The 55,370-nt window shown below is 72.3% G+C and carries 56 protein-coding genes and 2 tRNA genes (2 of these 58 running past the window's edge); 18 read left to right on the plus strand and 40 right to left on the minus strand.

Annotated features, from left to right (window positions below; translation table 11 throughout):
- Positions 1–98, minus strand: partial view of a TIGR03936 family radical SAM-associated protein gene (locus ACFO9I_RS20490; RefSeq protein ID WP_379184291.1) — the beginning only. The gene continues 619 nt to the left of window position 1, outside the view; the window shows 98 of its 717 coding nt (coding positions 1–98); the start codon lies at positions 96–98; its stop codon lies off the left edge, out of view.
- 562 nt (positions 99–660) lie between these two features.
- Positions 661–1,860: a winged helix DNA-binding domain-containing protein gene (locus ACFO9I_RS20495; RefSeq protein WP_379184292.1), complete on the minus strand. Its 1,200-nt coding sequence runs from the start codon at positions 1,858–1,860 to the stop codon at positions 661–663.
- A 77-nt stretch (positions 1,861–1,937) separates the two neighbouring features.
- On the opposite strand from ACFO9I_RS20495, the gene ACFO9I_RS20500 reads away from it, so the two are divergent.
- Positions 1,938–3,140, plus strand: coding sequence for an MFS transporter (locus ACFO9I_RS20500; protein ID WP_379184294.1), 1,203 nt, complete (start codon positions 1,938–1,940; stop codon positions 3,138–3,140).
- A 46-nt stretch (positions 3,141–3,186) separates the two neighbouring features.
- Here ACFO9I_RS20500 and ACFO9I_RS20505 read toward each other — a convergent pair whose 3' ends face one another.
- On the minus strand, positions 3,187–5,136 hold the full coding sequence (locus ACFO9I_RS20505; RefSeq protein WP_379184429.1) for a TIGR03960 family B12-binding radical SAM protein: 1,950 nt from the start codon (positions 5,134–5,136) through the stop codon (positions 3,187–3,189).
- A gap of 170 nt (positions 5,137–5,306) precedes the next feature.
- On the opposite strand from ACFO9I_RS20505, the gene ACFO9I_RS20510 reads away from it, so the two are divergent.
- A complete protein-coding gene (locus ACFO9I_RS20510) occupies positions 5,307–5,783 on the plus strand; it encodes a DUF4188 domain-containing protein (protein ID WP_379184296.1) in 477 nt (158 codons plus the stop codon).
- 1 nt (position 5,784) lies between these two features.
- Positions 5,785–7,044, plus strand: coding sequence for an amidohydrolase family protein (locus ACFO9I_RS20515; protein WP_379184298.1), 1,260 nt, complete (start codon positions 5,785–5,787; stop codon positions 7,042–7,044).
- On the opposite strand, the gene ACFO9I_RS20520 is transcribed toward ACFO9I_RS20515, so the two are convergent.
- From ACFO9I_RS20520 to ACFO9I_RS20530, 3 genes are read right to left on the minus strand one after another with little or no spacing between them, the layout of a single operon-like run.
- The gene (locus ACFO9I_RS20520) at positions 7,014–7,187 is read right to left on the minus strand and encodes a hypothetical protein (protein ID WP_379184300.1); all 174 of its coding nucleotides are present in this window, start codon (positions 7,185–7,187) and stop codon (positions 7,014–7,016) included. The two genes, ACFO9I_RS20515 and ACFO9I_RS20520, sit on opposite strands and share 31 nt — an antisense overlap.
- A 50-nt stretch (positions 7,188–7,237) precedes the next feature.
- A complete protein-coding gene (locus ACFO9I_RS20525) occupies positions 7,238–8,155 on the minus strand; it encodes a TIGR03086 family metal-binding protein (RefSeq protein WP_379184302.1) in 918 nt (305 codons plus the stop codon).
- Positions 8,155–9,132, minus strand: a complete 978-nt coding sequence (locus ACFO9I_RS20530; protein WP_379184304.1) for a phosphotransferase family protein — start codon at positions 9,130–9,132, stop codon at positions 8,155–8,157. Before ACFO9I_RS20530 ends, ACFO9I_RS20525 begins: the two co-directional genes overlap by 1 nt.
- Positions 9,133–9,224: 92 nt before the next feature.
- Here ACFO9I_RS20530 and ACFO9I_RS20535 point away from each other — a divergent pair, with 92 nt between their 5' ends.
- Positions 9,225–10,340, plus strand: coding sequence for a calcium:proton antiporter (locus tag ACFO9I_RS20535; RefSeq protein ID WP_379184306.1), 1,116 nt, complete (start codon positions 9,225–9,227; stop codon positions 10,338–10,340).
- Between the two features lie 3 nt (positions 10,341–10,343).
- Here the strand turns inward: ACFO9I_RS20535 and rodA are convergent, their stop codons facing one another.
- The 8 genes from rodA to ACFO9I_RS20575 form a co-directional block, all read right to left on the minus strand.
- Positions 10,344–11,540 (minus strand): rod shape-determining protein RodA, encoded by a 1,197-nt coding sequence (gene rodA / locus ACFO9I_RS20540; RefSeq protein WP_379184308.1) that lies wholly within the window; start codon positions 11,538–11,540, stop codon positions 10,344–10,346.
- A gap of 1 nt (position 11,541) precedes the next feature.
- A complete protein-coding gene (gene mrdA, locus ACFO9I_RS20545; RefSeq protein WP_379184310.1) occupies positions 11,542–13,680 on the minus strand; it encodes a penicillin-binding protein 2 in 2,139 nt (712 codons plus the stop codon).
- Positions 13,680–14,189 (minus strand): rod shape-determining protein MreD, encoded by a 510-nt coding sequence (gene mreD, locus ACFO9I_RS20550; protein WP_379184312.1) that lies wholly within the window; start codon positions 14,187–14,189, stop codon positions 13,680–13,682. The genes mrdA and mreD overlap by 1 nt, the downstream gene beginning before the upstream one ends.
- On the minus strand, positions 14,186–15,166 hold the full coding sequence (gene mreC, locus ACFO9I_RS20555) for a rod shape-determining protein MreC (RefSeq protein ID WP_379184314.1): 981 nt from the start codon (positions 15,164–15,166) through the stop codon (positions 14,186–14,188). The genes mreD and mreC overlap by 4 nt, the downstream gene beginning before the upstream one ends.
- Entirely contained in the window at positions 15,166–16,194 is a 1,029-nt protein-coding gene (locus ACFO9I_RS20560) for a rod shape-determining protein (protein ID WP_246355397.1), read from the minus strand. Before ACFO9I_RS20560 ends, mreC begins: the two co-directional genes overlap by 1 nt.
- 172 nt (positions 16,195–16,366) lie before the next feature.
- The gene (locus ACFO9I_RS20565) at positions 16,367–16,873 is read right to left on the minus strand and encodes a hypothetical protein (protein WP_379184316.1); all 507 of its coding nucleotides are present in this window, start codon (positions 16,871–16,873) and stop codon (positions 16,367–16,369) included.
- Positions 16,874–16,971: 98 nt separating this feature from the next.
- Entirely contained in the window at positions 16,972–17,379 is a 408-nt protein-coding gene (ndk, locus tag ACFO9I_RS20570; RefSeq protein WP_379184318.1) for a nucleoside-diphosphate kinase, read from the minus strand.
- Positions 17,380–17,389: 10 nt separating this feature from the next.
- Positions 17,390–18,094, minus strand: a complete 705-nt coding sequence (locus tag ACFO9I_RS20575; protein WP_379184320.1) for a pyridoxamine 5'-phosphate oxidase family protein — start codon at positions 18,092–18,094, stop codon at positions 17,390–17,392.
- A 71-nt stretch (positions 18,095–18,165) separates the two neighbouring features.
- Here ACFO9I_RS20575 and ACFO9I_RS20580 point away from each other — a divergent pair, with 71 nt between their 5' ends.
- Positions 18,166–19,515 carry a PLP-dependent aminotransferase family protein gene (locus ACFO9I_RS20580; protein WP_379184322.1) on the plus strand — a complete coding sequence of 450 codons (1,350 nt, stop codon included), beginning with the start codon at positions 18,166–18,168 and terminating at the stop codon, positions 19,513–19,515.
- 22 nt (positions 19,516–19,537) lie between these two features.
- Here the strand turns inward: ACFO9I_RS20580 and ACFO9I_RS20585 are convergent, their stop codons facing one another.
- The 4 genes from ACFO9I_RS20585 to ACFO9I_RS20600 are packed head-to-tail and all read right to left on the minus strand — an operon-like array spanning position 19,538 to position 22,982.
- Positions 19,538–19,912: a DUF4233 domain-containing protein gene (locus ACFO9I_RS20585; protein WP_379184323.1), complete on the minus strand. Its 375-nt coding sequence runs from the start codon at positions 19,910–19,912 to the stop codon at positions 19,538–19,540.
- Positions 19,909–21,285 carry a bifunctional tetrahydrofolate synthase/dihydrofolate synthase gene (gene folC / locus ACFO9I_RS20590; protein ID WP_379184325.1) on the minus strand — a complete coding sequence of 459 codons (1,377 nt, stop codon included), beginning with the start codon at positions 21,283–21,285 and terminating at the stop codon, positions 19,909–19,911. Before folC ends, ACFO9I_RS20585 begins: the two co-directional genes overlap by 4 nt.
- A gap of 56 nt (positions 21,286–21,341) precedes the next feature.
- Positions 21,342–22,025: an Ig-like domain-containing protein gene (locus ACFO9I_RS20595; RefSeq protein WP_379184327.1), complete on the minus strand. Its 684-nt coding sequence runs from the start codon at positions 22,023–22,025 to the stop codon at positions 21,342–21,344.
- Between the two features lie 45 nt (positions 22,026–22,070).
- A complete protein-coding gene (locus tag ACFO9I_RS20600; protein WP_379184329.1) occupies positions 22,071–22,982 on the minus strand; it encodes a GNAT family N-acetyltransferase in 912 nt (303 codons plus the stop codon).
- Positions 22,983–23,061: 79 nt separating this feature from the next.
- On the opposite strand from ACFO9I_RS20600, the gene valS reads away from it, so the two are divergent.
- Positions 23,062–25,686: a valine--tRNA ligase gene (gene valS / locus ACFO9I_RS20605; protein ID WP_379184331.1), complete on the plus strand. Its 2,625-nt coding sequence runs from the start codon at positions 23,062–23,064 to the stop codon at positions 25,684–25,686.
- Positions 25,687–25,736: 50 nt separating this feature from the next.
- On the opposite strand, the gene ACFO9I_RS20610 is transcribed toward valS, so the two are convergent.
- From ACFO9I_RS20610 to ACFO9I_RS20625, 4 genes are all read right to left on the minus strand, one after another.
- The gene (locus tag ACFO9I_RS20610; protein ID WP_379184333.1) at positions 25,737–26,528 is read right to left on the minus strand and encodes a hypothetical protein; all 792 of its coding nucleotides are present in this window, start codon (positions 26,526–26,528) and stop codon (positions 25,737–25,739) included.
- 151 nt (positions 26,529–26,679) lie between these two features.
- On the minus strand, positions 26,680–27,963 hold the full coding sequence (gene clpX, locus ACFO9I_RS20615) for an ATP-dependent Clp protease ATP-binding subunit ClpX (protein WP_379184335.1): 1,284 nt from the start codon (positions 27,961–27,963) through the stop codon (positions 26,680–26,682).
- A gap of 166 nt (positions 27,964–28,129) precedes the next feature.
- Positions 28,130–28,741 carry an ATP-dependent Clp protease proteolytic subunit gene (locus ACFO9I_RS20620; protein WP_379184431.1) on the minus strand — a complete coding sequence of 204 codons (612 nt, stop codon included), beginning with the start codon at positions 28,739–28,741 and terminating at the stop codon, positions 28,130–28,132.
- Positions 28,742–28,773: 32 nt separating this feature from the next.
- Complete coding sequence (locus ACFO9I_RS20625) at positions 28,774–29,379, minus strand: ATP-dependent Clp protease proteolytic subunit (protein WP_379184433.1); 606 nt, start codon at positions 29,377–29,379, stop codon at positions 28,774–28,776.
- Between the two features lie 194 nt (positions 29,380–29,573).
- Here ACFO9I_RS20625 and ACFO9I_RS20630 point away from each other — a divergent pair, with 194 nt between their 5' ends.
- Positions 29,574–30,677 (plus strand): sulfite oxidase, encoded by a 1,104-nt coding sequence (locus ACFO9I_RS20630; protein ID WP_379184337.1) that lies wholly within the window; start codon positions 29,574–29,576, stop codon positions 30,675–30,677.
- 24 nt (positions 30,678–30,701) lie between these two features.
- Here ACFO9I_RS20630 and ACFO9I_RS20635 read toward each other — a convergent pair whose 3' ends face one another.
- From ACFO9I_RS20635 to ACFO9I_RS20675, 9 genes are all read right to left on the minus strand, one after another.
- On the minus strand, positions 30,702–31,880 hold the full coding sequence (locus ACFO9I_RS20635; RefSeq protein WP_379184339.1) for an esterase/lipase family protein: 1,179 nt from the start codon (positions 31,878–31,880) through the stop codon (positions 30,702–30,704).
- Between the two features lie 106 nt (positions 31,881–31,986).
- Positions 31,987–33,387: a trigger factor gene (gene tig, locus ACFO9I_RS20640; RefSeq protein WP_379184341.1), complete on the minus strand. Its 1,401-nt coding sequence runs from the start codon at positions 33,385–33,387 to the stop codon at positions 31,987–31,989.
- Between the two features lie 33 nt (positions 33,388–33,420).
- Positions 33,421–33,493: transfer RNA gene (locus tag ACFO9I_RS20645), tRNA-Pro, on the minus strand.
- Positions 33,494–33,516: 23 nt separating this feature from the next.
- A tRNA-Gly gene (locus ACFO9I_RS20650) sits at positions 33,517–33,590 on the minus strand.
- A 116-nt stretch (positions 33,591–33,706) separates the two neighbouring features.
- Complete coding sequence (locus ACFO9I_RS20655; RefSeq protein WP_379184343.1) at positions 33,707–34,819, minus strand: PP2C family protein-serine/threonine phosphatase; 1,113 nt, start codon at positions 34,817–34,819, stop codon at positions 33,707–33,709.
- Positions 34,820–34,850: 31 nt separating this feature from the next.
- Positions 34,851–35,693: an Fpg/Nei family DNA glycosylase gene (locus tag ACFO9I_RS20660; protein WP_379184345.1), complete on the minus strand. Its 843-nt coding sequence runs from the start codon at positions 35,691–35,693 to the stop codon at positions 34,851–34,853.
- Between the two features lie 6 nt (positions 35,694–35,699).
- Positions 35,700–36,221: a ribose-5-phosphate isomerase gene (locus tag ACFO9I_RS20665; protein WP_379184347.1), complete on the minus strand. Its 522-nt coding sequence runs from the start codon at positions 36,219–36,221 to the stop codon at positions 35,700–35,702.
- 13 nt (positions 36,222–36,234) lie between these two features.
- Entirely contained in the window at positions 36,235–37,116 is an 882-nt protein-coding gene (locus ACFO9I_RS20670) for an alpha/beta hydrolase (protein WP_379184349.1), read from the minus strand.
- Between the two features lie 7 nt (positions 37,117–37,123).
- On the minus strand, positions 37,124–37,693 hold the full coding sequence (locus ACFO9I_RS20675) for a hypothetical protein (RefSeq protein ID WP_379184351.1): 570 nt from the start codon (positions 37,691–37,693) through the stop codon (positions 37,124–37,126).
- A 33-nt stretch (positions 37,694–37,726) separates the two neighbouring features.
- Here ACFO9I_RS20675 and ACFO9I_RS20680 point away from each other — a divergent pair, with 33 nt between their 5' ends.
- Entirely contained in the window at positions 37,727–38,086 is a 360-nt protein-coding gene (locus ACFO9I_RS20680) for a DUF2568 domain-containing protein (RefSeq protein ID WP_379184352.1), read from the plus strand.
- A gap of 3 nt (positions 38,087–38,089) precedes the next feature.
- On the opposite strand, the gene metG is transcribed toward ACFO9I_RS20680, so the two are convergent.
- Positions 38,090–39,907, minus strand: a complete 1,818-nt coding sequence (gene metG / locus ACFO9I_RS20685; protein WP_379184354.1) for a methionine--tRNA ligase — start codon at positions 39,905–39,907, stop codon at positions 38,090–38,092.
- 101 nt (positions 39,908–40,008) lie between these two features.
- On the opposite strand from metG, the gene ACFO9I_RS20690 reads away from it, so the two are divergent.
- Complete coding sequence (locus ACFO9I_RS20690; RefSeq protein WP_379184356.1) at positions 40,009–40,695, plus strand: GOLPH3/VPS74 family protein; 687 nt, start codon at positions 40,009–40,011, stop codon at positions 40,693–40,695.
- Between the two features lie 6 nt (positions 40,696–40,701).
- On the opposite strand, the gene ACFO9I_RS20695 is transcribed toward ACFO9I_RS20690, so the two are convergent.
- The 3 genes from ACFO9I_RS20695 to chrA form a co-directional block, all read right to left on the minus strand.
- The gene (locus ACFO9I_RS20695; protein WP_379184358.1) at positions 40,702–42,330 is read right to left on the minus strand and encodes a CHAP domain-containing protein; all 1,629 of its coding nucleotides are present in this window, start codon (positions 42,328–42,330) and stop codon (positions 40,702–40,704) included.
- Positions 42,331–42,459: 129 nt separating this feature from the next.
- The gene (locus ACFO9I_RS20700) at positions 42,460–43,059 is read right to left on the minus strand and encodes a DsbA family protein (RefSeq protein ID WP_379184360.1); all 600 of its coding nucleotides are present in this window, start codon (positions 43,057–43,059) and stop codon (positions 42,460–42,462) included.
- Positions 43,060–43,149: 90 nt separating this feature from the next.
- Positions 43,150–44,502: a chromate efflux transporter gene (gene chrA / locus ACFO9I_RS20705; RefSeq protein WP_379184362.1), complete on the minus strand. Its 1,353-nt coding sequence runs from the start codon at positions 44,500–44,502 to the stop codon at positions 43,150–43,152.
- Positions 44,503–44,606: 104 nt separating this feature from the next.
- Between chrA and pepN the strand changes: the two genes are divergently transcribed.
- Complete coding sequence (gene pepN / locus ACFO9I_RS20710) at positions 44,607–47,165, plus strand: aminopeptidase N (protein WP_379184364.1); 2,559 nt, start codon at positions 44,607–44,609, stop codon at positions 47,163–47,165.
- Positions 47,166–47,256: 91 nt separating this feature from the next.
- Here pepN and ACFO9I_RS20715 read toward each other — a convergent pair whose 3' ends face one another.
- Positions 47,257–47,652: a DUF5130 family protein gene (locus ACFO9I_RS20715; RefSeq protein WP_379184366.1), complete on the minus strand. Its 396-nt coding sequence runs from the start codon at positions 47,650–47,652 to the stop codon at positions 47,257–47,259.
- The gene (locus tag ACFO9I_RS20720; protein ID WP_379184367.1) at positions 47,630–47,995 is read right to left on the minus strand and encodes a hypothetical protein; all 366 of its coding nucleotides are present in this window, start codon (positions 47,993–47,995) and stop codon (positions 47,630–47,632) included. The genes ACFO9I_RS20715 and ACFO9I_RS20720 overlap by 23 nt, the downstream gene beginning before the upstream one ends.
- A gap of 112 nt (positions 47,996–48,107) precedes the next feature.
- On the opposite strand from ACFO9I_RS20720, the gene ACFO9I_RS20725 reads away from it, so the two are divergent.
- Positions 48,108–49,163: a mechanosensitive ion channel family protein gene (locus tag ACFO9I_RS20725; protein ID WP_379184369.1), complete on the plus strand. Its 1,056-nt coding sequence runs from the start codon at positions 48,108–48,110 to the stop codon at positions 49,161–49,163.
- Positions 49,164–49,238: 75 nt separating this feature from the next.
- Here the strand turns inward: ACFO9I_RS20725 and ACFO9I_RS20730 are convergent, their stop codons facing one another.
- The gene (locus tag ACFO9I_RS20730; protein ID WP_379184371.1) at positions 49,239–49,664 is read right to left on the minus strand and encodes an OsmC family peroxiredoxin; all 426 of its coding nucleotides are present in this window, start codon (positions 49,662–49,664) and stop codon (positions 49,239–49,241) included.
- An 88-nt stretch (positions 49,665–49,752) separates the two neighbouring features.
- Here ACFO9I_RS20730 and ACFO9I_RS20735 point away from each other — a divergent pair, with 88 nt between their 5' ends.
- The 4 genes from ACFO9I_RS20735 to ACFO9I_RS20750 all read left to right on the plus strand — a co-directional run bounded on the left by ACFO9I_RS20735 (position 49,753) and on the right by ACFO9I_RS20750 (position 52,207).
- Entirely contained in the window at positions 49,753–50,127 is a 375-nt protein-coding gene (locus tag ACFO9I_RS20735) for a globin (protein WP_379184373.1), read from the plus strand.
- 136 nt (positions 50,128–50,263) lie between these two features.
- Positions 50,264–50,875, plus strand: a complete 612-nt coding sequence (locus tag ACFO9I_RS20740; RefSeq protein ID WP_379184375.1) for a hypothetical protein — start codon at positions 50,264–50,266, stop codon at positions 50,873–50,875.
- A gap of 85 nt (positions 50,876–50,960) precedes the next feature.
- Positions 50,961–51,656: a hypothetical protein gene (locus ACFO9I_RS20745; protein WP_379184377.1), complete on the plus strand. Its 696-nt coding sequence runs from the start codon at positions 50,961–50,963 to the stop codon at positions 51,654–51,656.
- On the plus strand, positions 51,653–52,207 hold the full coding sequence (locus ACFO9I_RS20750) for an RNA polymerase sigma factor (RefSeq protein ID WP_379184379.1): 555 nt from the start codon (positions 51,653–51,655) through the stop codon (positions 52,205–52,207). Before ACFO9I_RS20745 ends, ACFO9I_RS20750 begins: the two co-directional genes overlap by 4 nt.
- Here the strand turns inward: ACFO9I_RS20750 and ACFO9I_RS20755 are convergent.
- Positions 52,174–53,019 carry an acyl-CoA thioesterase gene (locus ACFO9I_RS20755; protein ID WP_379184381.1) on the minus strand — a complete coding sequence of 282 codons (846 nt, stop codon included), beginning with the start codon at positions 53,017–53,019 and terminating at the stop codon, positions 52,174–52,176. The genes ACFO9I_RS20750 and ACFO9I_RS20755 overlap by 34 nt on opposite strands.
- A 67-nt stretch (positions 53,020–53,086) precedes the next feature.
- A complete protein-coding gene (locus ACFO9I_RS20760; protein ID WP_379184383.1) occupies positions 53,087–53,266 on the minus strand; it encodes a hypothetical protein in 180 nt (59 codons plus the stop codon).
- Positions 53,267–53,393: 127 nt separating this feature from the next.
- On the opposite strand from ACFO9I_RS20760, the gene ACFO9I_RS20765 reads away from it, so the two are divergent.
- The 3 genes in view from ACFO9I_RS20765 to ACFO9I_RS20775 are tightly spaced (at most 60 nt apart) and all read left to right on the plus strand, a layout consistent with a single transcriptional unit that may run on beyond the window.
- Positions 53,394–54,047 (plus strand): TetR/AcrR family transcriptional regulator, encoded by a 654-nt coding sequence (locus tag ACFO9I_RS20765; protein WP_379184385.1) that lies wholly within the window; start codon positions 53,394–53,396, stop codon positions 54,045–54,047.
- A 34-nt stretch (positions 54,048–54,081) separates the two neighbouring features.
- On the plus strand, positions 54,082–55,299 hold the full coding sequence (locus ACFO9I_RS20770; RefSeq protein ID WP_379184387.1) for an acetyl-CoA C-acetyltransferase: 1,218 nt from the start codon (positions 54,082–54,084) through the stop codon (positions 55,297–55,299).
- 60 nt (positions 55,300–55,359) lie between these two features.
- Positions 55,360–55,370 carry the 5' end (the start) of a MarR family winged helix-turn-helix transcriptional regulator gene (locus tag ACFO9I_RS20775; protein ID WP_379184389.1) on the plus strand. 478 nt of this gene lie beyond the right edge of the window, so only the first 11 of its 489 coding nucleotides appear in the window; it begins with the start codon at positions 55,360–55,362; the stop codon falls past the right edge of the window.

Consider the following 55,370-nt stretch of genomic DNA (forward strand, 5'->3'; position numbering starts at 1 on the left):
AAGTCCCGGTGGCTGGTGAAGCGGAGCCGGCCACGCTTGGCGTAGCGGATGCGCAGTCGCTGGACGGGCGGGGCTTGCTGCTCGGGCTGTTCACGCACCAGCAAAGGCTAGGCCACGCGTTGCTTCGTGCGTGAGTTCGCGAAGGGTCCGCGACTACTCCGGTCATCGGGTTTGCCGGTGGCTGCCCTTCCGGCGGTTGCCGGGCCCTCTCGGGCTGTGGCTCGGTGCTGGCTCGAGCGTGCCCTCCGCGACAACCACTCCGGCGGGGGTGGTCGTGGTGTCGGTGGGCCGCTGCTCCATGACCCGACCCCACCAGAGGGCACCGACAGTCCCGGGCTCCCGACCTGTGGATATCTCGCCTGGTGAGATGCTTTCCGAAGGAAGTTTCGAGCACGTGAGCCAAAAGGTGACGTGGCGGGGCTGGTGCCTGCCCGGAGGACGTCGGTTGGTCAGAGACCGCATCGAAATCGCCGGAAGTGATGCGGTTGGGGACCAAACCGCACCCCCAAGCCACCCGGAACCCGGGAGCCGGCCCCCACCCAAGCCGACCTCCCCGGTAGCCAGCCAAGGACCGCAACCGAAACCAGCCGGGCATCCGGGAAACCGACCTGAACCGAAGCCGAAGCTGATCCGACCCCGAGCCCGAGCCTGACCCCGTCCTCAGGCCCGAGCGTCCACCACCTGCGCGAGCGCACCCTTCATCGCCGAGGACGGGTAGACGGTGCTCACCCGGACGCCGTCCAGCCACGCGCTCAGCCGCTCCGCCTCCGCGGCGAGGGCGGCGCGGCCGTCGGCATCGACGTCCTCGAGGAGCTCGACCTGGACGACGCCGTCGGGGTCCTGGATCCAGCAGCCGACCACCCGGCCGTCCCACCAGGCGGTGGTGCCGGCATTGCCGTTGGTGTCGAAGAGGGCGGGGCCGTGCGGGCCGAGGACGAAGCTGCGGTCCTTCCACCCCATGATCGTCGGGTCGAGGACGGGCAGCAGGGCGGCCCACGGCTCGGGGGCGGGCTCGTCCTCGTCGTCCCCGGGCAGCACCCAGCCGGTGGCGCCGTCCTCGAGCGACACCTGCGCGGCGCCGACGTCGGCCAGCGCCTGCTTCACCGCACCGGCGGTGGCGCCGAGCCACCACTGCAGGTCGGCGGCGGTGCCGGGCCCGAAGGTCGCGAGCCATCGCCGGGCGAGCTCGGCGTACCCCTCGTCGGACTTCCAGGGGATGGGCTCCTCCCCCAGCCAGCCGCGCATCAGCGTCCACTGCGGGCGCGAGAGCCGCCAGTGGCCGCCGTTCGTCCCACGCACGGTCGCCGCCTCGAGGCCGAGCTGGGTGAGCACCCGGGGCGCGATCGGGAAGTTGCCGCCGTACGCCTTGTGGGCGGCGATGTCGATGCGGCCCTGCAGCTCCGGCACCTGCTCGCGCAGTGCCTGCGCGCCCAGCGCGGAGCCGTCGGCCAGCCGCTCGAGGACGGCGGCGCGGGCGGCCTCGAGCCACGCCGCGCCGTCGTCGGCGATCCCGGCGGTCTCGACGTCCTTGGCCAGCCTGGCCCGGTGCTGGGCAGCCACCCTGGCCGACGCGCTCCCCCAGGCCGCCGGCAGCAGGTCCCGCGGGAAGACGAACAGCGTGCGCCGCATCGCGAGCTGCTTGACCAGCGACCGGTCGTCGTACAGCGCCCGGTCGACGACGTCGTGGGTGAGGCCCTCGACCCGGGCGAACAGCGAGAGGTAGACGCTCGCCGGCTCCGTCGCGTGCAGCACCGTCATCGAGCGCGTCGCGGCCACAGGGTCGGACACCCGGTGCGCGGGAGCCACCGCGTGCCGCCGGGCCAGCCGGGCGCGTCGCCCCGCGTCGGAGATCTGCCTCATGACCCCATCCTGACCGACAGGACCGACAGCCGGACCCGTGTGCCGGTGACGGGATGGTTGCTGGGATCATCGATCCAGTGACCGCCTCCCGCCGCGCCTCCCTCCTGGTCCTCCTCGGCCTGGTCCTGCTCTCGCTCAACCTCCGACCGGCGGCGGTCAGCGTGGGGCCGGTGCTCGCCGAGGTCCGCGACGGGCTCGGCATGTCGGGCACCGCGGCCGGTCTGCTCACGTCCCTCCCGGTGCTGGCCTTCGCACTCTTCGGCGCCCTCGCCCCGGCCGCGGCCCGCGTCGCCGGCGTCCACCGGGTCACGCTGGTGGCCCTGCTCGTCGTCGCGGCCGGGCTGCTCGGCCGGGCGCTGACCAGCAGCGAGCCGGTCTTCCTGCTGCTCTCGATGCTCGCGCTCGCCGGCATGGCGATGGCCAACGTCCTGCTGCCCTCGCTGGTCAAGCTGCACTTCCCCGACAAGGTCGGGCCGGTCACCGCCATCTACACGACGGCGCTCTCCATCGGGCTCACCGGCGCCCTCGTGCTCACGGTCCCGATCTCCGACGCCTACGACGGGTGGCGCAGCGGCCTCGGCACCTGGGCGTTCGTCGCCCTCGTCGCCGCCGTGCCGTGGCTGGGGCTCGTCACCCATGACAAGGCCCTGGACCGGACGCCCACCACGATCCGCTTCGGTGACGTCGCCCGCACCCGCCTCGGCCTGGCGATGGCCCTGTTCTTCGGGCTCCAGTCGCTGCAGGCGTACGCCGTGTTCGGCTGGTTCGCCCAGCTGTGGCGCGACAACGACTTCACCGCCACCCAGGCGGGCGCGCTGGTCGGGCTGATCGCCGCCGTCTCGATCCCCCTGTCGCTGTGGGCGCCGGCGGCGGTCGCGCGGCGCGAGGACCAGCGCTGGATCCTGCTCGGGGTGATGCTCTGCTACCCGGTCGGCTACATCGGGCTGATGCTCGCGCCGCACTCCCTCGCGATCCCGTGGGCGCTGCTGGTGGGCGTCGGCGCGGTGACCTTCCCGATCGTGCTGGTCCTGATCGGGCTGCGCTCCCGCACCCCGCAGGGCACCGCCGCGCTCTCCGGCTTCACCCAGTCGATGGGCTACCTGATGGCCGCGATCGGCCCGTTCGGCGTCGGCGTGCTGCACGATGCCACCGGTGGCTGGACCTGGCCGCTGGTGATGCTCACGGCGCTGACCGTCCCCCAGGTCGCGGTCGGGATGTACGTCGCCCGCCCGGCCTTCGTCGAGGACCAGCTGCGGCAGCCCGCGCCCGACCACGTCTGAGTCTCCGCACGCCGCGTCGGCGCCGCGGGCACCGCCGCCAGGCGCCTCAGACGACGGACAGCGGCAGGAGCTGCCGGCCGGTGGGCCCGATCTGGATCTCGGTGTTCATCTCCGGACACACGCCGCAGTCGTAGCACGGCGTCCAGCGACAGTCCTCGACCTCGACGTCGGAGCTGCCGTCGGCAACGGCGAGCGCGTCCTCCCAGTCGGCCCACAGCCAGTCCTTGTCGAGCCCGGAGTCGAGGTGGTCCCAGGGCAGCACCTCGTCGTACTCCCGCTCGCGGGTGGTGAACCAGTCGAGGTCGACGCCGGTCCCGGCCAGTGCCGTGGCGGCCGACTCGATCCAGCGGTCGTAGGAGAAGTGCTCGCTCCAGCCGTCGAAGCGGCCGCCGTCGCGCCAGACCTGCTCGACGATCCGGCCGACCCGGCGGTCACCGCGCGAGAGCAGGCCCTCGATGGTGCCGGGCTTGCCGTCGTGGTAGCGGAAGCCGATGGCGCGGCCGAACTTCTTGTCCTCGCGCACCGTGTCCCGCAGCTTCTTCAGCCGCGCGTCGGTGGTCTCGTGGTCGAGCTGCGCGGCCCACTGGAACGGGGTGTGCGGCTTGGGCACGAAGCCGCCGATGGAGACGGTGCAGCGGATGTCGTTGCGCCCGGACACCTCGCGGCCCTTGGCGATCACCTTCTTGGCGAGCTCGGCGACCTGGAGCACGTCCTCGTCGGTCTCGGTCGGCAGCCCGACCATGAAGTACAGCTTCACCTGGCGCCAGCCGTGGGAGTACGCCGTGGCGACGGTGCGGATCAGGTCCTCCTCGGTGACCATCTTGTTGATCACCTTGCGCATCCGCTCCGAGCCGCCCTCGGGCGCGAACGTGAGGCCCGATCGGCGACCGTTGCGGGAGAACTCGTTGGCCAGCGTGATGTTGAAGGCGTCGACGCGGGTCGAGGGCAGCGAGAGCGAGACGTTCGAGCCCTCGTAGCGGTCGGCGAGGCCCTTGGCCACGTCACCGATCTCGGTGTGGTCGGCCGACGAGAGCGACAGCAGGCCGACCTCCTCGAAGCCGGACTTGCGGATGCCGTTCTCGACCATGTTGCCGATGGTCTCGATCGAGCGCTCGCGGACCGGGCGGGTGATCATGCCGGCCTGGCAGAAGCGGCAGCCGCGGGTGCAGCCGCGGAAGATCTCGACCGAGAAGCGCTCGTGCACGGTCTCGGCCAGCGGCACCAGCGGCTTGGCCGGGTAGGGCCACGCGTCGAGGTCCATCAGCGTGTGCTTGCGGACCCGGAACGGGATGCCGGGACGGTTCGGCACGACGGCCTCGATCGACCCGTCGTCGCCGTAGGTCACGTCGTAGAACTTCGGGACGTAGACGCCACCGCTGACCGCGAGGCGGCGCAGCAGCTCGTCGCGCCCGCCGGGACGGCCCTCGCCCTTCCACTCGCGCACGACCTCGGAGATCGCGAGGACGACCTCCTCGCCGTCGCCGAGGACCGCCGCGTCGAGGAAGTCCGCGATCGGCTCGGGGTTGAACGCCGCGTGGCCGCCGGCGAGCACGACCGGGTCGTCCTCGCCGCGGTCGACCGCGTGCAGCGGGATGCCGGCGAGGTCGAGGGCGTTGAGCATGTTGGTGTAGCCGAGCTCGGTGGAGAAGCTCAGGCCGAAGACGTCGAAGTCGCGCACCGGCCGGTGGGCGTCGACGGTGAACTGCGGGATCGGGCCCTGCGCGTCGCCGGCACGCATGACCTTCTCCATGTCCGGCCAGACGGAGTAGGTGCGCTCGGCGACGATCCAGTCGCGCTCGTTGAGCACCTCGTAGAGGATCTGGACGCCCTGGTTGGGCAGCCCCACCTCGTAGGCGTCGGGGTACATCAGCGCCCAGCGGACGGTGTCGCCCTCGGGCGCGCAGTCCCACTCCTTGATCGTGGAGTTCAGCTCGCCGCCGACGTACTGGATCGGCTTGGAGACCGAGGACAGGCGGGGCTCGAGGCGGTCGAAGATGCTCTCGCCCTCGCGTCGGTCGAGCTGGTCGAGCGGTGCGGCAGACACGGAGTACCTCTCAGCGATCGGGGAACGGTCTAGGGTACGTCGCCCGCCCGGTGCGCGCCCAACTCCCGCAACGTCCGAACGGGCCATTGCCGGGCCCTCCCCCGGCGAGGGACGATCACGAGATGGCGGACGTGAGGCAGGGCCGCTGGTCGGCCGGCATCGACGGTGACTTCGTGGTGTTCCTGATCGGGGCGCGGCTCGACCCGCGCCACCCGGTGCGCACGCTGAGGGACCTCGGCGGGATGCGCGGGATGCCGTACATGCTCAAGCACCTGACGCAGCACCCCGAGAAGGGCCTGCTCGGCTACGAGACGTACGGCCTGACCATGAACGTGCAGTACTGGCGATCGTTCGAGGACCTCGAACGTTTCGCGCGCGACGAGGACGCGCCGCACGTGCCCGCGTGGCGCAACTACTGGCGCCGGGTCGGGAAGGACCCCCGCTCGGGGATCTGGCACGAGACGTTCCTCGTCCGCGCCGGCGAGTACGAAGCGGTCTACGGCAACATGCCCCCGCACGGCCTGGGCAAGGCCGCGCGGCTGGTCTCGCTGAAGGAGGACTCCTCGGCGCGGGGCCGGCTCAAGAGGGTCGTGGGCTGAGGTGCACGCCGTCCGGGCGGCCATCGCGCATGACGGGGAGCGCTTCCGCGAGGGCGGGGCCACCGTGCTCGTCGACGGCGGTCGCATCGCCGGGGTGGAGCCCGTCGGCTTCGAGGTGCCCGACGGCGTGCCGGTGACGACGTACGACGGCACGCTGCTGCCGGGCCTGGTGGACGCCCACGTCCACCTCGTCGCGGACGCCACGCTGGGCGGGCTGGAGCGAGCCGGCGCCCTCCCCACCGACGCGCTCGACGCGCTGGTCCGCGAGTCACTCGCCCAGCAGGCCGCTGCCGGGGTGACGACGGTCCGCGACCTCGGCGACGTCGCGTACTGCACGCTCCCTCACCGGGAGGCCGCCCGGGCGGGCGAGCCACGCATCGTCGCCGCCGGACCCCCGATCACCACGGTCGGCGGGCACTGCCACTACCTCGGCGGTGCGGTCACCGGTCCCGACGGGATCCGCGCCGCGGTGGACGAACGCGTGCGTCGCCGCGTCGACGTGGTCAAGGTGATGGCGTCGGGAGGCATGACCACGCCGGGCACCGACGTGTTCGGGGTGCAGTTCTCCGACGACGACCTCGGTCTCCTCGTCGAGCTGTCGCACGCGACCGGGATGCCGGTGCTGGCGCACGCGCACTCCCTGGCCGCGGCGTGGCAGGCGCTGGGCGCGGGAGTCGACGGCATCGAGCACTTCACCTGCCTGGCGGAGGACAGCGTCGTCGTTCCCGAGGAGCTGCTGGCTGAGGTGGCCGCGCGCGGTGTGGCCGTCGACCTCACGATGGGCAACAACCCGGCGGTGATGGCTGCGATGGGCGCTCCGCCCCCGGCCATCCAGGAGATGCTCGACCGCATCGGCCTCGGGTTCGACCAGGTCCACGCACGTCGGCTGACGGCGCTCGAGGCGATCCGGCGGCACGGCCTCACCATGGTCGCCGGTGTCGACGCCGGCGTTTCGCCGCCGAAGGCGCACGGCAACCTCTGGCTCGTGGTCGTCGACCTCGTGGAGGGGGGCTACCCCGTCGAGGAGGCCGTGGCCAGCGCGACCGGGGTGGCCGCGCGCCAGTGCGGGATCGGCGAGCTCACCGGATCACTGCGTCCCGGGCTGGATGCCGACCTGCTGGTGGTGGCCGGCGACCTGCGTCAGGACCCGTTCGCCCTCGGACGGCCGACCGCCGTGTGGGTGCGCGGCGTCCCCGTCCGGCCCCGCGCCTGGCCGTCCGGCTCCGGGGGTCACTCCGTGTCGGGCGCGAGCTCGGCATAGGCGGCGCGGGCGCGCGCCAGCTCCTTGGTCGCCGCGACGATCAGCTCCTCGAGGCCGGTGACCCCGAACCGGTTCGAGACGCCCTGGACCGCGTCGGTGATGGCCGGGTCGATGCTGTGCTGAGAGTGCGAGGGCTCGGTCATGCCTCCATCCAAACACGGGGCCGGGGTGGGTCCGCGTGGTCCGACACGCCTCACCCCTTGACGTAGGAGAGCTTCTCGCAGACCAGGCCGTCGCGCAGGCGCAGCACGTCGACGCCGCGCACGTGCCCCGGGCCGCTGTGCTCGTCGACCCAGTCGAAGCGCCACCGCAGGACCCCGCGGTCCCCGCACACGAAGGCCTCCTCCTCGGTGAACGCGGGCTGCCCGGTCTGCCCGAAGAGCTCGTCCCAGACCCCTCGCACGGCGGCGGCGCCGACGTACCGCTGACCGTCCGGCGCCGGCCCGGTCGCCTCGAACACGCAGTCGTCGGTCATCAGCGCCATGATCGCGTCCACGTCGCCGCTGCCGAACGCCGTCGAGAACCGCGCCAGCGCCGCGTGGTTGGGTCCCCAGTCGGCGTCCCGGCCCGCGCCGGCGAGCAGGTCCCCCTGCGGGTCCCCGTGCGACGACGCCCGCGGGCCCACGACGCCCGCGGCGCGGTACATCTCCTCGCGCTCCGCGAACCAGGCCGCCACCTCGTGCACCAGCGCCGGGTCCAGCCGCGGGTCGCCACCGGTCGCCACCGCGAGGTCCCAGCCGTGGATCAGGTGGTCGGCGGCGAGCTGGTGGACGTACTCCTCCAGCTTCTCCTCGCCGTAGGACAGGTGGACGGTGCCACCCGAGGGCAGCGACCCGGCCACGGCGCGGGTCGCCTCACGCGCGGCGTCGAGCGCGCTGCGGATCGGGTCCGCGCCGAGCAGGTCGCCATCGAACCGGTCCCCCACCTCGGCGATGGTGCTCCCCTCCACCAACGGCGTGGTCCACAGGTCCTCGCCGCAGACGTGGTTGACCAGGTCGCGCACGGTCCAGTCGCGGCACGGGGTCGGATCGCCCCAGCGGTCCGCCGGGACCGCGTTGACGCGCTCGGCCCAGCCCTCGACGGTGCGGGCGTACAGGGTGTTGAGATCCATCAGGGTCCTCCGCTCTCGAACGTGCTTCGTGCTGCGCGGACCCACCACTGCAGGTCCGCCCGCTCCCGTCGCCGGACCGCCGGGTCCGGGTGCTCGGCGGCGTCCAGCGCCTTGTTCCACCCCAGCCAGACCAGGCCGGCGAGCAGCGAGAGCTGCATGGACCGCTCGTCGTACGCCGGGCCGGCCGCGCGCCGGTACGCCTCCAGCAGCTCCTCGCGGGTCGCGTCGAGGACCTGCGAGCAGCCGGCGAGGAACCGGGCGACGTCGAGGGCCCCGGGTGCCACCGTCGGCATCGCCCAGTCCAGCAGCACCAGCCGCTCGTCCTCGAGCGCCATGTTGACCGTGGCCACGTCACCGTGCGCGAGGGTCGCCGGGCCGGCGGCGAGCGCCTCGCTCAGCGGCGCGACGTCGTCGAGCAGGGCGAGGACCGGGTCGGCCACGTCGCCCGGGACCAGCTCGGCGAAGAGCTCCCACCCCCGCAGCACGAGCGCCATCAGCTCGCTGCCCGACGTGGCCACCGGGGCCACGCGCGCGGGCGCGAACAGGCTGAGCACGAGGTCGAGCGGGGCCAGCCCGGGAGGCGGGTCCGCCAGGAAGGTCCGGTGCAGGGCGGCCAGCCGCTCGACCACCCAGGTCGCCCGCGCGCGGGAGAGCCGGTCCTCCCACGTGAGGACGGTGTCGCCGAGGTCGCGCATCACCACGACGGTGACCTCGCCCTCCAGCCACGCGTCCACCACCGCGTGGCCGACCCCGTCCGGCAGCCGGTCCAGCACGCCGGAGCGCCACAGGAGGTACTCGCGACCCGGCCCTCCCCCGGTCAGCTCGAGGGTGAAGTCCGCACCGGGCACCACCCGCTTGACGACGAGGGCACGACCGTCCGCGAGCCGGACCCGCTCGAGCCCGGCCCCCGACTTCCCTTCATGGCCCGAGAACGCACGACGCTCCACGACGTCGCGCAGCAGCTCTGCAGGCGCCACGTCTTCACGGTGGCACCGGGCCTCGTCCTGCGCCATGGCCCAGCCGGGCCACTGTGACCACGTCCTAGGGACGGCTCCCTAGGGTGTGCGACATGAGCGCGACGACGTCCGGACGTTTCCACTGGACGGTCTTCGTCCCCGTCCTGGGTGCGCTCGTGCTGGCGGCCTCGTGGGGCCGCCACCCGCACGGCGCCCCCGGCGCGCTGCTCGTCGCGGGGGTGGCCGTGTTCCTGATCGGCTCGGTGCTGGCGGCGGTCCACCACGCCGAGGTCGTGGCGCACCGGGTGGGCGAACCGTTCGGGTCGCTGCTCCTCGCCGTCGCCGTCACGGTGATCGAGGTCGCGCTGATCGTCACCCTCATGGTCAGCGGCGACAAGGACACCTCCGGCCTGGCCCGTGACACCGTCTTCGCGGCGGTGATGATCTCGGTCAACGGGATCGTGGGGCTGGTGCTGGTGGTCGGCGCCCTGCGCCACCACCTCGCCGTCTTCAACCCCGAGGGCACCGGCTCGGCCCTGGCCACCGTGATCACCCTGGCGTCGGTGACGCTGGTGCTGCCGCGGTTCACCACCAGCGAGCCGGGTCCGGAGTTCTCCTCGTCGCAGCTGGCGTTCGCGGCGGTCGCCTCGCTCGCCCTCTACGCGCTCTTCGTCTTCACCCAGACGGTCCGGCACCGCGACTTCTTCCTGCCCGTCGCGTCCGGGCCGGGCCCGGTGGACGCCGACGGTGACGGTCACGCCGACCCCCCGACCGACCGCGAGGCGCTGACCAGCCTCGGCCTGCTGGTCGTGTCGCTGGTCGCCGTGGTCGGGCTGGCCAAGGTGGAGTCGCCGGCGATCGAGGACGGGGTCGCCGCGGTCGGGTTCCCGGCAGCCGTGGTCGGTGTCGTGATCGCCCTGCTGGTGCTGCTGCCCGAGTCGATCGCCGCGGTGCGTGCCGCCGCCCGCGACGACGTGCAGGTCAGCCTCAACCTGGCCTACGGCTCGGCGATGGCCTCGATCGGCCTGACCATCCCGACCATCGCGGCGGCCAGCATCTGGCTGGACGGGCCGCTCTCCCTCGGCCTGGAGCCCATGCAGATCGTGCTGCTGGCGATCTCGGTGGTGGTCAGCGTCCTCACGGTGGTGCCTGGACGCGCCAAGCCGCTCAACGGCGGCGTGCACCTGGTGCTGCTCGCGGCGTACCTGTTCCTGTCGGTGCAGCCCTAGCGGTCAGCGGGAGGCGAGCACCCGCACCGGCATCACGTAGCGGGTCGGCAGCGACGCGGTCGAGCGCAGGTGGATGTTCTGCAGCAGCCCGATCGCGAGCATGCCGGCGAACATCGAGCTGCCGCCGTACGACACGAACGGCAGCGGGACCCCGGTGACCGGCATGATGCCCAGGCACATGCCGACGTTCTGGAACGCCTGGAACCCGAACCAGCAGGCGATGCCCGCGGCGGCCACCCGGCCGAACACGTCGTCGGTGTGCCGCGCGATCGCGAGGGCCCGCCAGATCACGATGGCCAGCAGGGCGATCAGGACGCCCGCGCCGACCAGCCCCAGCTCCTCACCGGCGACGGTGAAGATGAAGTCGGTGTGCTGCTCGGGCACGAAGCCGGCCCGCGTCTGGGAGCCGTCGAAGAGACCCTGGCCGAAGAGGCCACCGTTGCCCACCGCGATCCGCGCCTGCTCGGTGTTGTAGCCGGCGCCGCGCGGGTCGAGGTCGGGGTTGGTGAACGCCATGAAGCGGTCGACCTGGTACTGCTTGAGGAAGCCCGCGGCCACCGCTGCCGCCGCCGCGGTCACGCCGCCGGCGCCGAGCAGGGCCAGCCACCGGCGCGGCGCGCCCGAGGTGGCCAGCACCCCGAAGACCGTCGCCGAGAGCACCAGCATGGTGCCGAGGTCCGGCTGCAGCATGATCAGCGATGCAGGCAGCCCGGCGATCAGCAGCATCGCGACCACCTCGGTGGTGCCGACCTGGTTCTGCCACTTGCCTTCCGCGCGCTCGGCCACGAGCAGGGCCATGCCGATCACGACGGCGAGCTTGGCGAACTCCGACGGCTGGATGGACATGCCGCCCAGCTGCAGCCACGAGCGGGAGCCGTTGATGGTCGACCCCATGGTGAGCACCAGCACCAGCCCGGCGATGGAGGCGAGGTAGACCAGCGGCGCCACGATGCGCACCCAGCGGTGGTCGGTCGCCATCACGATGACCAGCAGCACCAGGCCGATGGCGACGTTGACCAGCTGCTTCTTGAGGTACGCCGTGGGGTCGCCCAGCGTGAGATCCTCGCGGTGCGAGGTGGCCGACCAGACCAGCAGGCTGCCGAGGGTGACCAGGGCCAGCACGGCCAGCATCAGGATCCAGTCGAGCCCGGGCGCGCGCAGGGTGGTCCGCGTCGGGCGCGGGCTGGGGGCGAGGGGCATGTCAGTCCTCCCGTGCGGGCGGCAGGATCGAGCCGTCCCTCATGAACGTGGGCAGGTCCGCGGGCGGGACGGTGCCGGGGATCGCGGCCCTCTTCGGGTTCACGTCCATCCCGTCGATGCCGTAGAGGGTCTCCCAGATCTTGCGGACCGCCGGACCCGAGGTGCCCGAGCCGGTGCCGGCCTGGCTGACCATCATGATCACCACGTAGTTCTCGTCGAAGGTCGCCACCCACGAGGTCGACTGCTTGCCGTAGACCTCGGCCGAGCCGGTCTTGCCGCGGATGTGGACCGTGTCGAGCGGGAAGTCGATGAACTTCCAGGCCAGGGTGCCGACCTTGGGGGTGCCGAGGAGCGCCTGGTTGACGTAGCGCAGGCTCGCGGCCGAGGCGTCGACCTTGCCCGACGCCTTCGGCTTGATCCGCTTGAGCACCTTGCCGTCGGCGCTGACGATCGCCTTGGCGATGCGGGGCTCGTAGAGGGTGCCGCCGTTGGACAGCGCCGCGTACGCGCGGGCCAGCTGGAGGGGCGTGACGATCGTGTCACCCTGGCCGATCGAGTAGTTGACCGCGTCGCCGGCACGGTAGTAGCTGCCCTCGAGGCAGAACTCGTGGGCGAAGACCCGCAGGAACGAGCTGGGCGCGTTCTGCTTGCGGTCCATCGTGCAGTAGTAGCCCTTCATGGACTTCCAGTACGCGAGCTTCCAGTGCCGGTCGGCGATCCGGCCGCTGGCCTCGCCGGGCAGGTCGACGCCGGTCTCGCTGCCGAACCCGAAGTTCTTCGCCTCCTCGACCAGTGGGTCCTTGGCGTCCACGTTCTGCGGGTCGGAGCCGTACTTGTTCCAGTAGTGCAGGCCGACGCGGTAGAAGAACGTGTCGCAGGAGAGCTGGAGCGCCCGGTCGAAGCCGATCATCCCGTAGGACGCCGACTCGTAGTTCTTGAACCAGCGGTTGCCGACCTGCAGCCCCCCGGAGCAGTCGAGCCGCGTGGAGGGCGAGAAGCCGTTGTTGAGGGCGCCCACGGTCATGATCGGCTTCCAGGTCGAGCCGGGCGCGAACTGGCCCTGGGTCGCCCGGCCGAGCAGCGGCGTGCCGGCGGCGTCGGAGTACAGGTGCGCGAGCTGCTTTTTGGTGATGCCGCCGACCCAGACCGAGGGGTCGTACGTCGGCTGGCTGGCCATCGACACGATCCGGCCGGTCTTGGCCTCCATGACCACGACCGCGCCCGAGTCGGCCTTGTAGTTCATGTGCGTGACCGGGTCGTAGGTCTTGCGCGCGAGCTGGATCGTCTCGGCGAGCTGCTTCTCGACGACGCCCTGGACCTTCGCGTCGATCGAGGTGACCAGGGTGTCCCCCGGCTGCCCCTCGACCTCGCTGTCGTCCCCGAGCACGCGGCCCATGGAGTCCACGGCCACCCGCTTGTAGCCGGGCATCCCGCGCAACCACGCGTCGTACTCCTTCTCGACACCGGCGCGGCCGACCGAGGAGGCGCCGTTGACGGAGCGGTCGCCGTCCTCCTGCGCCTTGTCGTACTCCTCCTCGGTGATCGGGCTGAGGTAGCCCAGGACGTGGGCGAGGTTGACGCCGAAGGGGCGCGGGTAGGCGCGCACGCTCTGCTGCTCGGCGAGGACCGACGGGTAGTCCTCGGGCTGCTCCAGGATGCGCAGCGCTGTCGCCTGGGGGACGTCGGAGGCGACCGGCACCGGCTGGTACGGCGAGCCGTTCCAGCACACGCCGGTCACGCTGCCGGCGTCGCCGCAGGTGACCAGGCGCTCGTGAATCATCGCCGCACGGGCGTCAAGCACCTCCGCCAGCCGGTCGATCAGCTTGTGGCGCTGGTCCTTCGACATCTTGTCCAGCATGCTGCGGTCGACCGAGACCACCCACGAGGTCCGGTTCGCGACCAGCGGGCGGCCCATGTCGTCGACGATGAGGCCGCGCTGGGGCTGGACCACGACCTCGCGCACCGACTGGGAGGCGGCCTGGGCGTGGTACTCCTCCCCGCCGACGACCTGCAGGTAGTAGAGCCGCGCGAACAGTGTCGCGAACAGCGAGAACACCAGTGCCTGGATGACCAGCAGCCGGAGCCGGCTCTTCGTGGTCGCGGTGGCCGACAGCCGTCCGGAGGGGTTGCTCGGCGCCATCACGCCGTCCGGGCCGGCTCGAGCCGGTGGAACATCCGCATCACCAGCGGCAGCACGAACGGCGTGAGCAGCACGTCCCAGGCGACCGCCACCAGGATCACCTGGAGCAGGTCGGGGACGGCCAGCGCCGGGTCGCGCAGCAGGAGCCCGCTGATCGCGAAGACCGAGGTGCCGACGAAGGAGGATGCGGCGACGGTGGCGACCACCGCGGTGGCCGTGGGCCGGACGTCCTGGCGGACCCGGCCGGCGACGTAGCCGACGATCACCAGGGCCAGCGCCCAGCGACCCGCGACGTGGTCGGCGGGCGGCGCCAGGTCGAGCACGACGCCGGCGAGGAAGCCCAGCACGGCGGCGAACTGCGGCCCCCGGGTCAGGGCGGCGCCGACGACGACGAGCAGGCACAGGTTGGGCACGATCCCCTGCCAGGCCAGGTGCGGGAAGACCGTCACCTGCAGCACCAGCGCCACGGAGACGGCCAGGGCGGCCACAAGACCACGGAGCAGGCTCACCGGAGACTCCCGTCTGCCTCGATCACGGCCCGGTCGCTGGTCGTGCCGGACGGCACGACGACCCCGACGAGGTCGAGCGAGCCGAAGTCGACGTACGGCTCGATGACGGCGCGCTGGGTGGTCTCCCGCACGCTGCTGTAGACGCTGGTGACCCGTCCGACCGGGACGCCGGAGACGTACGGCGCCCCGTCCTCGCTGCCCCAGGTCACGACCGTGTCGTCCCTGGCCGGCACCTCGGACTCGTCGAGCAGCTCGAGGTCGAGACGGCCGCCGTCGCCGATGACGCCGCGGCCGTGGAGGAAACCGACCTCCATGCTCCTGCCGACCCGGCCGCCGACGACCGAGTCGGTGTCGACGACGAGCAGGACCGTCGCGGTGGTGCGGGTGACCCGCAGGACGCGCCCGACCAGGCCGTCGTTGTTCACGACCGTCATGTCCGCACGGAGCCCGGCGTTCGACCCGGCGTCGATGGTGACCGTGTCGGAGAAGGACTGGGCCGGGCCGAGCGCGACGACGCGGGCCGGGACCAGGGCGTACCCGAGGTCCTTGGCGGCGGCGGTCAGGCCGTCGTACTCCTGGAGCCGGTTGCGGTCGTAGTCCTCGGTGGCGGCCGCGGAGCGCAGGCGGGAGTTCTCGGCCTCCAGCCGCGCGACGTCGTCGTTGAGCTCGCTGCGGGAGCGGAAGTAGTCCGGGACGGCGGTGAAGGGCCGGATCGCGACCGCGGTGCCGGTCTCGACGGGGCCGAAGACCTCGCCGACCGCGCGGCGGGCCGACTCCACCGGCGAGTCGTCGCCGCCGCGGTAGTCGAGGGTGATCAGCGTCAGGCTGGCGAGAACGAGGGCCACCAGCAGCGGGCGCGAGGGCCGGGACCGCTCGTCGAGCTGCCCCGACGAGCTCCAGCGACGCTCGCGCGGCGCGCGGGAGCGGCCGCGTGGGTCGCGCTTCCCCGCCCCGAGGTCGAGGTTGTCGAGACCCATCAGTACCGCCGAGGGTCGGAGACCAGGACCTGCTGGAGCGCCTCGAACTCCTCGACGCACTTGCCGGCCCCGTGGGCGACGGAGGTGAGCGGGTCCTCGGCGACGTGGACCGGCATGCCGGTCTCGTGGCGCAGCCGCTCGTCGAGGCCGCGCAGCAGCGCGCCGCCACCCGTGAGCACGATGCCGCGGTCCATGATGTCGCCGGCCAGCTCGGGCGGCGTCTGGTCCAGGGTCGCGCGCACCGCGTCGACGATGGCGTGCAGGGGCTCCTCGAGCGCCTGGCGCACCTCGGCGCTGGAGACCACGACGGTCCGGGGCAGCCCCGAGACCATGTCGCGGCCGCGGATCTCGGCCTCGGGCTCGTCGGGCAGCGGGAACGCCGACCCGAGGGTCATCTTGACCTCCTCGGCGGTGCGCTCGCCGAGCATGAGGGAGTACTCCTTCTTCATCCACGCGACGATCGCCTGGTCGAGGTCGTCGCCGGCGGTGCGGATCGAGAGCGAGGTGACGATGCCGCCCAGGGAGATGACCGCGACCTCGGTGGTGCCGCCGCCGACGTCGACGACCATGTTGCCGGTGGCCTGGTGGACCGGGAGCCCGGCGCCGATCGCGGCGGCCATGGGCTCCTCGACGATGTAGACCCGTCGGGCGCCGGCCTGGTAGCCGGCCTCCTTGACCGCGCGCTGCTCGACGGCGGTGATGCCGCTGGGCACGCAGATGACCATCCGCGGCTTGGCGAAGTAGCGCCGGCGGTGCACCTGCTGGATGAAGAAGCGCAGCATCTGCTCGGTCGCCTCGAAGTCGGCGATGACGCCGTCCTTGAGCGGCCGGATGGCCGTGATGTTGTCGGGTGTGCGGCCGATCATCCGCTTGGCCTCGTGACCGACGGCGAGGATCTCGCCGGTGGTCGCGTTGAGCGCGACCACGCTGGGCTCGTCGAGCAGGACACCCTTGCCCCGCACGTAGACGAGCGTGTTGGCGGTGCCGAGGTCAACGGCCATGTCCCGGCCGATGAAGCTGTTCGCCATTGCCGTGATGCCTCGCAAGCTCGCTAGTGCTCCTGGGGAAGATGGGACGTCAGGTGCGAATGTGACGACCCGGATCGAGGGTAAGAGCGCGACGGCCCCATCCCCGGCAGGACACGCGAGTGGCGTCGGCAAAGCACGGGATCACAGAGGCCGCCGGGGCCCGCGCGACGGGTCAGCCGGACACGAGCCGCCGGGCGCGCGTGGCCCCGACCGCGAGCGGCGCCGAGACGACCTCGAGGAGGAAGGCGCCGGTGGCAGGGGCGTACGACGCGGTCAGGCGCAGGTCGTCGCGCTCGGCCACCATCCGCGCGGCGTCCTGACCGGCCAGGTGGCGCCGCTGCCAGCCGTCCTCGGCGAGCTGGGCGGCCAGCCGGTCCAGGGGGGCGAGGTCCTCGGAGACGTCGGCGACGTGTGACGCCGCGGCCACCACCGTGCCGTCCTCGGGGCCGGGGCGGAACCGCGGGCGGCACTCGGCGACGGCGCCGACGGCGCGGGAGCAGTGGAGCTCGGCACTGGTGGAGACACGGCCGAGGGTCGCGACGAGCGTTCCGTCGTCGGCGAGCTCCACCTCGTCGGCGGGGTCCACCGCGCCGGGCACGGCCACGAGGGGGCTGCCGCTGCGCCGACGGGCAGCGCCTGAGCCGTCCGGGTGGGAGGCGCTGGGCGGTGGCGGCTGCATGCGGGGCAGCCTGCCCCGCACACCGGCGGGGAAACCCGGCGTCCACCGACTGTGGGCCAGGAGACAGCCCCGGCGGCTCGCCGGGGCCGTCGCGCGGGTCAGAGCCCGGGGAACCAGATCTTGATCTCGCGCTCGGCCGACTCCGGGCTGTCGGAGCCGTGCACGAGGTTCTCGCGGTTGGACAGCGAGAGGTCGCCACGGATCGTGCCGGGCGCGGCCTTGCGACCGTCGGTGGCGCCGTTCAACGCGCGCACGACCTCGATCGCCTCGTCGCCCTCGAGGACCATGGCCACCAGCGGGCCACTGGTGACGAAGGTGCGCAGCGGCGGGTAGAAGTCGCGATCGACGTGCTCGGCGTAGTGCTCGTCGGCCAGGGCGTCGTCGATGGTGCGGTGCTCCAGGGCGACGATCGAGAGGCCCTTGGCCTCGAAACGGGAGATGACCTCCCCCACCAGTCCGCGGCGGACGGTGTCGGGCTTGAGGAGGACGAGGGTGCGCTGCGTCATGGGCGGCACCCTACCGAGCGGCCAGGTCGCGCGCCCGGGCGACCACGTCGCCGGGCACCGTGCCCGCCGAGTCGACGTCCGGCACCGGCGGCCCGGCCACCAGCCGCAGCGGCACGTGGCCGCCCCAGACGCCCGCGGCGACGTCGTCGGGCTCGTCCACGGGTCCGCCGTCACGAGCCTTCAGCGACGCCTCGTGCAGGGGGACGGCGAGCACCGCGGTCGCGGCCAGCTCCTTGCGGGTGCTGGCCCGCAGGGTCGCCGACCGGCCCGGGATCATGTGGTCCACGATCAGGGCCAGCGCCCGCTCCTTCTCGGCCGGGTCGTCCACGAGCCGCGCCGGTCCGATCACCACCGCCGAGCGGTAGTTCATCGAGTGGTGGAAGGCCGAGCGGCCGGCGACGAGGCCGTCGAGCTGGGTGACGGTGACGCAGACGGTGGTGTCGGTGGCCCCGCGCAGCCAGCCCGCGGCCACGGACCCGTGCAGGTACAGGGTCCCGTCGCGGTCGGGCCCGTGCGGGTCGACGGCGTACGCCGACGGCAGCACGACCGGGTGCCCGCCCAGCGTCACGCCGACGTGCGCCACCAGCGCGTCGGCGAGGAGGTCGTGCAGCCGGGCGCGGTCGGTGACCACGCGGTTGCGGCCGCGGGACACGGTCGTGCGGGGGGTCGGCGAGAGCGGGGTCCGGGAGGGCGCGCTGGGCGAGGTGGCGGTCACGGCACTAGGGTCGTCCACCAGTGGCCCGTCGTCACGGGCCAATCTGGAACGATTCGAACAGGACACTTCTGGTGGCCCACACCCCCCTCCCCGTCCGTCTGGACCGCGAGCGCGCCGTGCCGCTCGGCGTCCAGCTCTCCGGCCAGATCCGCGAGCTGGTCGTCGCCGGGACGATCTCCCGCGGGGACCGGCTCCCCAGCACCCGGGCCCTCGCCGGCGAGCTCGGGGTCGCCCGCTCCGTCACCGAGCAGGCCTACGAGCAGCTGCTCGCCGAGGGCTGGCTGGAGGCGCGTCGCGGGGCCGGGACGTTCGTGGCCTCCCAGCAGCTCGGGCCCGCGGGCGGCACCCCGGCCGCACCGCCGCGCCGCCGGCGGCCGGCCCCGGCTCCTCGCCTGGTCCGGCTCGACGCGGGGACCCCGTGGATCGACCCCCGGCACGCCGCCGGGTGGCGGCGGGCCTGGCGCGAGGTCTCGACCGCACGACCCCCACGGGGGTACGACGACCCGCGCGGCCTGCCCGAGCTGCGCATCGCGCTCTCCGACCACCTGGCCCGCACGCGCGGCCTGGTCGTCGAACCCGACGAGCTGGTCGTCACCCACGGCACCACCGACGGGCTGCGCCACGTGCTGGGGTCGCTGCCTGCGGGGCCGGTCGCCCTCGAGGACCCGGGCTACCGGGCGGCGGTCGAGACCGTGCGCGGCAGCGGCCGCGGCGTGGTCGACCTGCCGGCGCACGAGCCGGTGACCGACCTGCGGGGCGTCGTGGCGGCCTACCTCACGCCCGCCCACCAGCACCCCCTCGGCCGGGTCATGCCCGCCGGGGACCGGTTGACCGCGCTCGCGGCCGCCCGGGACGCGGGTGCCGTGCTCATCGAGGACGACTACGACTCCGAGTTCCGCTACGACGTCGCGCCCGTGCCGGCCCTGGCCACGCTCGACAGGTCCCGGGTCGCGTACCTCGGCACCGCCTCGAAGTCGGTCGCGCCCAGCCTGCGGCTGGGCTGGCTGGTGCCGCCCCCGCACCTGCGAGACGCGATCGACCACCACCGACGGGTGACCCACGACGCCGCACCGTGGCCGGTCCAGCGCGCCTTCGTCGCGATGCTCCGCGACGGCTACGTCGACAAGGTGGTGCGCACCGCACGCCGGGTGTACGCCGAGCGCGCCCCGCGGGTGGCGGCGGCCCTGACGCCGTACGCCGAGCTGGCCGGCCCGCTGGCCGGGATGTACTCCACGTGGCTGCTGCCCGCCGCGGACGCGCGCCGGGCCCGTGACGCGGCGCGGGCGGCGGGCTACGAGGTCAACCTACTGGCCGACTACGCCCGCTCGTCGGCCCTCACCGGGCTGGTGGTGGGCTTCGGCGGATGCACCGACGAGCAGCTCGACGAGGCGCTGGCCGCCATGACCCGCGCGCTGGGCTGAGGCCCCGGGTACCGCGGAGCCCTCAGCCCTGCTGCGCGTCGAACGCGGCGTACGCCGCGGCTCGCTCCCGCTCGATCTTGCGACCGAGGAGGTACGCCGTCCCCCACAGCAGCGCGAAGACGGCCCCGAGGAAGAACATCAGCGGGATCACGAACCCGAGCGCGATCGCGGCCACCTGCACGACCCAGCCGAGGGTGTAGGCCCACTGCGCGCGCAGCATGCCGGCGAGCAGGAGGCACACGACCATCAGGCCCAGGCCGATCGCGAGGGCCGTCCCGGTCGCCACGTCGGAGACCGAGATCATCACCGGGGTGGTCAGGCCCAGCGTGATCGCCTCGAGGCTGAGGACCGCCGCGCACATGCCGCGGCGGGGCGAGCGGGTGCGGTCGTCGCTCATGCCCGGGCCTCCCTGCCACGCGGGACGAGCAGGCTGCGCGCCTCGCCGACCGTGACGACCGACCCGGTCACCAGCACGGCTCCCGAGCCGAGCGGGTCGCCGAACGCCTCCCCCGCCTCGGCGAGGGCCGCGGCCTGGTCGATGGCGTCGGCCAGGCGGGGCGCCACCGAGACCCGGTCCTCGCCGAACACGGCGCGGGCCGCCTCGGCGAGCTCGGCCGCCGGCAGCGAGCGCGACGTGGAGTTCTGCGAGCAGATCAGGTGGGCGAGGTGCGGCTCGAGCGCCGCCAGCAGGCTCTCGTGGTCCTTGTCGGACATCACCCCGAGCACACCGATCAGGGGGGAGAACGTGAAGGAGTCGTCCAGCGCGGCGGCCAGCGCCTCGGCGCCGTGCGGGTTGTGGGCCGCGTCGAGGACGACCGTGGGGCTGCGGCGCACGATCTCCAGACGGCCCGGCGAGGTGACCTCGGCGAAGGCGGCCCGCACGATCTCGTCGTCGAGCGGCCGCTCCCCTGCGAACGCCTCGACCGCCGCCAGCGCGACCGCGGCGTTCTGGGCCTGGTGCGCGCCGTAGAGCGGCAGGAAGACCTCGTCGTACCGGCCACGCAGGCCCTGCAGGGAGACGACCTGCCCGCCGACGGCGGGCACCCGGGACACGACGCCGAACTCCACGCCCTCGCGGGCCACCGTCGCCCCGACCTCGGCGGCCCGGGCGACCAGCAGCGCGGCCACCTCGGGCTCCTGCTGGGCGAGCACCGCGATCGAGCCGGGCTTGATGATGCCGGCCTTCTCCTCGGCGATCGCCAGCGGCGAGTCACCGAGGTACTGCGCGTGGTCGACCGCCACCGGCAGCACCACGGCCACGTCGGCGTCGGCGACGTTGGTCGCGTCCCACGAGCCGCCCATCCCGACCTCGACGACGGCGACGTCGACCGGCGCGTCGGCGAACGCGGCGTACGCCATGCCGACGACCGCCTCGAAGAACGACAGCGGGTGCTCCTGGTCCTCGTCGACGAGGTGGGTGTACGGCGCCACGTCGTTGAACGCGCGCACGAACTCCTCGTCGGTCAGGGGCTCGCCGTCGATGGAGATCCGCTCGGTCATCCGCTCGACGTGGGGGCTGGTGAAGCGGCCGGTCCGCAGCTCCAGCGCGCGCAGCAGCGTGTCGATCATCCGCGAGGTCGAGGTCTTCCCGTTGGTGCCGGTCAGGTGGATCAGCCGGTACGACGACTGGGGGTCGCCGAGCAGCTCGGTGAACGCCCGGATCCGGTCCAGGGAGGGCTCGAGCCGCGTCTCCGGCCAGCGCGACAGCAGGGCGTCCTCGACCTCTTCGAAGGTCTGGGCGAGGCGGGGGGCGGCGGGGGTCTCACTCATCTCGGCTCGAGTCTAGAGGCGGGCCCCGCCGGGACCCGAACCGAGCGCGGCCGCCCTCAGCGGCGGGTGACCCGCAGCTCGGCGTGGTCGTTCGCGTCGCTGAAGTGGGGGCCGCCCCAGTAGGACGCTCTGATGGCGTAGTCGCCTCGTCGGGGCAGCCGCGGCGTGCGGAAGCGTGCCCGCCCGTCCTCGACCACGCTGCGGTGCCGCAGGACCACGCCACCCTTCGCGCGCACCACCCTCCAGACCACCACGCCCTCGTCGTGGCTCGTCCGGCACGCGGCGTACGGGCCGCACGGCCGGACCGTCACCAGTCGCGCGCGCAGCAGGGCCCGGCCACCGACCACCACCCGGTCCGGCGAGCGCACGGCCAGCTGCCGGACCACCTGCGTGACGGACCACTGCAGGCTCGTGCTCGTGGCGGCGTGGGTCTCGTCCCCGGAGTAGGCCGCGGTCACGGCGTAGGTCCCGACCTCGGGTCGCGTGCCCGACGAGCAGGCGGCAGCCCCGCCGGTCACCTCGCCGGAGCACACCTCGACGCCGTCGAGGGCGAAGGTCACCGAGCCGGTCGCGTCGTCGGGAAGGTCCTGTGCGACGAACAGGGCGGTCGCGTCCCACCGCGAGCTCACGTCCGGAGTCGTCATCGGCGTCGGTTCGGTCGCCCCGGCCGCCTGGACGCCCGTCGCGACGAGCACCACCGCTCCGACCAGGATCCATCGCGGGCGCCACCGGGAGCTCATGACCCGACGCTATCGACGTCGGGAGCCCAGCGCCGGGGAACCGGCTCAACCGACCCGCAGGTTCGCCATGTCCACGACCGGGCGGTAGCCCAGCGCCTGGTAGATCCTGTTCGACGTGGGATTGGCCTGGTCGGTGAAGAGGCAGACCCTCGCGCCCTCGTCGAGCAGCCGCCGGGAGACGGCCGCGACCGCCGCGCTCGCGTAGCCACGTCCCCGGTGCTCGCGCGGCGTGTAGACCGGACCGACCCGCGCCACCCCGAAGCTCGGCGGGTTGAAGCCGGTCAGGTGCACGGGCTCACCCTCGACCTCCCAGAGCCAGACCCGGCCGCGCACGACCCGCTCGACCATGTCCTCGCGGGTGAAGTACTCCCCCGCGCCCTCCTCGTGCTCCCGCCCCGCCTGCTCGGCGGCATCGGCCGCGAAGGCCTGGAACCACTGCAGGCACAGGTCGATGTCGGCGTCGGTCGCCGCCCGGACGGCGCCCGGCACCGGCGCCGGCTCCACGAGGTCGCCGAGCTCGAAGAGACGCGTGTGCTCCCACACCGACGTGCCGTGACCCTGCAGCCGGGCGACCTCCTCGGCCACGACCCTGGTCGCCGGCAGCACCCCGTTGGCGCCGCCGACCTCCTCGCCACGCGCGTGCACGGCCCGGGCGAGCGCGACCGCCGCCTCGTCGGCCATGTCGAGCACGAAGAGCGGGTACGGCGCGAACGGCGCCGTGCGCATGGCCGTGCCCACGACGGTCCCCGCGGCGTCCCGCACGACGGCCCACCAGCGCGGATGGTCCGGCACGGGGACGCCACGCCGGACCTGGTCCAGCGCGCGGTGCGTCACCGTCGAGACGACCGTCGTGACCACCGGGTCGAGGGCCAGGTGCTGCTCGGCGAGGGCCAGGAACTCCGCCGGGTCCTCGGTGATCACGACCTCGAGGCGGTCGTCATGGGTCTCGTCGCGCATGGGCGGAGGGTAGGCGGGCGGACCCGCGCGGCCACAACCGGTTTCCGGGGGTGGTGCCCCGCGCCCTAGGATTTCGCCCATGACCGAGACCCAGCCCCAGGCCCCGACCGCGACGAGCACCGACCAGCGTGCTGTCGTCGTACCGGACAAGCCTGCGCTCGAGGGGCTCGAGGCCACCTGGAGCGAGCGGTGGAAGGACGACGACACCTACGCCTTCGACCGCACCCAGCCGCGCGAGAACGTCTACTCGATCGACACCCCGCCGCCCACCGTGAGCGGCAGCCTGCACGTCGGGCACGTCTTCTCCTACACCCACACCGACCTGATCGCCCGGTTCCAGCGGATGCGGGGGAAGTCCGTCTTCTACCCGATGGGCTGGGACGACAACGGCCTGCCGACCGAGCGCCGCGTCCAGAACTACTTCGGCGTGCGCTGCGACCCGAGCCTGCCCTACGAGGAGGACTTCACCCCGCCGGAGAAGCCGGACCCGAAGAAGCAGGTCCCGATCAGCCGGCCGAACTTCATCGAGCTCTGCGAGCAGCTCGTCGTCCAGGACGAGGTCGTCTTCGAGCAGCTGTGGCGCACGCTCGGCCTGTCGGTCGACTGGAAGCAGCACTACACGACGATCGGCGCCAAGGCCCAGACCGTCAGCCAGCGCGCGTTCCTGCGCAACTTCGCCCGCGGCGAGGCCTACCTCCAGGAGGCGCCGACCCTCTGGGACGTCACCTTCCAGACCGCGGTCGCCCAGGCAGAGCTCGAGGCGCGCGAGTACGCCGGCGCCTACCACCGCGTCCACTTCCACCGTCAGGACGGCGGGACGGTCGCGATCGAGACCACCCGGCCCGAGCTGATCCCGAGCGTGGTCGCGCTCATCGCGCACCCCGACGACGAGCGCTACCAGCCGCTCTTCGGCACGACGGTGACCAGCCCGGTCTTCGGCGTCCAGATCCCGGTCCTGGCCCACCCCGCGGCCGAGATGGACAAGGGCGCCGGCATCGCCATGTGCTGCACCTTCGGAGACCTCACCGACGTCACCTGGTGGCGCGAGCTCGACCTGCCGGTCCGCACGGTCATCGGCCGCGACGGTCGCATCGCCCGGGAGACGCCGGAGTGGATCGCCGGGGCGGGCGAGGCCGCGACCGCGGCGTACGCCCAGCTGGCCGGCAAGACCACCTTCTCGGCCCGCGAGGCCATGGTCGGGCTGCTCCGCGAGAGCGGCGACCTCGAGGGCGACCCGCAGCCGACCCAGCGGATGACGAACTTCTACGAGAAGGGCGACAAGCCGCTCGAGATCGTCGCCACCCGCCAGTGGTACATCCGCAACGGCGGTCGCGACGCCGCGGTCCGCGGCGAGATGCTCGACCGGGGCAGCGAGATCCAGTGGATCCCCGCCCACATGAAGCACCGCTACGACAACTGGGTCGGTGGCCTCAACGGCGACTGGCTGATCTCCCGCCAGCGGTTCTTCGGCATCCCGTTCCCCGTCTGGTACCCCCTCGACGCCGACGGCGAGCCCGACTACGACCACCCGCTGCTCCCCCGCGAGGACGAGCTCCCGATCGACCCGTCCACCCGCGCCCCCCACGGCTTCACCGAGGAGCAGCGCGGCAAGCCGAACGGCTTCATCGGCGACCCCGACGTGATGGACACCTGGGCGACCTCGTCCCTCACCCCGCAGATCGCCGGCGGCTGGGAGTCCGACGACGACCTGTGGCAGCGGGTGTTCCCGATGGACCTGTGCACCCAGGCACACGACATCATCCGCACCTGGCTGTTCTCCCGCGTCGTCCGGGCGCAGTACGAGAACCACGCCGCGCCGTGGTCCCACGCCCTCGTGTCGGGGTTCATCCTCGACCCGGACCGCAAGAAGATGTCGAAGTCCAAGGGCAACGTCGTCGTCCCGACCGACATCCTCGACAAGTACGGCGCCGACGCGGTCCGCTGGCGTGCGGCGATGGCACGACCGGGCCTCGACTCGCCCTTCGACGAGACCCAGATGAAGGTCGGCCGCCGGCTGGCCATGAAGGTGCTCAACGCCTCGAAGTTCGTCCTCGGCGGCGTCGGTGCGACCGAGCTCAACCCCTACCAGGTCTCCGAGCCCCTCGACTGCGCGCTGCTCGGGCGCCTGGCCAACGTCGTCAGCAAGGCCACGGAGGCGTTCGAGGCCTACGACTACACCACGGCGCTGGAGACGGTCGAGAAGTTCTTCTGGGAGTTCTGCGACGACTACCTCGAGCTGGTCAAGGAGCGTGCGTACGCCGCCGACGGCGGGCCCGCCACCGACTCGGCCCGGGCCACCCTCGCCCTCGCCCTCCAGGTCCAGCTGCGGCTGCTGGCGCCGTTCCTGCCCTACGTGACCGAGGAGGTCTGGTCGTGGTGGCAGGAGGGGTCGATCCACCGGGCGCCCTGGCCGACCGAGCTCGACCTCGGCTCCGCCGCGGCGGCCGACCCGGCCCTCGTGGATGCCGTCGCGGCCGTCCTGATCGGCATCCGCGGCGCGAAGTCCCAGGCCAAGGTGTCGATGCGTGCCGAGCTGTCCCGGGTCGAGGTGACCGGCCCCGAGGCGCTGGTCCGGGCGGCCGAGCAGGCTGCCGACGACCTGCGCAAGACCGGCCGGATCACCGGCGACCTGGTCTTCACCGTGGCCCCGGACGCCGAGCAGATCAGCGTCGACGCGCAGCTGGCCGAGGTCCCGCAGGGCTGACCACGCGAGCGCACCGGGGCCCGGTCACCGGGCCTCGGTGCGGGTCGGCCTCAGTGCTTGCCGTGGCCGTGGCCGTGCTTGCCGTGGCCGTGCTTGCCGTGGCCGTGCTCGTGACCCTGGTTGCGGTGCCCGTGCCCGGGCGCCTGGTGCACCTGACCGGTCCAGGTCTGCCAGTGGACGGCAGGGCCACCGGGTGAGGTCGCGGGTCCGGGCGCCTGGTCCGGAGCGGGCCCGTGGTGGCCCTCGGCCCCGGGAGCGTCGACGACGTCGGTCGCGCTGTTCGGCTCGCCGAACAGGCTGCCGATGAGGTGGCTCGACTCGTGGGTCGCGTGCTGGGCCGGGGTGTCGGTCGCCGCGGGGGCGTGGCCCGGGCCCGCCTGCTGACCCGGTGCCGAGTGACCCAGGTCCGCGTGACCCGGCGCCGTGTGGCCCGGGGAGGAGTGGCCGGGGGCTGCGCCTGCGGCCGGGTGGCCCGGCTGGTGACCGGCACCCACCGCCGCCGCGTGTCCGGGAGCCTGCGGGGCCGCCCCGTGGCCCGGCTGCGCGCCCGGCTGCGAGCCGGGGGCTGACGCGGAGGGCAGCGGACCGGGCACGATCGGCGTGGCGGTGGTCGCGAGGGCCGACGGCGGCTCGGCCGCGACCGGTGCGGACGCGGCGGGCGTGCGCACGAAGTGGTGACCGGTCGGGAGCGGCGCGAGCTCGACCCCCTGCACGACGCGCACCGCGCCGGCCCGCAGGTAGCCCACGACCGCCTGACTGCGGATGCTGTCGGCGATGATGAGCGCGCACAGCAGCGCCACGATGACGAACGCGAGCAGCGGTCGCTTGTGGTCGGCGCTCATGGTGGGTTCCCTCGTCGGACGTGCAGGTGGGCAGGCAGCGGCCCGCCCCAAGTCAATCGAAGTGAACCCGAGGATTGAATGGCCCGATTACCCCAATCGGACTAGTCCGATATGACTAGTCCGATCTGGTCCGGGCCGTGGCCGTCGACGATCAGGCGGACTTCTTCTTCTTCGCCTCGGACTCGCGCGGCACCAGCGTCGGCGCCACGTCGTCGGTGACGACCTCACCGGTCACGATGACCTTGGCGACGTCACCGCGCGAGGGCACGTCGTACATCACGTGGAGGAGGACCTCCTCGATGATGGCGCGCAGCCCACGGGCACCGGTCCCCCGCTCGAGGGCCTTGTCGGCGATGGACGCGATCGCGTCGTCGGTGAACTCCAGCTCGACGCCGTCGAGCTCGAAGAGCTTCTGGTACTGCTTGACCAGGGCGTTGCGCGGCTCGGTGAGGATCTGGACCAGGGCCTCCTGGTCCAGCTTCGAGACGCTCGCGATCAGCGGCAGCCGGCCGATGAACTCGGGGATCAGGCCGAACTTGGTCAGGTCCTCGGGACGAACCAGCGCGAGCAGGTCGTCGGCGTCGCGCTCGGCGGCGCCGCGCACCTCGGCGGTGAAGCCGAGGGTCTTCTTGCCGACCCGCTGCTCGACGATGTGCTCGAGCCCGGCGAACGCACCGCCGACCACGAACAGGATGTTCGTGGTGTCGATCTGGATGAACTCCTGGTGGGGGTGCTTGCGACCGCCCTGCGGGGGCACCGAGGCGGTGGTGCCCTCGATGATCTTCAGCAGCGCCTGCTGCACGCCCTCGCCGGAGACGTCACGGGTGATCGACGGGTTCTCGGCCTTGCGGGCCACCTTGTCGATCTCGTCGATGTAGATGATGCCGGTCTCGGCCTTCTTGACGTCGTAGTCGGCGGCCTGGATCAGCTTGAGCAGGATGTTCTCGACGTCCTCGCCGACGTAGCCGGCCTCGGTGAGGGCGGTGGCGTCGGCGATGGCGAACGGGACGTTGAGCATCCGGGCCAGCGTCTGCGCGAGGTAGGTCTTGCCGCAGCCGGTCGGGCCGATGACGAGGATGTTGGACTTCGCGACCTCGACCGACTCCTCCTTGCTGTGCTTGCCCGCGATGGGCTGGAGGCCGGCCTGGACGCGCTTGTAGTGGTTGTAGACCGCGACCGCGAGCGACTTCTTGGCCTGCTCCTGGCCGATCACGTAGGAGTTCAGGAACTCGAAGATCTCGCGGGGCTTCGGGAGCTCGTCGAGGCTGACCTCGGCGCCCTCGCTGAGCTCCTCCTCGATGATCTCGTTGCACAGGTCGATGCACTCGTCACAGATGTAGACGCCGGGGCCCGCGATGAGCTTCTTGACCTGCTTCTGGCTCTTCCCGCAGAAGGAACACTTGAGCAGGTCCCCTCCGTCACCGATACGTGCCACGGGCGGTCATCCTCCGGTTCGGCCGGCAGAGGGTCCGCCGGCAGTCCTACATCGAGACTGGTTGATCAGGGTGGTGCGGGAGCGCCGGTGATCGGCGCCCCTCGACGGTACCCCGTGCCGCCCCCGGACGGGGGCGGGACACGAGGTTCCCGCCATGAGGGGTACGTCAGCCGGTCACGGCGGGCGTGCCCTTGAGCGACTCCAGCACCGCGTCGATGAGGCCGTACTCGACGGCGCCCTCGGCGGTCAGGATCTTGTCACGCTCGATGTCGCGGCTCACCTGCTCGATGCTGCGGCCGCTGTGGTCGCTGATCATCTTCTCGAGCAGCTCACGCATCCGCAGGATCTCGTTGGCCTGGATCTCGATGTCCGAGGTCTGGCCGAAGGTGCCCTCGGTGTAGGGCTGGTGGATGAGGATCCGGCTGTTCGGCAGCGCGAGCCGCTTCCCCGCCGTGCCGGCCGCGAGCAGGATCGCCGCCGCGGAGGCCGCCTGGCCGATGCACACGGTCTGCACGTCGGGCTTGATGAACTTCATCGTGTCGTAGATCGCCGTCAGCGCGGTGAACGAGCCGCCGGGGCTGTTGATGTAGATGCTGATGTCCTGGTCGGGGTTCATCGACTGCAGGCACAGCAGCTGCGCGATGACGGCGTTGGCCACGTCGTCGGAGATCGGCGTCCCGAGGTAGATGATGCGGTCCTCGAAGAGCTTGGCGTAGGGGTCGATGCGCCGGAAGCCGTAGGAGGTGCGCTCCTCCCACTGCGGGATGTAGTAGTTCATCGACGGGCTCAGGTCAGGGGTGCTCATGGCGTTCAGTCCTTCTCGTGGGCCGGGCGACCGTGGTCGGCGGCGTCGCGGGCGCTCTTGATGACCTGGTCGACCAGGCCGTACTCCAGCGCCTGGTCGGCGGTGAACCAGCGGTCGCGGTCGGCGTCGGTCACCACCTGCTCGATCGGCTGGCCGGTGTGCTCGGCGATGAGGTCGAGGAGCACCTTCTTGATGTGCAGCGACTGCTGCGCCTGGATCTTGATGTCCGAGGCCGAACCGCCCATGCCCGAGGAGGGCTGGTGCATCATGATGCGCGCGTGGGGCAGGGCGTACCGCTTGCCCTTGGTGCCGGCGCAGAGCAGGAACTGGCCCATCGAGGCCGCCAGGCCCATGCCGACCGTGGCGACGTCGTTGGGGATGTAGTTCATGGTGTCGTAGATCGCCATGCCCGCGTCGACCGAGCCACCGGGGCTGTTGATGTGCAGGAAGATGTCGGCCTCGGGGTCCTCGGCCGAGAGCAGCAGCAGCTGGGCGCAGATCGCGTTGGCGTTCTGGTCACGAACCTCGGAGCCGAGGAAGATGATCCGCTCACGCAGCAGGCGCTGGTAGATGTGGTCGTCGAGGACGTTGAAGCCCGCCGCCCCGTTCATCTGGGGCGCGAGACTGGGGCTGGGATTCTGGGTCACGACAGCGACCCTAGCCGCAAGCACGGACAGTTCCACGGCTTGACCGCCCCTGTTCGCCGACAGCAGATTTCACCGGCGCCCCGGGCCCCGGCCCGGCCGACCACCGGGCCGGGCGGGCCCGGCGTACGCTCGCCGCATCGGGCTGACCGGGAGGGCACGTGGCACCGTCACTGGAGGAGATCAGCGCGGCCTCGCGGGTCGCGGAGCGCGGCGAGGGCATCGGCGCCGACGAGCTGCACCTCGCCTCGCGCAACCACGCCCTCCCGCTCGAGGCGCTGCGCCTCGACGTGACCCCGCCGGGCCTCCACTACGTGCTCACCCACTACGACATCCCCCACGTCGACCCCGCCACCTGGCAGCTCACCCTCGACGGGCTCGTCGACCGGCCCCTCGGCCTCGACCTGGCCACGCTGGTCTCGCTCCCCCGGCACACCGTGCGCGCCACCCTCGAGTGCGCCGGGAACGGCCGGGCCGCCCTCGAGCCCCGCCCGGTGAGCCAGCCCTGGCTCAACGGCGCGGTGGGCACTGCCGACTGGACGGGCGTCCGGCTCCGCGACCTGCTCGACCGGGCCGGGGTGTCCGCGGACGCCGTCGACGTGGTCTTCACCGGCCTCGACCACGGCATCGAGCGCGGCGTGGAGCAGGACTACCAGCGCGGGCTCTCCCTGGCCGAGGCCCGCCGCGACGACGTGCTGGTTGCCTACGAGATGAACGGCGGCCCCCTGCCGCCGCAGCACGGCTTCCCCGCCCGCCTGGTGGTCCCGGGGTGGTACGGCATGGCGTCGGTCAAGTGGCTCGCGTCCGTGACGGTCTCGGGCGAGGAGTTCGACGGCTACCAGCACCACGCCTACCGGGTGAAGCAGCACGTCGACGACCCGGGCGTGCCGGTGACGTGGATCGAGCCGCGGGCCCTGCTGGTGCCGCCGGGGTTCCCCGACTTCATGACCCGGGCGCGGGTGGTCCGGCCCGGGCGCGTGGTCCTCGAGGGTCGCGCCTGGTCCGGCTGGGGGCCGGTCGAGCGGGTCGAGGTGAGCACCGACGACGGCGTGACGTGGAGCGAGGTGTCGATGGGTCCGGATGCCGGGCGCTGGGCCTGGCGGGGGTTCACCGCGACCTGGGACGCGGTCCCGGGCGAGCACGCCCTGCGGGTCAGGGCGTACGACGCCACCGGCCGGGCGCAGGGCACCGAGCCCGTGTGGAACCGCGGCGGCTTCACCAACAACGCCGACCAGCCGGTCCCCTGCCTCGTCCTCGACGAGTGACGGCCGGCCCGACCGGACGCCGGATCAGGACAGCCACGTCTCCAGCGCCCGACGCACCTCGGGGTGGTTGAGGAGCCCGAAGTGGTCGGTGCGCCCGACGTGCAGGACGTCGGCCCCGGGGAACAGCTCGCCGCCCCACCGGTCCCGGCCGTAGGCCGAGGGTGGCCGGACGAGCAGGTCGCCGACGACGTGCCCCACGGGGTGCCGCGGCGAGCGGGTGAGGGTCGCGGCCACGAGTCGGTACCGCGCGTGCGGCAGCGGCGGCACGTCCTCGGCCAGCCCCTCGACCAGGTCGTGCACCCCGACCGAGCGCCAGTCCAGGATCCGCCCGAAGGCCGAGGTCTCCGGCAGCCGCGACAGCCCGCGGCTGCCGTGCCCGACGCCGCGGGCGACGGGGGCCCCGAGGTGGGGCGTGCCGAGCGTGACCACGTCGGAGACCAGGTCCCTCCACGGACGTTCCTCCGCGCCGGCCACCGCGCCGGCGGCACGCATCACCAGGCCGCCCATGGAGTGGCCCACGAGCGCGATCCGTTGCACGGGGACCGGCCAGCCCTCGACCAGGTGCTGCAGCAGGGAGGAGAGCGCGGCGCCGTTCTCACGCAGCCCCAGTCCGGTGTTGGCGCGGAGCAGCACCGGCGTCCACCCCCGGGCGGCCAACGCCTCGGCGTACGTCGTGCCGCGCTGCTCGCGGCCGCGGTCCCAGTGGGACTCGTTCTCGCACAGGCCGTGGAGCAGGACCACGACCCGCCCGGACGCCGCGGGGAAGGCCGCGGCCAGTCCCTGCCCGGTCACCGGGACGTCGCGACCCCGGTCGCGCACGGCCATGGGGATGGCCATCCTGGGCCGCTCCCGGACGAGCCGGTCCCCGATCAGGCCGTTGACCGCCGAGCTGAGGAACCGACCCTGGGGCCGGTCCTCGAGCCGGGGCCCGACCCCGGTGGCGGCGACCGCGTCCAGGCCCCGCGTGGCGGCACGCAGGCCCAGTGACAGGCCGCCGTACACCGCGGCGGCGACGCCGCGGTGCGCCACGTCCGGCACGGCCGCGGTGTCGCCACCCAGGCGGCGGGTGAGGCCGTGGACCCGGTCGGACCACGCGAAGTGGGTGTCGCGCACCGTGCCCACGAGCAGCTCGTCGACGACCTCGGACAGCAGGGAGAGCGCGTCGAGGACGCCCGGCCCTCCGGTGCGGGTGCTGGTGTCCATCGGCCGACCATACGCCGTCCGGTGCACAGTTGTGCACCCAAAACGCCCGAGAAGCACGTCGACCCGCCGGCCGGGACGGCGGGCGGGTCGACGTGGCGGGTGCGGGTCAGGCGTCCTCGGAGGACTCCTCGGCCTCGGCGGCGGGGGCCTCGTCGGCCTCCTGCTCGGCCTCGGGCTCACCGATGGTGCCGTCCGGACGGAGGTTCTTCAGCTCGACCACGTTGCCCGAGGCGTCCTTGACGACCGCGGACTCCACGATCGTGGCCAGCGCCTTGCCGCGCAGGATCTCCTGCACGAGGTCGGGGATGTGGTTGTGCTCGAACATGTGGTTCGCGAACTCCTGCGGGTCCTGGCCGGACTGCTGGGCACGGCGGACCAGGTGCTGCGAGAGCTCGTTCTGCTCGACGCCGAGCTCCTGCTTCTTCGCGATCTCGTCGAGGACGAACTGCGCGGCGACGGCGTCACGGACGCGGCGCTCGAGCTCCGCCTCGAACTCCTCGACGGTCTGCTTCTCGTCCTCGAGGTACTTCTCCATCGTGATGCCGGCGAAGGCCAGCTGCTGCTCGATGTTCTGGCGGCGGGCGTTGAGCTCGTCGGTGACCATCGTCTCCGGCAGCGGCACCTCCACCTTCTCCAGCAGGGCCTCCAGCACGGCGTCGCGCGCGGCGGCGGCCTGCTCGAGGCGCTTGCCGCGGCCCAGGCGCTCGCGCACGTCGGCCTCCAGCTCCTCGGCGGTGTCGAACTCCGAGGCGAGCTGGGCGAACTCGTCGTCGAACTCCGGCAGCTCCTGCTCCTGGACCTGGGTGACGGCCACGGTGACCTCGACGTCCTCGCCGACCAGGTCGCCACCGACGAGCTGGGAGGAGAAGGTCGTCTCGTCGCCGGCCTTCATGCCGGTCAGGGCCTCGTCGAGGCCGTCGAGCATGCCGCCGCGCCCGACCTGGTAGCTCATCCCGGCGACCTCGGCGCCCTCGAGCACCTCGCCGTCCTTGGTGGCCTTGAGGTCGATCACGACGAAGTCGCCGTCGGCGGCTGCGCGCTCGACGTCGGTGAGGGTCGCGAAGCGCTCACGCAGCGCCTTGACCTGCTCCTCGACGTCCTCGTCGGTCACCTCGACGTCCTCGACCTGGGCCTCGAGGCCCTCGTAGTCGGGAACGGTGATCTCGGGACGGATGTCGACCTCGGCGGTGAACTCGAGGGTCTCGTTGTCCTCGAACTTCGTCACCTCGATGTCGGGCTGCGCCAGCGGCTGGAGGGAGTTCTCCTGCAGGGCCTCGACGTACTTCTGCGGGAGCACGTCGTTGATCGCCTGGTCGAGGACCGCGCCGCGCCCGACCTGACGGTCGATGACCATCGGGGGCACCTTGCCGCGACGGAAGCCGGGGATGTTGATCTGCTGGGCAATCTTCTTGTACGCCGCGTCGAGGCTCGGCTTGAGCTCCTCGAAGGGCACCTCGACGGTCAGCTTGGCCCTGGTCGGGCTCAAGGTCTCGACGGCGCTCTTCACAGGTTGTCTCCTCATCTGGGTTCCGGTTGTGCGTCGGGGCGACAGGACTCGAACCTGCGATCTCCTGCTCCCAAAGCAGGCGCGCTAGCCACTACGCTACGCCCCGCCAAGTTGCCCCGAGAGGCTCCTTGGAGCGGATGACGGGAATCGAACCCGCGTAGCCAGTTTGGAAGACTGGGGCTCTACCATTGAGCTACATCCGCGCGCGCAGATCCACCCGACGGGTGTGGGGTGGGAGTCCGCGGGTGTCATCGTGCCACACGGCGCCCCGAGCTCCCCAACCGAGGCGCACCCGGCGGGCGGCCGGCCGGTCCGGCGCTCAGCGCCGGTGGACCAGCAACAGCGCCCGGTCGTCGTTCTGGGAGCCGAGCGTGTCCACCAGCCGGGCGGCTCCCCCGTCGAAGGTGCCGCGCAGCAGCCGCTCGGCCTGGCCGACCATCCGGTCGATGCCCAGCCCGATGTCGCGGCTGCGGGTCTCCACCATGCCGTCGGTGTAGAGCATGAGCGCGTCGCCGTGGCGCAGCGTCCGCGACACGGAGGGGAACTCCGCGTCCTCGATCAGCCCCAGCACGGGACCGGTGGTCTCGAGGACGGTCCAACGACCCGATCCGGCGGCGAGCTGCACGGCCGGCGGGTGGCCCGCGGTGCGGATCTCGAAGGCGCCGGTCACCAGGTCGAGGGAGAGGTGGATCGCCGTGGCGAAACCTTCATCCCACTGCTGGCGCAGCAGGTAGTCGTTCGCGGACGGCAGGAACCGTTCGGAGGGCAGCGCGGTGAGCAGGCCCCCGAAGGCGCCCGAGAGGAGCAGGGCGCGGGTGCCCGCGTCCTCGCCCTTCCCGGAGACGTCGACCAGCGCGACCTCGAGGCGGTTCCCGTCCCGGGCGCCGGTGGCCACGATGAAGTCACCGGCGAACGGCGTCCCTCCGGCGGACCTCAGGGCGGACTCGGCGTACCACCCCTCGGGCAGCTCCGGGATGCCGCCCTGGCCCAGGATCCGGTCGCGGAGGTCGACCAGCATCGACTCCCCCAGCGCGCCTGCGACCCCGAGACGGGACCGGCGGAAGCTGGTCAGCAGGATGATGAAGCTGAGCAGGAACAAGATGGCGACCGCGGCGACGGTGCGCGGCGTGATCGGGCTCTGCCGGCCGAGGGTCAGCATCAGCATGACCAGCACGAACACCACGAACCAGGGCAGCTGGCGGGGGCCGAGGAGGAGGCTCCCGAGCAGCAGCGGCACGATCAGCGCGCTCAGCGGCATCACCATCGGCCAGGTGATGATGGCGGCCGCGACGAGGATGGTGCCGACCACCAGGGACACGATCTCGCGGTTCTGGCGGGGACCTCCACGACGCCACACGTTCGTCCAGGCCCGGCGCGCGCTCGAGGACCGCGCCGGTCGAGCCGGCGGGCTGGTCTCGCGCAGAGCGGTCATCGGTCCTCGGTCCTCGGTCGTTCGGGTCGATTCACTGTACGGCTCGCGAGCGGAACCGAGGCTGACAACGCGGGCACCAGAACAGATTCCGGCCGAGCAGCTCCTCGGTGCGGATCGCGGCGCCGCACACGTGGCACGGCTGGCCGGTCCGGCGGTAGACGTAGACCTCGCCGCCGTGGTCGTCGACGCGCGGCGACCGCCCCATCGCCTCCGGCGTGTGCTCCGGTCGGACGGTGTCGATGCGTCCGGTGCGCACCCCCTCGGCCATGAGGACGACCAGGTCGTCCCACATCGCCTCGAACTGCCCGACCCGCAGGGTGTTGCCGGGACGCAGCGGGTGCATCCGGTGCCGGAACAACAGCTCGGCCCGGTAGACGTTGCCGACACCGGCGATCACGGACTGGTCCATCAGCAGGCCGCCGACGGGCGCCCGGCTGCGCCGGATCCGGTCCCAGGCCGGCCGCCAGCTCGTGTCCGGCCGGATCGGGTCGGGACCCGAGCGCTCGACGACGGCGTCCCGCTGCGCGCGGGTGACCAGCTCGCAGGTCGTGGCGCCCCGCAGGTCGGCGTACGCGTCCCCGTCGGCCGCGACCAGCCGCAGCCGGACCTGGCCCACCGGGAGCGGCACCTCGGTGACCGCGGTGTGCACGTCGAAGTGGCCGTAGAGACCCAGGTGCACGTGCACGAACCGGTCGGCGGGGAACGCCACGAACAGGTGCTTCCCCCACGCTTCGGCTCCCTCGAGCACGTGGCCGTCGATCAGCGCCGCGGAGTCCTCGAACCGGCCCTGGGGGCTGCCGGCCCGGACCACGCGGCCGCCGAAGGCGGTCGACAGCTCACCGGCCAGCCGGTGGAGGGTGTGTCCCTCGGGCACGTCTGCTCAGGCGCCGTCCGCGGGGGCGGCCGGCCCCTGCAGCGCGGAGTCCGGCAGCGGCGGCAGCTCGCGGGTCGTCTCGTAGGAGGCGAGCTGGCCGATCCGGCGCACGTGGCGCTCCTCGCCGCTGAACGGGGTGCCCAGGAAGACCTCGACGAACCGGGTCATCTCCTCGAGGGAGTGCAGGCGGCCGCCGACCGAGACCACGTTGGCGTCGTTGTGCTCGCGCGCGAGCACGGCGGTCTCCTCCGACCAGACCAGGGCCGACCGGACACCGATGACCTTGTTGGCCGCGATCTGCTCGCCGTTGCCAGACCCGCCGATCACCACGCCGAGGCTGTCGAGGCCCTCGGCCTGCTCCGCGGCGACTGCCTCGGCGGCGCGGAGGCAGAAGACCGGGTAGTCGTCGAGGGCGTCGTAGACGAAGGGGCCGTGGTCCACGACCTCGTAGCCGTGGTCGACGAGCCAGGTGAGCAGGTGGTCCTTGAGGTCGAGGCCGGCATGGTCGGAGCCGAGGTGCACGCGCATGGCCCGCATCCTCTCAGAGGTGGGTCCGGAGGAATCCGGCCACCTGCCTGGTCAGCGCCTCGGCCTGTGGGAACACCTGGAAGTGCCGCCAGAAGCCGTGCACCTGACCGAGGTAGCGGGTGCCGACCACGTCCACACCGAGCTCCGCGAGCTCGGCGGCGAGCCGCTCCCCCTCGTCGCGCAACGGGTCGTGCTCACCGGTGACCACGAGGGTCGGAGGAAGCGTGTGCAGGCGGTCCGAGCGCAGCGGCGCGAGGTCCGGGTGGCGCAGGTCGGCCTCGGACGCGGCGTACTGCTGCCAGTACCAGTCACCCTCGGCCGCGTCCATGCCGTGCGCCTCGGTCCGGTAGGAGTCGTAGCCGGCCTCGGGGTCGAGGAACGGGTAGACCAGCACGACGGCGGCGAACCTGCCGGGGTTGCGCAGCGCGGCCACGAGCGCGAGGTTCGCGCCCGCGCTGTCGCCGTGCACGAAGACCGGGCCGCGCAGGCCCTCCTGCTCCCGATGGGCGTCCAGCCAGGCGATCGCGGTGTCGACGTCGTCCGGGGCCGCGGGGAACCGGTGCTCGGGAGGCCGGCGGTAGTCGACGCTGAGGACGGCCGCCCCCGACCGGTTCGCGAGCCGGCGCGCGGGGGCGTCGTACACGTCGACGTCGTGGAAGACGAAGCCACCGCCGTGGAGGAGCACGACCACGCCGTGGGCGCCCTCGGGCACGTACAGCCGGCAGGGCACGCCGTCGGCGTCGACGTCACGCACCGACGCGACCGGTTCCTTCGGCTGCTGCGCGGCTGCGGCCCGGGAGGCGGCGCGGTCGGCGTCGATGTCGAAGGACGGGTCGTGCACCGGCGTCTGCCCGGCCACGGCCGCGAGGGCGGCGCGGGCCTGCGGGCTCAGCACCGTCCCGTCACCGTCCCATCAGCACGTCCATGGCCACCGCGACCGCGGCGGCGACCCGGAAGTCCACGCGCTGGTCGGGCACGTGGACGGTGTAGTGGTCGCGCATGGTCGCCCGGCGCTCGACCGCGAGCAGGGGACGGCCCTCGGGGTCGGCGTAGTCGAAGTGGATGGGCAGGAAGTCGAGGTCGGCGAAGCGGCGCAGCACCGCCACCAGCTGGCTGCGCTCCTGGCCGGTGCCGGTGAAGCCGGCGCCCTCGACGTGGAAGGTCGAGCGCATCAGGCTGGCGGCGAAGTCCTTGCGGAAGAAGCCGATCTGCTGGCCGGACTCGTCGTAGATGTCGTAGCCGGAGCTGAGGTCCATGACCGCACGTGCCTTGAACGAGAAGACCGGCCGTGTCTTGGACTCGTCGGACCAGAACGTCACCTGATCCTTGAGCGCCATCTTCTTCTGCTCCGCCAGGCCCATCAGCTGGCCCGGGCTGCCGTCGGGGTTGGCGGCGACGATCTCGTAGCGGTTCGTCATCATGGCGAACTTCTGCCGGACGTAGAACGTGGGCAGGTACATGGCGGCGTTCATGGCCGGAACCCTACTGACCGCGATGATGGGAACGTGGTGGTCTTCGGCTGGTCGGTGCTCGCGCTGGTGTTCCTCGACGAGCTGCTCGCGATGGCGGCCTTCGGGACCTGGGGCTGGCAGGCCTCCCCGCGCTGGCTGCTGGTCTGGCTGCTCCCGCTGCTGGCGATGGCGGCGTGGTTCCTGTTCGCCTCGCCCAAGGCGGCGTACGGCGGTGGCGTGGTGCGGCCGGTCGTCAAGACACTCGTCCTCGGCCTCGCCTCGCTGGCCCTGTGGGACGCCGGGCACGCCGGCTGGGCGCTGGCGCTGCTGGTGTTCTCCGTCGTCGTCAACGGTCTGGCGCAGCTGCCCGCTGTCAGGGACCTGCCCGAGCAGGGCGGCGCACGACCGCGGTGACCATCAGCCGCCGAGGCGGGCCAGCTCCTCCTCCACCACGGACGGGTCGAGCTTGCGGAAGATCGGCGTCGGCTTCTCCATCGGGGTGCCGACCTCGACCGGGCGCGACGCCCAGGCCGGCGTCGCGGAGTAGTCGCCGGTGATCACCGGGTAGGACTGCAGCCCGGCCCCCTGCTCCGGGTCGAGCTCGTCGACCTGCTCGATGCGCGGCATCGGCATCAGCTCGCCCTTGCCCCCGAACGTCGTCCAGACCTGGTTGGCGGCGTGCGGCAGGAACGGCGCGAGGATCGTGTTGCAGTCGAGCACGCACTGGGCGGCGACGTGCAGCACCGTCCCGAGCCGCTCGCGCTGCGACTCGTCCTTCATCTTGTAGGGCTCGGTGACGGTGAGGTACTTGTTCACCTCGCCGACGACCCGCATCGCCTCCGCGGTCGCCGCCCGCAGCCGGTGCCGGCCGATCAGGCCGCCCACCGCGTCGAACCCGGCGCGCACGGTGGCCAGCAGCGCCTCGTCCACCGGCTCGAGGGCGCCCGCGGCCGGGATCTCGCCGAAGCTCTTGGCGATCATGGTCGCCGTGCGGTTGACCAGGTTGCCCCAGCCCGCGACCAGCTCGGAGTTGTTGCGGGTCACGAAGTCCGACCAGGTGAACGCGGCGTCCGACGTCTCGGGGCCCGCGGCGCAGATGTAGTAGCGCAGGGCGTCCGGACCGTAGCGGGACACGAAGTCGCCGACGTAGATGACGTGGCCCCGGCTGGAGGAGAACTGCTGGTCCCCCATCGTGAGGAACTCGGAGGACACCACCTCGGTCGGCAGGTTCAGGTCGCCGTAGACCCCCGGCTCGCCGCCGCGGGTGCCGCGCCCGTCGTACGCCAGGAGCTCGGCCGGCCAGATCTGGCTGTGGAAGACGATGTTGTCCTTGCCCATGAAGTAGTAGGACAGGGCCTCCGGGTCGTTCCACCAGTCGCGCCAGCGCTCGGGACTCCCCCCATCGGTCCGGGCGAGCCGGCGGGCCCACTCGATCGAGGCCGAGAGGTAGCCGATGACCGCGTCGAACCAGACGTAGAGCCGCTTGGTCGGCTGGTCCTCCCAGCCGGGCACCGGGATGCCCCAGTCGATGTCGCGGGTCATCGCCCGCGGCCGGATCTCCTCGAGGATGTTCTGGGAGAACTTGATGACGTTGGGGCGCCAGGTCCCCGACGCCTCCCGCCCGTCGAGCCACTCCCCCAGGGCGTCGGCCAGGGCCGGCAGGTCGAGGAAGCAGTGCTGGGTCTCGATGAACTCCGGCGTCTCGCCGTTGATCTTGGACCGGGGCTCGATCAGGTCGGTGGCGTCGAGCTGGTTGCCGCAGTTGTCGCACTGGTCGCCGCGGGCCTCCTTGTAGCCGCAGATCGGGCAGGTGCCCTCGATGTAGCGGTCGGGCAGCGTGCGACCGCTGGAGGGGCTGATCGCACCGAAGGTCGTCTGCTCCACCATGTAGCCGTTGCGGTGGACGGTCCGGAACAGCTCCTGCACCACGTTGTAGTGGTTGCCGGTGGTGGTCCGGGTGAACAGGTCGTAGGAGAGCCCGAGGTCGAACAGGTCCTGGACGATGATCGCGTTGTTCCGGTCCGCCAGCTCACGGGCGGACACGCCCTCCTTGTCGGCGGCGACCAGGATGGGGGTGCCGTGCTCGTCGGTGCCCGAGACCATGAGGACGTCGTGGCCCGTCATCCGCATGTACCGACTGAAGACGTCGGAGGGCACACCGAAACCGGCCACGTGGCCGATGTGGCGCGGGCCGTTCGCGTACGGCCAGGCGACTGCGGACAGGACTCGACTCATGGGCTGAATCCTAGGAGTCGTGCCGTGACGCGCTCGACCCGGATGACGCCGTGGACCGACGACCCCTGCCGCGGGCACCGGACCGGGATAGCGTCGGGAGCATGGGGACGCTGATCGCCGAGGACCTGCTGCTGCTCCTGCTGGACGACGAGAAGGGCACGCTGTCCGCCTCGTCGTACGCCGACACCGCGCTGGGCGGCGCCCTGCTGACCGAGCTCGCGCTGCTCGGCGCGGTCACGGTGCCCGAGAAGACGAGTGTCTGGCGCAGCGCGCGGGTGCTGCCCGTGGCCGCGGCCCGGGTGGAGGACCCGCTCCTGGCCGAGGCCCTGGCGACGGTTGCCGAGAAGCAGCGCCCGGCCCAGGACCTCGTGGTGCGCCTCGGCAAGGGGCTGCGCGGCCGGCTGGCCGCACGCCTCGTCGAGCGCGGCATCCTCGAGCGGCACGACAGCCGCGCGCTGGGCCTCTTCCCCCGCAAGCGCTGGCCGACCCGCGACGCCGGTCCCGAGCTGCGGGTGCGTGCGGCGCTGACGGCGGTCCTCGTCCAGGGCGCCCGGCCCGACGAGCGCACCGCGGCACTGGTCGCCCTGCTCGCCGCCATCGACCGGGCGCACAAGGTGGTCGACCACCCCGGCGTGTCCTCGCGCGAGGTCCGCAGGCGCGCGAAGGAGGTCGCCGAGGGGGCCTGGGCGGCGAAGGCGGTCCGCGACGCGATCCAGGCGGCCACGGCCGCGATCACGGCGGCGATCGCCGCCGGGGCGGTCGCCGCCGGCGCGAGCGGTTCGGGTTGAGCCGGCTCAGCCCGACTTCTTGAGGATCTCGACGGTGCCCTCGCGAGAGCCCGCGTCCACGACTCCCTTGCCGAGGTAGCTGACGACGTACTTCTTCGTCCCGCCGTGCAGGTCGCGCACCACGACCCGGCGCATCCCGTCGCGCAGGCGGACGGTCAGCGTCTGCGCCCCGACCCGCACCGTCACCTGCCCGCGGACCGTCTCGACCCCCGGGGCAGTCACCGCGACGAGCACCTCGGCGCGCTGGCGCAGGCCCGTCACCGAGACCTGGAGCCGGGGCACGGAGTGCACGGGGGCGGTCGGGTCGGTCGTCTGGGAGACCGGCTTCCAGCCCGACTGGGCCAGGTCCGCGCGCACCGACAGCTGCCGACCCACGTCACCCTCCACGGGGGTGTACGACGGCCCGTGGGCGCCCGCGATCTCCACGCCGTCGCGCAGCCAGGTGTAGGTGACCGACGCGCCGGCCGGCTGGTAGGTGCCCGGCACGACCTCGACGGGGACGCCGAGGGTCGGCTGCCCCGCGAGCGTGAACGGCGCGGTCAGCCGCACCTCGCCGCCGAGCACTGACTCGGTGGGCGCCGAGCTGACCGTGGCCGGGTCGTACCCCTTGCGGCTGGCCGTGACGTCGGCCGTCACGACGGCACCCGCCTGCTCCTGGCCCAGCTCGAGCGACCAGCCGGTGGCGCCGGCGATCGGCTTCCCGTCGGCCCGCCACTGCACCGTCTTGGTGGTCGAGCCCGGGTCCCAGCTCCCCTTGCTGACGCTGAGCAGGGAGCCCACCTGCGGGTCGCCGGAGATGACCGGCTCGGCCACCGGCGTGATCACGCCAGGCGCCACCGCGGCGGTCTGCGCCGAGGTCGCGATGGCGGGAGCGAGGCCCGGCGCGGTCGCCGCGACCTGGACGGAGATCTTCTGGCCGAGGCGGCCGGCGCCGAGCGCGAACGTCTGCTCCGTGGCGCCGCTGATCGCCTGCCCGTCGGCGAACCACTGGTAGGTGTAGCTCTCCGGCTTGGCCGACCACGTGCCCGGCGTCGCGCTGAGCGTCTCTCCGACCTGCGGGGTGCCCGTGGTGGTCGGCGCCTGCTTGTTGCGCAGCGCCACGTCGCGGAAGTGGATGAAGCCGCTGGGCCAGCCCCGCGACCTGGTCACCCGGTGCCAGTGGAAGTCGCCGCCCCAGTTGTCGTCGGAGATGATGATCTCGCTGTCGGAGATCACCTCCTCGACGTAGGCGACGTGCCCGTTGCTGCCGACCGGGTAGACCCCGCCGTCCCACCAGGCGATCGAGCCGACCATCGGGGTGTCGTCGGTCAGGTAGGCCATCGCGTGGCCCCAGTTGGAGGCGTTGCCGCTCCCGGACCAGGGACGGGTGTCGGGCATGCCGGCCTTGACCATGCGGTAGGCGGCGTAGTTGGTGCAGTTGTGGCCGCCGTACATCCGCCAGTACATGTGGCTGGCGTTGGCCGCGTAGCCGGCGTTGGGGTAGCCCGCCGCCTTGCAGGCGGAGTAGCCGGTGCACAGGGAGACGTAGTCGGCGTTCGCCGGCGCCGCGGGCAGGGCCAGTGGGGACAGCACCAGGGCGAGCGTGACCAGGACCAGTCTCACCCGCGACCGCAGGACTCCCCAGACGATGCGCACGAGGGGAACCTAGGGCCCGGCGTCAAGCGACACGCCGGCGAGTTTCGATCTTTACCGAACCGTTACCAACGGTACAGGTGTGACAGGAGACGCCTCACGAGTCGTCTCCTGTCCACCGTACGACGCGTCTCAGCTGAAGTCGAGGGGCAGGTTGCGGGTGCGCTTGAGCTCGAAGAAGTAGGGGTGGCGGGCCAGCTCGACGGCCGCGTCCCAGATCCGTCCCGCGTCCTCGCCCTTCGGGATCGAGGTCATCACCGGGCCGAAGAAGGCCGTGCCCTCGAAGGCGATGGTGGGGGTCCCGACCTCCTCGCCGACCTGGTCCATGCCGAGGTGGTGGGACTTCTTGATGTCCTCGTCGTACGACGGGTCGTCCATCGCGTCCGCGAGGCTCACCGGGAGACCGGCTTCCTCGAGGGCGGCGACGACCAGGTCGCGCGACTGCGCCTGCTGCTCGTTGTGGAGCCGGGTGCCGAGCGCGGTGTAGAGCGGGAGGAGCGCGTCCTTGCCGTGCAGCTGCTCGGCGGCCATGCACACCCGCACCGGACCCCAGGCGTCGGCGAGCATCTCCCGGTAGGAATCTGGGATGTCCTTGTCCTGGTTGAGGTAGGCCAGGCTCATGACGTGCCACGTGACGTCGATGTCACGGACCTTCTCCACCTCGAGGATCCAGCGGGAGGTGATCCAGGCGAACGGGCAGCGCGGGTCGAACCAGAAGTCGGCATTGGTCATGACTGTCCCAACGCCGGTCGCGGCTCCCTGATTCCCCCAATGGGGCCATGAACCCGTCCGCCCACCTGACCCGGACGGGCCATGGACGGGTCAGGACACGGTGGAGAGCGCCAGCCCCAGCAGGGCGCACACGCCCAGCGTGCGCAGGACCGACCACTCGCGCACGAACACCAGCACCAGCGCCACCGCCAGGACGACGAACGACGGCCAGACGTACGACGACCACACGGGCAGCACCAGCTCCACCGGGCCCGCGGAGAGCGTCGTGGTGCGCGAGAAGAGAGTGTGCACCGCGAAGTAGACCGCGAGGTTCGCGATGACCCCCACCACCGCGGCGGTGACACCGGTCAGGGCGGCAGAGAGGGCCGTGCTCTCGCGCAGCCGCTCGACGTACGGCGCGCCGAGGAAGATAAAGAGGAAGCAGGGCACGAACGTCACCCAGACCACGAGCAGCGAGGCGAGGACCGCCGCCACCCACGGGTCGAGGGAGCCGGGGTCGCGGTAGGCGCCGAGGAACGCGACGAACTGGACGACCATGATCAGCGGGCCGGGCGTGCTCTCCGCGAGCGCCAGCCCCCGGACCATCTCCCCCGCCGAGAGCCAGCCGAAGGTGCCCACTGCGGCCTGCGCGACGTAGGACAGCACCGCGTAGGCACCACCGAAGGTGACCAGCGCCATCCCCCCGAAAAACACGCCCTGGTCGGTGAAGACCGTCCTAGAGCCCGAAGCGATCACCCAGGCCAGCGCCACCGGCGCCACCCACAGCACCAGCCCGACGGCCAGCACGGCGACGTTCCTCCTGGCCGAGGGGCTCGCCCGGTGCAGCGCGTCGTCCGGGACCAGCGGAGGGACCTCGCCCTCCACCGCCGGCAGCGCCGGGCGGGCCATCACCCCCGGCCGCCACCGCCCCAGCGCCCAGCCGGCCGCGCCCGCCCCGATGATCACGACGGGGAACGGCCAGCCGAGCACCGCCAGGAGGAGGAACGCGGCCACGGCCAGCCAGGCCAGCGCCCGGTGGCGCAGGGCGCGGCGCGAGATCCGGACCACGGCCTGCACGACGACCGCCACCACGGCGGGCGCGAGCCCGAGGAAGAGGCCGGCGACCACGGCCGAGTCCCCGTGGGCCACGTAGGCCCAGGACAGGGCGAGCAGCGCGACCACGCCGGGCAGCACGAACAGCACCCCCGCGACCACTCCCCCGACCCAGCCGTTGAGGAGCCAGCCGACGTAGATCGCGAGCTGCGTCGCCTCGGGGCCGGGCAGCAGCATGCAGTAGCTGAGCGCGTGCAGGAACCGGCGCTCCCCGATCCACCGACGCTCATCGACGAGCGACCGCTGCATCACCGCGATCTGTCCGGCCGGGCCGCCGAAGCTCTGCAGGCTGATGAGCAGCCACGCCCTCGTCGCCTCGCGCAGCGGCACGACGTCTCCCACCCGGTTCACCCGCCCATCATCCCCGAAAGTGCAGTGAACGGGTTGAGTAAGTCCCGGGGTGGCGAAGATAACGATTTCTCTTCGGCACCGGACCCGGTGAGAGGATGCGAGACATGCCTGGAACCAACCTCACCCGGGACGAGGCCGCCACCCGCGCCGCCCTCCTGGACGTCACGTCGTACTCCATCGACCTGGACCTCACGACCGGCGAGAAGACCTTCGGCTCGACCACCACGATCCGCTTCACGTGCCGCGAGCCCGGCTCCTCCACGTTCGCGGACCTCGTCGACGCCACCATCCACGAGATCACGCTCAACGGCGAGCAGATCGATCCCGCCACGGCGTACGCCGACAGCCGGATCGCGCTCTCCGGCCTCGCCGCCGAGAACGAGCTCGTCGTGCGCGCGGACTGCACGTACTCCCGCACGGGTGAGGGCCTGCACCGCTTCGTGGACCCCGCCGACGACCGCGTCTACCTGTACTCGCAGTTCGAGGTGCCGGACGCCCGCCGCGTCTACACGACCTTCGAGCAGCCCGACCTCAAGGCTCCCTTCACCTTCCGGGTGACCGCGCCGAGCCACTGGAAGGTCGTCTCGAACGCCCCCACCCCCGCGCCGCGCGAGCTGGCCGGCGAGGGGCAGAGCGGCAAGGCGGTGTGGGAGTTCCCCGAGACCAAGCCGATGTCGACCTACATCACCGCGATCGTCGCCGGTGAGTACCACGAGGTCCTCGACACCTACGAGGGCAAGCACGGCGACATCCCGCTGGGCCACTACTGCCGCCAGTCGCTCGTCGAGCACATGGACGTCGAGGAGCTGGTCAAGCTCACCCGTCAGGGCTTCGAGTTCTTCGAGGAGCTCTTCGACTTCCCCTACCCGTTCGGCAAGTACGACCAGCTGTACGTGCCGGAGTACAACATGGGCGCGATGGAGAACGCCGGCTGCGTGACGCTGCGCGACGAGTACCTCCCCCGCAGCCGTCAGGACCGCTCGTTCTACGAGTTCCGCGCCGAGGTCATCCTCCACGAGATGGCGCACATGTGGTTCGGCGACCTGGTGACCATGAAGTGGTGGGACGACCTCTGGCTCAACGAGTCGTTCGCCGAGTGGGCCTGCTACCACGCGGCCGTCGAGGCCACCGAGTTCACCGAGTCGTGGGTCGGCTTCACCAACGCCCGCAAGAACTGGGCCTACCGCCAGGACCAGCTGCCCAGCACCCACCCCATCGCGGCCGACAACGTCGACCTGCGGGCGGTCGAGGTCAACTTCGACGGCATCACCTACGCCAAGGGCGCCTCTGTGCTCAAGCAGCTGGTGGCCTGGGTCGGGCTCGACAACTTCGTCGAGGGCATCCGGGGCTACTTCAAGGACTTCGCGTTCTCGAACTCCGAGTTCAAGGACCTGCTGGCCGCGCTCGAGAAGGCCTCCGGCCGGGAGCTCCAGTCGTGGGCCCAGGAGTGGCTGCAGACCGCGGGCGTGAACACCCTCTCCCCCGAGTTCGAGCTTGACGCCGACGGCCGCTACACCTCGTTCGCGGTCCGTCAGACCGCCGCCTCGGACCAGCCGACGCTGCGCCGCCACCGCCTCGGCATCGGCCTCTATGACGCGGTCGACGGCCGCCTGGTGCGGCGTACGTCGCTCGAGACCGACGTCGAGGGCGAGCTGACCGACGTCGCCGACCTGGTCGGCCAGCAGCAGCCCGACCTCCTGCTGCTCAACGAGGGCGACCTCGCCTACGCCAAGATCCGCCTCGACGAGCGCTCGCTGGCCACGGTCATCGGCGGCATCTCGACCCTCGACGACGCGCTCGCCCGGGCGCTGTGCTGGGGCGCCGCCTGGGACATGACCCGCGACGCGGAGATGAGCGCGACCGACTTCGTCGCCCTGGTGCTCTCGGGCATCGGCAGCGAGAGCGACGCCTTCGGCGTCAGCCGGATCCCCGGGTACGCCGCCCAGGCGGTGAGCTCGTTCAGCGCTCCCGGCAACCGGGCCACCCTGCGGGCGACCTGGGAGCAGGGGCTGCGCACCCTGCTCGAGAACGCCGAGGCCGGCAGCGACCACCAGCTCTCCTTCGCCCGCGCCTTCGCCGGTGCGGCGCACAGCGACGCCGCCCTGCGCGACCTCGAGGCGCTGCTCGACGGGACGCTGACCTTCGAGGGCCTCGCGATCGACACCGACCTGCGCTGGACGCTGCTGAACGGGCTCGCCCGCAACGGCCGCGCCGACGCCGACCGGATCGCCGCGGAGCTCGAGCGCGACAACACGATCTCCGGCCAGGAGCACGCCGCGGCCGCCCGCGCGCTGCGCCCGACCGCCGAGGCCAAGGCCGAGGCGTGGGAGATCGCGATGGTCCGCGACGACGTCGCCAACGAGACCCAGCGCAGCGTGGTGCTGGCCTTCCAGGTGCACGGCCAGGACGAGGTCCTCGCGCCGTACGTCGAGAAGTACCTCGAGGCCGCCGACACCATGTGGGAGGAGAAGGGCACCCAGCGTGCCTCCACCGCGCTGGAGTTCATCTTCCCGCGGCCGCTGGCCAGCCAGGAGCTCCTCGACCGGGTCGACGCCTGGCTCGAGAGCTCGCCCGCCAACCCCGCGGCGAAGCGCTACGTGCGCGAGGGCCGGGCCGACGTGGCCCGTGCCCTGGCCGCACAGGCCAAGGACGCCCAGGGCTGAGCCGGCCCGACCACGACGAAGGCCCCCGCCACTCGGCGGGGGCCTTCGTCGTACGTGGTGGAGCGCCGGTCCGGCGCTCGTCGGCTTCTGCTCAGCCCTCCGAGCTGTGCAGCGTCTGCGGGGCCTTCGCGTGCTCCGCGAGCATCTCGATGCCGCGCTTGAGGCCCCCGACGAGGTCACCCTCGGCGAACCGGCTGCGCATCTCCAGCGCAGCGAGCTCGACCTCAGCGTCGTTGAGCGTGCGGCGGACGTAGCCGCCCGTCACGATCTCCAGGGCTCGCACGACCGGGTCGACCATGATCATGATGCTGCGCGTGGGCGCGACCAGGGAGTTGTGCAGCTGCGTCGCGAACGCCCGGGGGTCACCCTCGGCCTGACCGACGAAGACGGAGAACTCGCAGCGGCTCAGCTGCTCGGCGCGGCGGATCGCCTCGTCGATCGCGAACCGTTCGGCGCTGCTGAACTCACCAGCGGCCACTTGCGCCACCGGCCTTCGACTCCTCGGTGTCGGGGCCGGCCAGCTCGGCGGTGCCCTTGCGCGGGCCGCCGAACCACTGCTCCTCCACGGCGGGGGCGCCCGGGGTCACGCGCTCACCGCGGACCAGGGCCGGCACGTAGACCGCCAGCGTGATCAGGACGAAGAGCAGGACCGGGATGCCACCGAGGATCAGCAGGGCGTGCAGCGCGGAGACGTCGTCGGGGTTGCTCCACCCCTCGGGGACGTCCGCACCGGCGGGACCGGCCGTCACCAGGCCGGTGACGGCCACGGCGGTCGCCGTGCCCAGGACGATGACGGACCGGCGGACGAGGGACTGGAGCGGAGTGGTCACGGCAGCAGGATATCGGCTCGCCGGCACCGTCCCCCAGGGCCTCCACGTCGAGTGGGTCACACCGGCGCGCACGGTTCGGAATCGGCTGCCGGACGTGGTCATACTGGGGCGCATGTTCGGCCTCGAAAGCACGCTCTCGCTCGACAACACCGACCCGTGCGCCGACGGAGAACAGGTCTGCAGCACGGTGTACGGGTGGACCGACAACCAGGTCCTCGCCAACGCCTCCGACGTCCTGATCGGCAGACCCCTGGCGATCCTCGGGCTCCTGGTCCTCGGCCTCGTCATCCGCTGGGTCCTCCACCGGCTGGTCGACCGCATCGTCTCGCGCGCCGAGGGCGGCGTGCTGCCCGCCAACCGGTTCACGCGCCACGGGAAGGCGGCGGAGCGGCCCACCGCGCGGGACATGGTCACCGCGACCCGGCGCGTGCAGCGCGCCAAGACGATGGGCGACCTGCTCAAGAGCATCGTCACCGGCGTCCTGGTCGCGATCATCGGCACCATGATGCTCAGCGAGCTCGGCGTGAACATCGCCCCGATCATCGCCAGCGCCGGCATCATCGGCCTCGCGCTCGGCTTCGGCGCCCAGTCGCTCGTCAAGGACTTCCTGTCCGGCATCTTCATGATCTTCGAGGACCAGTACGGCGTCGGCGACGTGGTCGACGTCGGTGAGGCCAGCGGCACCATCGAGGCCGTCAGCCTGCGGGTCACCCGGCTGCGCGACCTCAACGGCACCGTCTGGTACGTCCCCAACGGCGAGATCCTGCGTGTCGGGAACATGAGCCAGAACTGGTCCCGCGCCGTGGTCGACGTGAACGTCGGCTACGGGGAGGACCTCGTGCGCGTCCAGGGCGTGCTCAAGGACGTGGCCCACGACCTGTGGCAGGACGAGGACTACAAGAGCATCATCATCGAGGAGCCGGAGGTGACCGGCGTCGAGATGCTGATGCCCGACTCGGTCACCCTGCGGGTGCTCATCAAGACGGCTCCCATGGAGCAGTGGGGCGTCGCCCGTCAGCTGCGGCAGCGGATCAAGGCCCGCTTCGACCACGAGGGCATCGAGATCCCCTTCCCCCAGCGCGTCATCTGGCACCGCGAGGAGAAGGCGGCCCAGGCGGAGGCCGGCGCGTCGGAGACTGCCACCGGGGCCACGACCCCCACCGGCTGAAGCTCGTCGAGACGACAGGAGCCGGGACCCGCAGCTGCGGGTCCCGGCTCCTGCTCGTTCGGAAGCGCCCTGCGCTCAGACCAGCGCCGCGTCCAGCGTGATGGTGGTGCCGGTGAGCGCCTGGCTCACGGGGCAGCCCTCCTTGGCCGCCTCGGCCGCCTTGACGAAGTCGTCGTTGCTCATGCCCTCGACGACACCGCGGACCGTGAGCTTGATCCCGGTGATCCCGGTGCCCGGCGTGAACTCCACCTCGGCGCTGGTGTCCAGCGAGGTGGGTGCGGTGCCCTCCTTGGCCAGGCCGTTGGACAGCGCCATGGAGAAGCAGGCGGAGTGGGCCGCGGCGATCAGCTCCTCGGGGCTGGTCTTGCCGTTGGCCTCCTCAGCGCGGCTGGGCCACGACACGTCGTACGTGCCCAGGCCGGAGGACTCGAGGGTGACCTTGCCGGCGCCCTCGAAGAGGCTGCCTTCCCAGCGCGTGGTGGCCTTGCGGGTGGTTGCCATGTGTTCCTCGCTTCGACTCGACTGCGATACGCGCCGAGTCTTCCACGCCGATGCACGGACCGGACCGGCCGCTCGGCACAATGGGCCCGTGACCACGTTCTATGACGAGATCGGCGGCTTCGAGACCTTCCGGAGGATCGTGGCCACCTTCTACGAGGGCGTGGCCGGCGACGAGGTGCTCCGCCCGCTGTACCCAGAGGAGGACCTCGGGCCCGCCGAGGAGCGCTTCCTGCTCTTCCTGGTGCAGTACTGGGGCGGCCCGACGACCTACTCCGAGACCCGCGGCCACCCCCGGCTGCGGATGCGGCACGCGCCGTTCGCGGTGACCCCGGAGGCGAAGGACCACTGGTTGCAGCACTTCCGGGCCGGGCTGGACGCGGTCGACCTGACGCCGGAGCAGGACGCGAAGTTCTGGGACTACGTCACGCACGCGGCGCAGTTCATGGTGAACACGTTCGAGTGAGACACACCGGGCCGGAGAAAATTCTTTCCGGTGGCGTGTAACGCCGACCACGTCCGGCGACAGGAAACGGGTGACCGCGGCGGCGAGGAGCAGCTCCTCACCGCCCGACCAGTCGAGCGATCGAGGAGTCACCACCATGCGCAGGATCACCGCAGCCCGGGCCATCGCCGCCAGTGCCGCCCTCGCCGCCGCCACCTCCGTGGGCGCGGCCTACGCCACCGGTGCCACGCCGGGCGGCGACGACACCACGACCGTCGTGAACAAGAACGGCCACCAGGTCGACGAGCACGCCGCCAAGGGCCAGGCCCGCGCGGCCGAGGCCCGTGCCCAGCACAAGGCCACCGACGAGCCCACCGAGGACCCGGCCGACGAGTCCACCGAGGACGAGGCCACCGACGAGGACACCTCCACCTCGACCGAGGAGACCGCGGGCCACGACACCACCGGTGACGACACCACGGGCGACGACACTGAGGGCGACGACACTGAGGGCGACGACACCGAGGGCACGGACGACGCGGCCGAGCACCCCGGCACCACGCCGAACGAGCACGCCGGCGACCACCCGGACGAGCACGCCGTCGCCAACGGCGACCACTCCGACCAGGGCGAGCACGCCACCCCGGACGAGCACGCCGGCGACCACCCGGACGAGCACGCCACCACCCACGGCCAGCAGGGCGGGGACGACGACTCCGACGAGGACGAGGACGACGGCGACGACAGCGACTCGGGTTCCGACGACTGACCCGAGCGCCCCACGAACGACGTCCCGGCGGTAGCATCCCCCCGCGCTACCGCCGGGGCGTTGCCCCATCTCCACGAGGCCTGACATGACCGACCACGGAGCCGACAGGAACAACCTGCGGCTCGACATCCCCACGCTCGAGCCCGACGACGCCTTCGTCGCCAGGCTCGCGGCCGTCGCCGCCGCCTCCGCTCCCCCGGCGCGCCCCGCCCCGGCGCGCGCCGGCGGCTGGCGCGTGGGCCTCGCTGCTGCGGGGGTGGCCGCCGTGCTCGGAGGCGGTGCCTGGGTGGCGGCGGCGGTCACCGGCGCCGAGTCCCCGGCGCCTCCCGCCCCGCCCGCGACCCGTCCGGGGCAGGTCACCGACCCCACCACGGACCCCAGCACCGGGCCCACCCGGCCCTCACCGTCCGAGCGGTCCACCGAGGACGGGAAGGGGCTCGCGACCTCTCCGGGTCGCGTCACGAGCACCGTCCCCGAGCCCGGCACCCCCGACGACAGCTCGGCCGACCTCCCCGGGTCGGCACCCTCCGCCCCCGCGGAGCAGCCTGGACATCCGGGCGGCAGCGGCGGCCACGGCAGTGCCGGGCCGGACCACGCCGAGCACGGCCAGGCCGGCCAGCCGCAGGGACAGCCCGACGAACCCGGGTCGAGCGGTGAGCACCCCGACGGCGAGGGTCACCACGGCGACGAGGACGACGCGGAGGACCAGTCCGGCGACCACGCGGACCACGAAGGTGACACCGATGGTGACGCTGGCGACGACGAGCCGGCGGGTGGATGAGCGACGACGAGCTGGTCGGGCGCGCGAAGACCGGGGACACCCACGCCTGGGGTGAGCTCTACCGGGCGCACGCCGGCCGCCTGGTGGTCTGGCTGGCAACCCGCCCCAGCGACGACGCCGCCATCTCCCCGGAGGACCTGGCGGCCGAGGCCTGGCTGACGGCCGCCCAGAAGATCCATGGCTTCACCGGGACGTCGTCGGACTTCGCCGGCTGGCTCTTCGGCATCGCCCGCAACCTCGCAGCCAACTCCCGCCGCCGCAGCAGGCGCCGGGACACCCAGCCCACCGACGAGGTCCCCGAGCGGGAGGTGGCCGATGGTCCGGAGCCGGCACTGGTCGCGCGCGACTGGGTGGCGCACGCGCTGCGCGGGCTGCCGCCTCGCGAGAGGGACGTCGTGGCCTGCGTCGACGTGGTCGGGCTCGACGTCGAGAGCACCGCCCGCGCCCTGGGCATCAGCCCGGTCGCGGTCCGGGTCGCCCGGCACCGGGGGCTCCGCCGCCTGCGCGGGGCCGAGGATCAGGCCAGCGCGCTCATCAGCCGCTCGCGGTAGACCGCCGGAGGCGGCGTCGAGCGTTGCGCGTCCTGGTCGAAGAACACGATGGTGACCCGTCCCTGGGAGAGCACGGTGTCGCCGTCGCAGATGACCGACTCGATGGTCGCCGACCGCTCCCCCACCCGCGAGATCCACGACCACACGTCGTACGGCTCGGGGCGGAAGAGGATCGGGACCTTGTAGTCCACGTCGGTCTGGGCCACGACCATGCTGACCGGCGGGGTGCCCTCGGGGAGGTCACGCCACAGCCGCGCGGTCAGCACGATCCGGGCCTCCTGCAGGTACTCGAAGTACTTCACGTTGTTCACGTGCCCGTAGACGTCCACGTCGGAGAAGCGCACGTGGACCGGGTAGTGGCCGACCTCGTCCCGTCGGGCCGGACCCAGCGGCAGCCGGGGCGCCTTCTCCCAGGGGTCCAGGAACGCCAGGAGGGTCTCGCGCTCGACGGGCGTCAACCGGCGCGGGCGCTCGGTCGAGAAGACGTACGGCGTCAGGACCGTGGTCGCCCGCAGGTAGACGTGGCGGCCTCCCGCGTCCTCGGGGTCGTCGTGGAAGATCTCGTAGGCCATCGTGAACGAGGCCGCGCGCACCTCGGTGACCCAGCACTCGATCTTCACCGGCCGGAAGCGGAACTTGAGCGGTGCCAGGTAGGTCACCTCGTGGCGCACCACGACCACGCCCTCGGCGAGCTCACCGGTCTGCGCGGCGGGCCCGTGGGTCCGCAGCATGTCGACCCGCGCCTCCTGGAGGTAGTCGACGTAGACGACGTTGTTGACGTGACCGAGGAGGTCCAGGTCGGCCCAACGCATCGGACACTCGTAGACGTGGCGCACGCCCCGATGCTGTCAGACGCGGCGCCCACCGGCGGGCCCGCGGTCAGTGGGTGAGAGCCAGCCCCCGGTAGTAGGCCTTGACGGTCTGGCGCTGGGCGAGCCGGACGCGTCGGTTGCTGACCACGAAGTCGGCGACGGCGGCAACGGCGAGAAGGCCGGCGACGGCGGCGAGGACGAAGAAGCCGACGAGCCAGGGGGTGAACGAGCTGAGGTCGATGATCATGACGGCATCCCTTCTACGGTTGTAGAATCTCTACACATGTAGAAAGTACTCCCGTCCGTCGTTGTTCCCCAACTGCGCCGGTAGTGTGCCGGGTCACAGCCCCGCCGCCACCGGCAGAGAGGTCCGCATGCCCGTCGACACCGCGACCAAGCGGGTGAGCCCGCGCCGCCGTCAGCTGCTCGATGCCGCGCTGCGCGTGGTGGCCGATGACGGGCTCCGCGGGCTCACGCACCGGGCCGTGGACCGTCGCGCCGGCCTGCCGGAGGGCAGCTGCTCGGCCTACCTGCGCACCCGGCGGGCCCTGCAGACGGCGTTGACCGAGCACGTCGTCGGGGCCCTGGCCGACGACGTGACCGCGCTCGCGGAGCAGCTGCGCGGCTGCTCCGGCGACAGCGACCGGGCCGTCGAGCTCACGACCGGGCTCTTCGCGCGCTGGCTGGACGAGCCCGAGCTGCTGCGGGCCAAGCTGGAGCTGACGCTCGAGGGGCCGCGGGACGCCGAGCTGGCCGCGCTCCTCACCGCGTCCCGCGCACAGCTGGTCGGCGTCGTCGCGGGGATCATGAACGCCGCCGACCCGGCACAGGGGGACGCGCGGGCCGAGACCCTGTGCGCGTCGTTCGACGGCATCCTGCTCGCCGGTCTGTCCAAGCCCGAAGCCGAGCGTCGCGACTTCCTGGCCCGCTCCCTGGGCCTGCTGATGGGCAGCCTCGCAGGCACGTCGGGGCGTGACGGGGACGTGACGAACGCCTCGTCCCCCGGCCACCCCCAGCGTCTAGGGTGACAGCGCAGCAGCCCCCTTCCCGAACGGAGTTCCCATGCCCGAGGCAGTCATCGTTTCCGCCGCCCGCTCACCGATCGGTCGCGCGAACAAGGGCTCACTGAAGGACTTCCGGCCCGACGACCTCGCCGCGCTGATCGTGAAGGCCGCGCTCGACAAGGTCCCGGGCCTGGACCCCGACACGGTCGACGACCTCTACCTCGGGTGCGGTCTCCCCGGCGGCGAGTCGGGCAACAACATGGGCCGGATCGTCAACGTCCTCAACGGCATGGACAACGTCCCCGGAGCCACCGTGACCCGCTACTGCGCCTCGTCGGTGCAGACCACCCGGATGGCCTTCCACGCGATCAAGGCCGGGGAGGGCGACATCTTCGTCTCCGCCGGCGTCGAGACCGTCTCGCGCTTCGCCAAGGGCACGTCCGACCACTGGCCCGACACCCAGAACCCCCTCTTCGAGGAGGCCAAGGCGCGCACCGCGAAGACCGCGGAGGGCGGCGTGGACTGGCACGACCCGCGCCAGGACGGTCGGCTGCCCGACGCCTACATCGCCATGGGCCAGACCGCGGAGAACGTCGCACGGCTGCGCGGCCTCAAGCGCGAGGAGCTCGACGAGTTCGGCGTGCGCTCGCAGAACCTCGCCGAGAAGGCCATCAACGACGGGTTCTGGGCTCGCGAGATCACGCCGGTGACGGCCCCCGACGGCACCGTGGTCAGCGCCGACGACGGCCCCCGCGCCGGTGTCACCTACGACGCCATCTCCCAGCTGCAGCCGGTGTTCCGCCCCGACGGCGTGGTCACCGCCGGCAACTGCTGCCCGCTGAACGACGGCGCCGCCGCGGTCGTGATCATGTCCGACACGAAGGCTGCCGAGCTGGGGCTCACCCCTCTCGCCCGCATCGTGTCCACCGGCGTGAGCGGCCTGTCCCCGGAGATCATGGGCCTCGGCCCGGTCGAGGCAACCAGGCGCGCACTGGCCCACGCGGGCATGAGCATCGGCGACATCGACCTGGTCGAGATCAACGAGGCGTTCGCGGCCCAGGTGGTGCCGTCGTACCAGGACCTCGGCATCGACATCGACCGCCTCAACGTCAACGGCGGCGCCATCGCGGTCGGCCACCCGTTCGGCATGACCGGGGCCCGCCTGCAGAACACCATGCTCAACTCGCTGGACTGGCACGACAAGACCACCGGGCTGATCACGATGTGCGTGGGCGGCGGCCAGGGCATGGCCCTGATCCTCGAGCGCCTGGGCTGAGACTCGTCCGGTGCCGGCGGTCCCCCACGAAGGGGACCGCGGGTCGTTAGGGTGGTGCCCATGACCGACAC

The sequence above is a fragment of the Nocardioides sp. GCM10023255 genome, assembly GCF_042653125.1.
Taxonomy (GTDB): Bacteria; Actinomycetota; Actinomycetes; order Propionibacteriales; family Nocardioidaceae; genus Nocardioides.

Excerpts from the sequence above, each read along its gene's own strand:
- ACFO9I_RS20495 (WP_379184292.1), bottom strand. The coding sequence starts at position 1,860 with ATGAGGCAGATCTCCGACGCGGGGCGACGCGCCCGGCTGGCCCGGCGG.
- ACFO9I_RS20510 (WP_379184296.1), top strand. The coding sequence starts at position 5,307 with ATGGCGGACGTGAGGCAGGGCCGCTGGTCGGCCGGCATCGACGGTGAC.
- ACFO9I_RS20520 (WP_379184300.1), bottom strand. The coding sequence starts at position 7,187 with ATGACCGAGCCCTCGCACTCTCAGCACAGCATCGACCCGGCCATCACC.
- ACFO9I_RS20525 (WP_379184302.1), bottom strand. The coding sequence starts at position 8,155 with ATGGATCTCAACACCCTGTACGCCCGCACCGTCGAGGGCTGGGCCGAG.
- ACFO9I_RS20535 (WP_379184306.1), top strand. The coding sequence starts at position 9,225 with ATGAGCGCGACGACGTCCGGACGTTTCCACTGGACGGTCTTCGTCCCC.
- rodA (WP_379184308.1), bottom strand. The coding sequence starts at position 11,540 with ATGCCCCTCGCCCCCAGCCCGCGCCCGACGCGGACCACCCTGCGCGCG.
- mrdA (WP_379184310.1), bottom strand. The coding sequence starts at position 13,680 with ATGGCGCCGAGCAACCCCTCCGGACGGCTGTCGGCCACCGCGACCACG.
- mreC (WP_379184314.1), bottom strand. The coding sequence starts at position 15,166 with ATGGGTCTCGACAACCTCGACCTCGGGGCGGGGAAGCGCGACCCACGC.
- ACFO9I_RS20560 (WP_246355397.1), bottom strand. The coding sequence starts at position 16,194 with ATGGCGAACAGCTTCATCGGCCGGGACATGGCCGTTGACCTCGGCACC.
- ACFO9I_RS20565 (WP_379184316.1), bottom strand. The coding sequence starts at position 16,873 with ATGCAGCCGCCACCGCCCAGCGCCTCCCACCCGGACGGCTCAGGCGCT.
- ndk (WP_379184318.1), bottom strand. The coding sequence starts at position 17,379 with ATGACGCAGCGCACCCTCGTCCTCCTCAAGCCCGACACCGTCCGCCGC.
- ACFO9I_RS20585 (WP_379184323.1), bottom strand. The coding sequence starts at position 19,912 with ATGAGCGACGACCGCACCCGCTCGCCCCGCCGCGGCATGTGCGCGGCG.
- folC (WP_379184325.1), bottom strand. The coding sequence starts at position 21,285 with ATGAGTGAGACCCCCGCCGCCCCCCGCCTCGCCCAGACCTTCGAAGAG.
- ACFO9I_RS20595 (WP_379184327.1), bottom strand. The coding sequence starts at position 22,025 with ATGAGCTCCCGGTGGCGCCCGCGATGGATCCTGGTCGGAGCGGTGGTG.
- ACFO9I_RS20600 (WP_379184329.1), bottom strand. The coding sequence starts at position 22,982 with ATGCGCGACGAGACCCATGACGACCGCCTCGAGGTCGTGATCACCGAG.
- valS (WP_379184331.1), top strand. The coding sequence starts at position 23,062 with ATGACCGAGACCCAGCCCCAGGCCCCGACCGCGACGAGCACCGACCAG.
- ACFO9I_RS20610 (WP_379184333.1), bottom strand. The coding sequence starts at position 26,528 with ATGAGCGCCGACCACAAGCGACCGCTGCTCGCGTTCGTCATCGTGGCG.
- ACFO9I_RS20620 (WP_379184431.1), bottom strand. The coding sequence starts at position 28,741 with ATGAACTACTACATCCCGCAGTGGGAGGAGCGCACCTCCTACGGCTTC.
- ACFO9I_RS20625 (WP_379184433.1), bottom strand. The coding sequence starts at position 29,379 with ATGAACGGGGCGGCGGGCTTCAACGTCCTCGACGACCACATCTACCAG.
- ACFO9I_RS20635 (WP_379184339.1), bottom strand. The coding sequence starts at position 31,880 with ATGGACACCAGCACCCGCACCGGAGGGCCGGGCGTCCTCGACGCGCTC.
- ACFO9I_RS20655 (WP_379184343.1), bottom strand. The coding sequence starts at position 34,819 with ATGACCGCTCTGCGCGAGACCAGCCCGCCGGCTCGACCGGCGCGGTCC.
- ACFO9I_RS20665 (WP_379184347.1), bottom strand. The coding sequence starts at position 36,221 with ATGCGCGTGCACCTCGGCTCCGACCATGCCGGCCTCGACCTCAAGGAC.
- ACFO9I_RS20675 (WP_379184351.1), bottom strand. The coding sequence starts at position 37,693 with ATGAACGCCGCCATGTACCTGCCCACGTTCTACGTCCGGCAGAAGTTC.
- metG (WP_379184354.1), bottom strand. The coding sequence starts at position 39,907 with ATGAGTCGAGTCCTGTCCGCAGTCGCCTGGCCGTACGCGAACGGCCCG.
- ACFO9I_RS20690 (WP_379184356.1), top strand. The coding sequence starts at position 40,009 with ATGGGGACGCTGATCGCCGAGGACCTGCTGCTGCTCCTGCTGGACGAC.
- ACFO9I_RS20700 (WP_379184360.1), bottom strand. The coding sequence starts at position 43,059 with ATGACCAATGCCGACTTCTGGTTCGACCCGCGCTGCCCGTTCGCCTGG.
- pepN (WP_379184364.1), top strand. The coding sequence starts at position 44,607 with ATGCCTGGAACCAACCTCACCCGGGACGAGGCCGCCACCCGCGCCGCC.
- ACFO9I_RS20725 (WP_379184369.1), top strand. The coding sequence starts at position 48,108 with ATGTTCGGCCTCGAAAGCACGCTCTCGCTCGACAACACCGACCCGTGC.
- ACFO9I_RS20730 (WP_379184371.1), bottom strand. The coding sequence starts at position 49,664 with ATGGCAACCACCCGCAAGGCCACCACGCGCTGGGAAGGCAGCCTCTTC.
- ACFO9I_RS20740 (WP_379184375.1), top strand. The coding sequence starts at position 50,264 with ATGCGCAGGATCACCGCAGCCCGGGCCATCGCCGCCAGTGCCGCCCTC.
- ACFO9I_RS20745 (WP_379184377.1), top strand. The coding sequence starts at position 50,961 with ATGACCGACCACGGAGCCGACAGGAACAACCTGCGGCTCGACATCCCC.
- ACFO9I_RS20750 (WP_379184379.1), top strand. The coding sequence starts at position 51,653 with ATGAGCGACGACGAGCTGGTCGGGCGCGCGAAGACCGGGGACACCCAC.
- ACFO9I_RS20755 (WP_379184381.1), bottom strand. The coding sequence starts at position 53,019 with ATGCGTTGGGCCGACCTGGACCTCCTCGGTCACGTCAACAACGTCGTC.
- ACFO9I_RS20760 (WP_379184383.1), bottom strand. The coding sequence starts at position 53,266 with ATGATCATCGACCTCAGCTCGTTCACCCCCTGGCTCGTCGGCTTCTTC.
- ACFO9I_RS20765 (WP_379184385.1), top strand. The coding sequence starts at position 53,394 with ATGCCCGTCGACACCGCGACCAAGCGGGTGAGCCCGCGCCGCCGTCAG.
- ACFO9I_RS20770 (WP_379184387.1), top strand. The coding sequence starts at position 54,082 with ATGCCCGAGGCAGTCATCGTTTCCGCCGCCCGCTCACCGATCGGTCGC.